The sequence below is a fragment of the bacterium genome (assembly GCA_035454885.1).
Classification (GTDB): domain Bacteria; phylum UBA10199; class UBA10199; order JACPAL01.
The window spans coordinates 1-57,465 of the sequence record DATIGE010000006.1 but is presented as its reverse complement, the minus strand read 5'-3'; the positions used below and the strand labels follow the sequence as shown (position 1 = coordinate 57,465).

At 62.2% G+C, this 57,465-nt stretch carries 48 protein-coding genes (1 of these 48 only partly in view); 28 read left to right on the top strand and 20 right to left on the bottom strand.

Going from position 1 to position 57,465, the window contains the following annotated elements; genetic code table 11:
- On the top strand, positions 1-528 hold the 3' portion of the coding sequence (locus VLJ37_01810) for a phosphatase PAP2 family protein (protein HSA58405.1). Its footprint begins 93 nt before the window's first position; the window shows 528 of its 621 coding nt (coding positions 94-621); its start codon lies off the left edge, out of view; its stop codon occupies positions 526-528.
- Here the strand turns inward: VLJ37_01810 and VLJ37_01805 are convergent.
- The 4 genes from VLJ37_01805 to coaD all read right to left on the bottom strand — a co-directional run bounded on the left by VLJ37_01805 (position 494) and on the right by coaD (position 4,749).
- Positions 494-1,486 (bottom strand): tagatose 1,6-diphosphate aldolase, encoded by a 993-nt coding sequence (locus VLJ37_01805; GenBank protein HSA58404.1) that lies wholly within the window; start codon positions 1,484-1,486, stop codon positions 494-496. The two genes, VLJ37_01810 and VLJ37_01805, sit on opposite strands and share 35 nt — an antisense overlap.
- A gap of 68 nt (positions 1,487-1,554) precedes the next feature.
- On the bottom strand, positions 1,555-2,775 hold the full coding sequence (locus VLJ37_01800; protein HSA58403.1) for a hypothetical protein: 1,221 nt from the start codon (positions 2,773-2,775) through the stop codon (positions 1,555-1,557).
- A gap of 251 nt (positions 2,776-3,026) precedes the next feature.
- A complete protein-coding gene (locus VLJ37_01795) occupies positions 3,027-4,226 on the bottom strand; it encodes a pyridoxal phosphate-dependent aminotransferase (protein HSA58402.1) in 1,200 nt (399 codons plus the stop codon).
- Positions 4,227-4,260: 34 nt separating this feature from the next.
- Positions 4,261-4,749, bottom strand: a complete 489-nt coding sequence (gene coaD, locus VLJ37_01790) for a pantetheine-phosphate adenylyltransferase (GenBank protein ID HSA58401.1) — start codon at positions 4,747-4,749, stop codon at positions 4,261-4,263.
- Between the two features lie 140 nt (positions 4,750-4,889).
- On the opposite strand from coaD, the gene VLJ37_01785 reads away from it, so the two are divergent.
- The gene (locus VLJ37_01785; protein ID HSA58400.1) at positions 4,890-5,513 is read left to right on the top strand and encodes a hypothetical protein; all 624 of its coding nucleotides are present in this window, start codon (positions 4,890-4,892) and stop codon (positions 5,511-5,513) included.
- A 60-nt stretch (positions 5,514-5,573) separates the two neighbouring features.
- Here VLJ37_01785 and VLJ37_01780 read toward each other — a convergent pair whose 3' ends face one another.
- From VLJ37_01780 to VLJ37_01765, 4 genes are all read right to left on the bottom strand, one after another.
- Complete coding sequence (locus VLJ37_01780) at positions 5,574-6,035, bottom strand: hypothetical protein (protein HSA58399.1); 462 nt, start codon at positions 6,033-6,035, stop codon at positions 5,574-5,576.
- 95 nt (positions 6,036-6,130) lie between these two features.
- Positions 6,131-6,706 (bottom strand): 16S rRNA (guanine(966)-N(2))-methyltransferase RsmD, encoded by a 576-nt coding sequence (rsmD, locus tag VLJ37_01775; protein HSA58398.1) that lies wholly within the window; start codon positions 6,704-6,706, stop codon positions 6,131-6,133.
- 49 nt (positions 6,707-6,755) lie between these two features.
- A complete protein-coding gene (locus VLJ37_01770; GenBank protein ID HSA58397.1) occupies positions 6,756-7,952 on the bottom strand; it encodes a hypothetical protein in 1,197 nt (398 codons plus the stop codon).
- A gap of 10 nt (positions 7,953-7,962) precedes the next feature.
- On the bottom strand, positions 7,963-11,778 hold the full coding sequence (locus VLJ37_01765) for a hypothetical protein (protein ID HSA58396.1): 3,816 nt from the start codon (positions 11,776-11,778) through the stop codon (positions 7,963-7,965).
- A gap of 173 nt (positions 11,779-11,951) precedes the next feature.
- Between VLJ37_01765 and VLJ37_01760 the strand changes: the two genes are divergently transcribed.
- A complete protein-coding gene (locus tag VLJ37_01760; GenBank protein HSA58395.1) occupies positions 11,952-12,422 on the top strand; it encodes a hypothetical protein in 471 nt (156 codons plus the stop codon).
- 39 nt (positions 12,423-12,461) lie between these two features.
- Here the strand turns inward: VLJ37_01760 and VLJ37_01755 are convergent, their stop codons facing one another.
- Both VLJ37_01755 and VLJ37_01750 read right to left on the bottom strand, forming a co-directional pair.
- Positions 12,462-16,493, bottom strand: a complete 4,032-nt coding sequence (locus VLJ37_01755) for a hypothetical protein (GenBank protein HSA58394.1) — start codon at positions 16,491-16,493, stop codon at positions 12,462-12,464.
- 435 nt (positions 16,494-16,928) lie between these two features.
- A complete protein-coding gene (locus VLJ37_01750) occupies positions 16,929-17,468 on the bottom strand; it encodes an O-acetyl-ADP-ribose deacetylase (protein ID HSA58393.1) in 540 nt (179 codons plus the stop codon).
- A 130-nt stretch (positions 17,469-17,598) separates the two neighbouring features.
- On the opposite strand from VLJ37_01750, the gene VLJ37_01745 reads away from it, so the two are divergent.
- Positions 17,599-18,447, top strand: coding sequence for a hypothetical protein (locus VLJ37_01745; GenBank protein HSA58392.1), 849 nt, complete (start codon positions 17,599-17,601; stop codon positions 18,445-18,447).
- Here the strand turns inward: VLJ37_01745 and VLJ37_01740 are convergent.
- On the bottom strand, positions 18,442-18,852 hold the full coding sequence (locus VLJ37_01740; GenBank protein HSA58391.1) for a hypothetical protein: 411 nt from the start codon (positions 18,850-18,852) through the stop codon (positions 18,442-18,444). The two genes, VLJ37_01745 and VLJ37_01740, sit on opposite strands and share 6 nt — an antisense overlap.
- 48 nt (positions 18,853-18,900) lie before the next feature.
- The gene (locus VLJ37_01735) at positions 18,901-20,022 is read right to left on the bottom strand and encodes a Xaa-Pro peptidase family protein (protein ID HSA58390.1); all 1,122 of its coding nucleotides are present in this window, start codon (positions 20,020-20,022) and stop codon (positions 18,901-18,903) included.
- A gap of 65 nt (positions 20,023-20,087) precedes the next feature.
- Here VLJ37_01735 and VLJ37_01730 point away from each other — a divergent pair, with 65 nt between their 5' ends.
- A complete protein-coding gene (locus VLJ37_01730) occupies positions 20,088-22,718 on the top strand; it encodes a valine--tRNA ligase (protein ID HSA58389.1) in 2,631 nt (876 codons plus the stop codon).
- Here the strand turns inward: VLJ37_01730 and VLJ37_01725 are convergent.
- Together VLJ37_01725 and VLJ37_01720 are read right to left on the bottom strand one after the other, a co-directional pair.
- The gene (locus VLJ37_01725) at positions 22,715-22,978 is read right to left on the bottom strand and encodes a type II toxin-antitoxin system RelE/ParE family toxin (protein ID HSA58388.1); all 264 of its coding nucleotides are present in this window, start codon (positions 22,976-22,978) and stop codon (positions 22,715-22,717) included. The two genes, VLJ37_01730 and VLJ37_01725, sit on opposite strands and share 4 nt — an antisense overlap.
- Entirely contained in the window at positions 22,965-23,189 is a 225-nt protein-coding gene (locus VLJ37_01720) for a hypothetical protein (protein HSA58387.1), read from the bottom strand. The genes VLJ37_01725 and VLJ37_01720 overlap by 14 nt, the downstream gene beginning before the upstream one ends.
- An 82-nt stretch (positions 23,190-23,271) precedes the next feature.
- On the opposite strand from VLJ37_01720, the gene nadC reads away from it, so the two are divergent.
- Positions 23,272-24,099, top strand: coding sequence for a carboxylating nicotinate-nucleotide diphosphorylase (nadC, locus tag VLJ37_01715; GenBank protein ID HSA58386.1), 828 nt, complete (start codon positions 23,272-23,274; stop codon positions 24,097-24,099).
- On the opposite strand, the gene VLJ37_01710 is transcribed toward nadC, so the two are convergent.
- Positions 24,100-24,960 (bottom strand): ParA family protein, encoded by an 861-nt coding sequence (locus tag VLJ37_01710; GenBank protein ID HSA58385.1) that lies wholly within the window; start codon positions 24,958-24,960, stop codon positions 24,100-24,102.
- 59 nt (positions 24,961-25,019) lie between these two features.
- Here VLJ37_01710 and hemW point away from each other — a divergent pair, with 59 nt between their 5' ends.
- The gene (gene hemW / locus VLJ37_01705; protein HSA58384.1) at positions 25,020-26,168 is read left to right on the top strand and encodes a radical SAM family heme chaperone HemW; all 1,149 of its coding nucleotides are present in this window, start codon (positions 25,020-25,022) and stop codon (positions 26,166-26,168) included.
- A gap of 25 nt (positions 26,169-26,193) precedes the next feature.
- Here the strand turns inward: hemW and VLJ37_01700 are convergent, their stop codons facing one another.
- Together VLJ37_01700 and VLJ37_01695 are read right to left on the bottom strand one after the other, a co-directional pair.
- Positions 26,194-27,378 carry a protein kinase gene (locus VLJ37_01700; protein HSA58383.1) on the bottom strand — a complete coding sequence of 395 codons (1,185 nt, stop codon included), beginning with the start codon at positions 27,376-27,378 and terminating at the stop codon, positions 26,194-26,196.
- A 58-nt stretch (positions 27,379-27,436) separates the two neighbouring features.
- Positions 27,437-28,216: an NYN domain-containing protein gene (locus tag VLJ37_01695; GenBank protein HSA58382.1), complete on the bottom strand. Its 780-nt coding sequence runs from the start codon at positions 28,214-28,216 to the stop codon at positions 27,437-27,439.
- A gap of 91 nt (positions 28,217-28,307) precedes the next feature.
- Between VLJ37_01695 and VLJ37_01690 the strand changes: the two genes are divergently transcribed.
- Entirely contained in the window at positions 28,308-29,150 is an 843-nt protein-coding gene (locus VLJ37_01690) for a hypothetical protein (GenBank protein HSA58381.1), read from the top strand.
- Here the strand turns inward: VLJ37_01690 and VLJ37_01685 are convergent.
- Positions 29,143-30,783: a sigma 54-interacting transcriptional regulator gene (locus VLJ37_01685; protein ID HSA58380.1), complete on the bottom strand. Its 1,641-nt coding sequence runs from the start codon at positions 30,781-30,783 to the stop codon at positions 29,143-29,145. The two genes, VLJ37_01690 and VLJ37_01685, sit on opposite strands and share 8 nt — an antisense overlap.
- 203 nt (positions 30,784-30,986) lie before the next feature.
- Here VLJ37_01685 and VLJ37_01680 point away from each other — a divergent pair, with 203 nt between their 5' ends.
- The 8 genes from VLJ37_01680 to VLJ37_01645 all read left to right on the top strand — a co-directional run bounded on the left by VLJ37_01680 (position 30,987) and on the right by VLJ37_01645 (position 38,049).
- The gene (locus tag VLJ37_01680) at positions 30,987-31,631 is read left to right on the top strand and encodes a tetratricopeptide repeat protein (protein ID HSA58379.1); all 645 of its coding nucleotides are present in this window, start codon (positions 30,987-30,989) and stop codon (positions 31,629-31,631) included.
- Between the two features lie 122 nt (positions 31,632-31,753).
- Positions 31,754-33,073, top strand: a complete 1,320-nt coding sequence (locus VLJ37_01675; GenBank protein ID HSA58378.1) for a PEGA domain-containing protein — start codon at positions 31,754-31,756, stop codon at positions 33,071-33,073.
- Positions 33,074-33,090: 17 nt separating this feature from the next.
- Positions 33,091-33,573 (top strand): OmpA family protein, encoded by a 483-nt coding sequence (locus tag VLJ37_01670; protein HSA58377.1) that lies wholly within the window; start codon positions 33,091-33,093, stop codon positions 33,571-33,573.
- Positions 33,570-34,076, top strand: a complete 507-nt coding sequence (locus VLJ37_01665; protein HSA58376.1) for a hypothetical protein — start codon at positions 33,570-33,572, stop codon at positions 34,074-34,076. The genes VLJ37_01670 and VLJ37_01665 overlap by 4 nt, the downstream gene beginning before the upstream one ends.
- Positions 34,073-34,861 (top strand): hypothetical protein, encoded by a 789-nt coding sequence (locus VLJ37_01660; GenBank protein HSA58375.1) that lies wholly within the window; start codon positions 34,073-34,075, stop codon positions 34,859-34,861. The genes VLJ37_01665 and VLJ37_01660 overlap by 4 nt, the downstream gene beginning before the upstream one ends.
- A gap of 22 nt (positions 34,862-34,883) precedes the next feature.
- Positions 34,884-35,504, top strand: coding sequence for a hypothetical protein (locus VLJ37_01655; protein ID HSA58374.1), 621 nt, complete (start codon positions 34,884-34,886; stop codon positions 35,502-35,504).
- Between the two features lie 203 nt (positions 35,505-35,707).
- A complete protein-coding gene (locus tag VLJ37_01650) occupies positions 35,708-36,304 on the top strand; it encodes a hypothetical protein (protein HSA58373.1) in 597 nt (198 codons plus the stop codon).
- A 56-nt stretch (positions 36,305-36,360) separates the two neighbouring features.
- The gene (locus VLJ37_01645) at positions 36,361-38,049 is read left to right on the top strand and encodes a serine/threonine-protein kinase (protein HSA58372.1); all 1,689 of its coding nucleotides are present in this window, start codon (positions 36,361-36,363) and stop codon (positions 38,047-38,049) included.
- A 2-nt stretch (positions 38,050-38,051) separates the two neighbouring features.
- Here VLJ37_01645 and VLJ37_01640 read toward each other — a convergent pair whose 3' ends face one another.
- The gene (locus tag VLJ37_01640; GenBank protein ID HSA58371.1) at positions 38,052-39,557 is read right to left on the bottom strand and encodes a hypothetical protein; all 1,506 of its coding nucleotides are present in this window, start codon (positions 39,555-39,557) and stop codon (positions 38,052-38,054) included.
- A gap of 1 nt (position 39,558) precedes the next feature.
- Positions 39,559-44,286 (bottom strand): choice-of-anchor D domain-containing protein, encoded by a 4,728-nt coding sequence (locus VLJ37_01635; protein HSA58370.1) that lies wholly within the window; start codon positions 44,284-44,286, stop codon positions 39,559-39,561.
- Between the two features lie 173 nt (positions 44,287-44,459).
- Here VLJ37_01635 and grpE point away from each other — a divergent pair, with 173 nt between their 5' ends.
- The 12 genes from grpE to VLJ37_01575 are packed head-to-tail and all read left to right on the top strand — an operon-like array spanning position 44,460 to position 57,383.
- Positions 44,460-45,020, top strand: coding sequence for a nucleotide exchange factor GrpE (gene grpE / locus VLJ37_01630; GenBank protein HSA58369.1), 561 nt, complete (start codon positions 44,460-44,462; stop codon positions 45,018-45,020).
- Entirely contained in the window at positions 45,017-46,999 is a 1,983-nt protein-coding gene (locus VLJ37_01625) for a penicillin-binding protein activator (protein ID HSA58368.1), read from the top strand. The genes grpE and VLJ37_01625 overlap by 4 nt, the downstream gene beginning before the upstream one ends.
- 1 nt (position 47,000) lies before the next feature.
- Positions 47,001-47,957: a thiamine-phosphate kinase gene (gene thiL / locus VLJ37_01620; GenBank protein HSA58367.1), complete on the top strand. Its 957-nt coding sequence runs from the start codon at positions 47,001-47,003 to the stop codon at positions 47,955-47,957.
- Between the two features lie 15 nt (positions 47,958-47,972).
- Positions 47,973-48,956 (top strand): hemolysin family protein, encoded by a 984-nt coding sequence (locus tag VLJ37_01615; protein HSA58366.1) that lies wholly within the window; start codon positions 47,973-47,975, stop codon positions 48,954-48,956.
- Positions 48,957-48,964: 8 nt separating this feature from the next.
- Positions 48,965-50,194, top strand: coding sequence for a hemolysin family protein (locus tag VLJ37_01610; GenBank protein HSA58365.1), 1,230 nt, complete (start codon positions 48,965-48,967; stop codon positions 50,192-50,194).
- Positions 50,191-50,856, top strand: coding sequence for a nickel pincer cofactor biosynthesis protein LarB (gene larB / locus VLJ37_01605; GenBank protein HSA58364.1), 666 nt, complete (start codon positions 50,191-50,193; stop codon positions 50,854-50,856). The genes VLJ37_01610 and larB overlap by 4 nt, the downstream gene beginning before the upstream one ends.
- On the top strand, positions 50,849-51,301 hold the full coding sequence (larC, locus tag VLJ37_01600; protein HSA58363.1) for a nickel insertion protein: 453 nt from the start codon (positions 50,849-50,851) through the stop codon (positions 51,299-51,301). Before larB ends, larC begins: the two co-directional genes overlap by 8 nt.
- 2 nt (positions 51,302-51,303) lie before the next feature.
- Positions 51,304-52,443: a class I SAM-dependent RNA methyltransferase gene (locus VLJ37_01595; protein ID HSA58362.1), complete on the top strand. Its 1,140-nt coding sequence runs from the start codon at positions 51,304-51,306 to the stop codon at positions 52,441-52,443.
- A 12-nt stretch (positions 52,444-52,455) separates the two neighbouring features.
- The gene (locus VLJ37_01590) at positions 52,456-53,493 is read left to right on the top strand and encodes an L-erythro-3,5-diaminohexanoate dehydrogenase (protein ID HSA58361.1); all 1,038 of its coding nucleotides are present in this window, start codon (positions 52,456-52,458) and stop codon (positions 53,491-53,493) included.
- 27 nt (positions 53,494-53,520) lie between these two features.
- Positions 53,521-54,759, top strand: a complete 1,239-nt coding sequence (locus VLJ37_01585) for a KamA family radical SAM protein (GenBank protein HSA58360.1) — start codon at positions 53,521-53,523, stop codon at positions 54,757-54,759.
- A gap of 12 nt (positions 54,760-54,771) precedes the next feature.
- Positions 54,772-56,523 (top strand): lysine 5,6-aminomutase subunit alpha, encoded by a 1,752-nt coding sequence (locus tag VLJ37_01580; protein HSA58359.1) that lies wholly within the window; start codon positions 54,772-54,774, stop codon positions 56,521-56,523.
- Entirely contained in the window at positions 56,520-57,383 is an 864-nt protein-coding gene (locus VLJ37_01575; protein ID HSA58358.1) for an OAM dimerization domain-containing protein, read from the top strand. Before VLJ37_01580 ends, VLJ37_01575 begins: the two co-directional genes overlap by 4 nt.
- Positions 57,384-57,465: the final 82 nt, after the last annotated feature.

Sequence of the window (57,465 nt, the reverse complement as noted above, 5' to 3'; positions counted from 1 at the left end):
GGACGCCGCGGGGAATTCTACCGTCTCGATCTCCCGTTCGAAAGTTCCATCCCGTTGCTGCCCGCCCTGATCTTCGCCTATTTGCTGGAATTCGTCTTTTTCGCCATCGCCTATCTCATGGTCGACGACCTGGCCTTTTTCAAAAAGATCGTCCTTTCGGTTTTTGTCTGTGTGACGCTCCACTTCGTGATCTTTCTCGTCTTTCCCGTGGAATACCGCTTGCGCCCCGTGGTGGACGCGGATCGGGGCTGGGCCTATCTGCTCGTGGATTTCTACTACTGGATGGACCTGCCGTATAACTGCTTTCCGTCCCTGCACGTCTCCAACGTCGTCCTGGTCTCGTTCTTCATGGAAAGGTTCAAGAAGGGGATGGGGTGGCTCTTGCATCCGCTCGCCGCGCTCGTCGCCGTGTCCGTCGTCCTGGTGAAACAGCATTACATCGCGGACGTCGTTGCGGGCTTCTTCGTGGGGTGGTTCGTTTACCGGCAGGTTTTCATAGATGCCAAGGTCGCGCGCCCTGTTCGATGACCTTGTTCAATGCCTGGATGTTCTGCACGCCCCGGTCGCTGAGCCAGTCCTCCAGCGCCTTCACGCCGGACTTCGCGTAGACGGGGATGCCTTCCTTCCACGTCGCTCGCCCGCAGAGGACGCCGTTGTACGCGACCCCCGCCTCGGCGGCGAGTTCCAGGCTCTCGCGGAATTCATCATCCGAGACGCCCGCGGAGAGATAGATGAAGGGCTTCTTCGTCGCCGCGGCGGCCGAGCGGAAGAGGTCCATCGCCTGCCCGCGGTCGTAGGCCGCCTCGCCTCCCTTGTTGGAACGGGCCCCCTTCACGAACTTCATGTTGACCGGGACCTCCACCTTGAGGACGTCGACGTTGTACCGGGGCTTGGAGTACTCTTCCATGCTCAATCGGACGATCTCCGGCTTTTTCTTGGCGAATTCGATCCCCTTCTCGTCCTCATTGCCCGTCGGATAGCCTACGAACTCGAGGAAAAAGGGGATGTCATGATGCGCGCATTCGGCCCCGATCCGCTCCACCCAGGCATGCTTGACGGCGTTCACCTTCGCGTCCTCGAAAGGCGTGTAGTAAAGGAGGATCTTGATCGCGTTCGCCCCCTCCGCGACGGACTTCGAAACCGTCCACGTGGGGATCAAGAGGGGAATGCGGCCGGGCGTCGTCTGGTCGTAGCCCGTCGATTCGTAGGCGAGGAGGAGCCCGCAGCCCTTCGCACGGGCCTTGGCGGCGGGCAGACCGAACTCGGGGTCGAGGAGGATCGCGCTCGCGTGCGGCGTGAGCACCTTGGTCACCGCGGTCTTGAACTCCTCCATCATCGCCTGTGTGATCTGCGAAGGATCGACGTTCTTTTCCTTGGCGATCGACTTTTTGAGCGATCCGCGCTGGTCCATCGCCGCGGCGGCGATGACTCCTTTCGGTGTGGAGAGTTTCTGAAGGTGAGCCCTTTTGTTGGCGGAGATGGCCATGTGCGACCCCTTTCGTGAAGGTCGGAGCTAGGAGATCCGGGCTCAAAAAGCAAGAAGATCGCGTCAGGCTACTTGGGAACCGGGACGGATTTCGCGGCGGGCTTTGTTTCGGGGGCGGCGCCGCGGAACATGGCGGCGGTTTCCAGCGCCGGAGCGGCGGCGACGACTTCAAACGAACCAACGAGTTTCACCGTCTTTCCCGCGAGAGAGACTTGGTACTTGCCCGGCGCGAATCCGGGCAAGATGTGAAAGGCCGCCTCCGCCTGCGGGATTTCCTTGCCCGATGCATCCTTGTCCGTGCCGATCACGACGATGCCGATCTCCATCGCGTCCTTCGTGTCGGGATTCAGATCTCCCTGATGGGCCTTGTTGTCATAGAAGTAATCGTTCAGGAACGGCGCCCCCGGGGGGAGACGGTGCGGGTCGCAGTTCGGGTTCTGAGCCGGGTCTCCGCAGTCCTTGAGGATTTCGAGAACCGGTTGTTCGGATGGGTCGAAACCCGAGTTGAAGGTCGCGCCCAGGATGGGCGTCACCGCGGGTTGGGTCTCGCTCACGGCGGCAAGGTCGGAGGCGGGGGGCGGCACGGCTGCGACCGACTTGGGGACGAGCGAGAGCCCCGCGAAACCGGCTGGGATTTGCATGGCCTCCCTCCAAGCGGATTCGCCCTCGTCGCCTACGATGATTTTTTGCGCTTCCGGAGTGGTGTTCCCGGCGGGCTTGATGAGTTCGTCCGGGGGAGAAACGATGGTTCCTTCGCGCGGTACGGCGTCGCCCTTGACGTCCTTGGAAGAAGAGGGGGGGGCGGGCGGTAGCGAGGCCACCTGCTTTTCGGTCCTACCGGTGGCCGGCGTCTTGGGGGCGGGTGAAGTGACGGTCCGCCCCGAGGATGCGGAACTGGAAGAAGACGGAGACACCGCCGTCGCCGGTAGGGCCGGAAAGGTACCGAAACTTCCGGAGGAGGAGGTCACTCCGGGTCCGGCGGCGCCGGTCTGGGACGCGACGGGACCGGCCGGTGGTACGGGTGCCGGAGCGGAGGCGAACGCCGCGGGAGACCCCGACGGGGCCGCGCCGGTTGGCGCCTCGGTATTGAAAGGGCGGCGAGGCATCCTCCGGAGCGGCCGGGGCTCGGGGAGGTTCCCCAGGGCGATGTCCCTCTCTAAACGGTCCAATTCGTCGTCCTCCCGGTCGCGGTCCCCGGGGGCCTCCTGGAGGACATATTCCTCTTCCTTTTCCGATGGGGCGCCGTCCGGCGGCGGGCCTTTGCGGCCGGGCAGGGTGCCGGAGTCCATCGGGAGAATCACCTCGGTGGAAGGGCCGCCCGGCGGCGGCAATGAATCTGCATTCTCTTGATCTTGCTCATTAATTTCAGATTTTGCCTCAACCGAAGGGCGCTTGGATTTTGAATCGGGATTATGGACGATGAGATAGGTGGCGGCGGCACCGGCGCCCAAGAAGATAAGCCAAAGCCAGAATTTCACCGGCGTTCCCCCCGCACTTGAAAAAACTAGGATAGCACAAGGTTATCGGAGGACGGGAGGGATTAAGTTGTGAGGGCGGCCAAGGCCTTTTCGATCCGTTCCAGGCCTTTTTCGATCTTGGCCATCGAGGTCGCGTAGGAGAGGCGGATGAACCCGTCGGCACCGAAGCCGGAACCGGGGACCACGGCGACCAGGGCCTTCTCCAAGAGGTAGGCCGCCAAGTCGTCCGATCCTTGAATGACCTTTCCGCCGTATTTCCTACCGAAGTAGGCCGAGACGTTCGGAAAGACGTAAAAGGCCCCCTGGGGGTTGAAGCAGGTGACCCCCGGGATTGCGTTGAACCTCTTGACGATGACGTCGCGTCGCTTCTTGAATTCCGCGACCCACGTCTTCAAAAACTCGTGCGAGCCGTTGAGGGCCTCGACGCAGGCCCATTGCGTGATCGACGTGATGTTGGACGTGACCTGCCCCTGGATCTTCGCCATCGCGTCGATGATGTCGCGCGGGCCGACGGCGTAACCCATCCGCCAGCCGGTCATCGAGTACACCTTGGAGGCGCCGTTGACCGTCAGCGTGATCTCCTTGATCCGGTCGTTCAGGCTTGCGATGCTCGTGAACTCGAATCCGTCGTAGACGATCTTTTCGTAGATCTCGTCCGAGACGCAGAAGACGTTCTTTTTGACCAGGATCTCGGCGATCGCCTCGAGATTCTTCCTCGGATAGGCCCCGCCCGTCGGGTTGGACGGGCTGTTCAGGATGAACGCCTTGGTCTTGGGCGTGATCGCCTTTTCCAAGACTTCGGGACGCAGGCAAAATCCGTCTTTCTCTTCCGTTTGGACGACGACCGGCTTGGCGTCGTTCAAGAGGACCTGGTCGGGATAGCTGACCCAATAGGGCGCCGGAATGATGACCTCGTCGCCGGCCTCGAAAAGCGCCTGGGCGATGTTGTAGAGGACGTGCTTGCCGCCCGCCGAAACGATCACGTCCTCCCGCGTGTAATGGAGGTTGTTGTCGCGCTTGAGTTTGGCGACGACGGCGTCCTTGAGCTCGATGATGCCGGCGACCGGCGTGTACTTGGTCTTGCCCGCGTCGATCGCCTTGATGGCGGCGAGCTTGACGTGGTCCGGCGTGTCGAAGTCCGGCTCTCCGGCGCCGAAGCTGACGACGTCGATGCCCTCGGCGATCATCTTCTTGGCCTTGCTGTCGATCGCCAGGGTGGGGCTGGGTTTGATGCGTTGGACTCTTTGGGTAAGACGCGACATAGCATTCCCGTGTACGGGCGGGGTGACCCCGCCCCTACATCTTTTTGAATTTTTCCTTCAACTTTTTTTCAACGACCGGAGCGACCATCCCCTTGCCCGGACCGCCCAGGTGGATGATCTCCTTCGAGAGGCTCGAGCTGATGTGCGAGAACTGGGCCTCCGTCATCATGAAGACGGTCTCGATCTCCGGCGCGATCTGCTTGTTCGCCAGCGCCATCTGGAACTCGTACTCGTAGTCTTGGATCGTTCGGAGCCCTCTAAAGATCACCTGGGCCTTCTTCGCCCGGGCGTAATCGACCAGGAGTTTGTCCTCAAAGGAATCGACCTCGACGCCCTTCAGACCCTTGGTGAGCTCCTTCAACAGTTCGATCCGTTCGGCGGTGCTGAAGATCGATTTTTTCTGGGAATTCACCGCCACGGCGACGACGACCTTGTCGAAGAGCTTGAGACCCCGCTCGATGATGTTCAAGTGGCCTTCAGTGGGAGGGTCGAAGGACCCCGGACAGACGGCGGTGATGGGCATGTCAAGATGTCTAGGATGCCTGTTCCACGGCGGGCAAGGGATTTTTGGCCGTCCAGTAAAATGGGCACTTATTTCCGTCTGGCCCATTTCTGCGCGCGACAAATGGTTCCGCCGCCGATAATGGGGTTGAGGAGAGCGATATGACCCTCCATCGCTTGTATGCTTCGACGATACGCACGGCTTTTCTCGGCGGTCTTTCGATCGCGACGGCTTCCTGCGGCAAGGCGGACCCGACCCCGCCGACGGATGAGTTCGAAAACGCGGCCCCGTCTCCCGGTCCGTCCGAACTTCGACCCGACCTTCCTTCGGATCGGACGGTGGCGGAGCTCTATCGACTCACGGGTTCGCCCGGCGTTCAGGGGATCATGGCGCTCTTTCATGCCAGTTGGTGCGAACCCTGCAAGATCGTGGAGACGCCGGAGTATCAGAGGGCCATAAGAGAATTTAACGAGGCTCAATCCGAGATTCGCGTGGTGACCCTTCGGGTCGACAATGAAGCAGACCCTCTCGTCGATCCCTTTTGGGATATCGTGGGGCCCGTCCCCGTCCAGGTCACTCACATCAAGACGGGGGAGGAAGAGATCGTCGAGGATTCGATCATCCCTTCGGCCCTGCTCGTTTATGTTCCCTCCGGGAAATACGCGCGGAGCATGAAGATACCGCCGAACCCTGAAACCGTGGAACCTTGGGCCCGCAGAGGCTTCCGTCACCCTGAAAGATTCGAAAAATCGTTTCCTCGTATCGCAGAGTTGAAGCCAAAATAAGAAAGCCCCCTCCCCATACACTAATGAGAGGGGGCTTTCTTGGTTCCCTATGCTCCGCGATTAATCGTCGATCCCGCACAAGGGATCATTATTGGGGCAATTGATGACGATGTCCGGCTTGCCGCAGAAGGTCTCGCCGTTGTCGCCCCACTTGCAGATCTGGCCCTGAGGACAGGCAGGGGTGCAGAGCGCCGTCTCACTGGGGGCCGCCCCGACGAGGACGTCAGCCCTGTCCGGGGTGTCGGAGTCTTCGATGCCGCACAAGGGATCGTTGTCCGGACAATTGATGACGATATCGGGCTTGCCGCAGAAAGTCTGGCCGTTGTCGCCCCACTTGCAGATCTCGCCCTGACCGCACGCGGGGGTGCAGACCGCCGAGCCCTGGGTTCCGCCGACGGTTACGAATCTCGCCGTCCGGTGCTCCTGACGGTGCACTCGGCGGTATTCCTGGGTTCGACCCAGAGAGGGGAGGAGCAGCGCTCCCCCCATGACGACGATCACCAACAGAACAAGTTTTTTCATACGAACCTCCTTGCGAGGGTATAAAGCAAGGGGCATGCCAGTGGATTTTATTGGGGAAAATCGACTTTATCTCTCACGAAGTGGAGGATTTGTCATCATAGTTTAGGAAAGATGTCTGCAGAAGTGTCTACTAAAAAAGACACGATCGTCTGCCCGTATTCCCTTCGATCCCTCACCGTCATCCCGGTGATCTCCCCGATCGTCTCCCGAGGCGAGTGTTCGACGATGACCTTGCCGCCCTCGGCCAAGAGGCCCAACTCCGCGATTCTCCGGAGGGAAGGATTCACGAGATCCTTGTCGTAGGGCGGGTCGACGAAGATGAGGTCGAAGGACGCGATGCGGCTCCGCTTGGCCACCGTCCGCAGGTCTTCCGGAAGTTTCGTCCTCAGGATCGTCGCCCGGTCATTGAACACGCAGAGGTCCAGATTTTTCTTGATCACGCCCAAGGCCTCGGGCGCGGCGTCCAGGAACACGCAGTGCCTCGCCCCGCGCGAGAGGGCCTCGATGCCGATCGAACCCGTGCCGGCGAAGACATCCAGGACGGTCAGGCCCGAGACGTCATAGAGGATGTTGAAGATCGCGCCCTTCACCTTGTCCAGGGCGGGGCGGATGGTATGCGACTTGGGTCCGGCCAGGGCCCTGCCTTTGGCAATTCCGGCGATCACGCGCATCTAGCTTCCTTTACTCGCCGTAGCGAGCGCTGTCCCGCGGGAAGCGGGATTATTTGACCACGCGAACTGCGACCGTTCGCGTCTTGGTCTCGGAAGGTTCCGGCGGGTTCGCGGACATGCGCCCACGGGAGACGCCCCGGGCCATGAGGTCATCCATGACGATCCCCGTCAGTTCCGGATCTCCCGTCAGCTCGACCTGGTTTTTCTTATCGCCCTTCAGGAGATCCACGACGCGGTCGAGGGTAGTCTCGGATTTGCGGTCGACTTTGGATCGGCCTTTTTGGAAGGAGATCGTTTCCGAAAGGAGGGTTTCCTCCGACTTCTTCTCCTGGGGGATGTTCCGGAAGGTCAGGCCGGCGACGATCCGGAAATCGCCTCCGCCCACGCCGGATCCGACCCCGCTGCCGCCGGCGAACTCGATGCTCAATCCCTCGAAAACCCTTTGCCGCAGACCGGCCAACCATTCGAGAGGGGAGGTCCTCTCCCGCGGATTGCCGAGGACCAGGGCGCCGTCCGCCTCCGCGATCAGATCCATGGAGCCGAAGGGAAGGGACCAGGAGAATCCGGCGCCGTAGGTCGCCATGTCGTCGATCTCAAGATCGGCCACTTGGGTCCTTGGAATCACCCGGTAGCCCCCGTTGAGGATCAGGGTGACGGGACCGATCTTCTTGTCGACCACCAGTTTTGCCTCCTCGGTGACGTTCGAGGACCCGGTGAACCTCTCCGTGCTGCCGGTGGGAAAGGTGGTGATGGAGACGAGGGCGATCCCCGGCCGGAGGCCGGAATCCTTGAGGAGCGCGAGCTTTGTCTCGAGGCCGATGTCCCCGAGGGCCGCGGTCGTGAAGGGCTCGCCGGTTTCGAAATGTTCCCCCTGCTCGAAATAAACGGTGGGAAGGCTCAGCCCCACCTGAAAGAAATCGGTGAGACCGACCGATCCGACGAAAAGATTCGTGAAATATTGGTCGACGACCTTGACGGAATCCGCCGTCAGGGGGTTCGTGACCTTCAGCACCCCTTGCGACGTATCGGAGATCGATCCCAGGGAGAATTTCCACCGGCCCAACGACCGGGAACCGTGCAGGTTCAAGTGGCCGCTCCCGTCGGCCGGCGGACGGAAGAGGCGCAGGTCGAAACCGGAAAGGCCGGTGGTTTCTCCCCGGGAGACCCCGGGGAGAAGAAGGAACGTCAAAAAAAGGAGCGGGAAGAACCTCAGGCGGACTTTGGCCGTGCCGGCGAAAGCATGCATGGTGAGAGGTCTATTCCATGGCAGGCAGCCCCAGCAAATCCAAAATGGGGTCCGTGGGCGCGCCGGTGGAGGGGAGCCGCAGGGTTGGGTCGAAGTCCATCGGGGGGATTTGCGGGACGGAGACGTCGACCCCGTGCTCGACCGGACTTTTGGCCCCGCTGATCAGGCCGGGGAATCGTCCGGTCAGGTCCGCGCCTTGCCCGGCCTGGACTTGGTCCGCCATGGCAATGCGGCTCGCGAGGTAGTTCTGGAACTGGTTGTAGAGGGCGACCGGATCGCGCTCGAGGGAGGCTCGGTAATGCCAGGAGATCGATCCTCCGATCGGCATGGAGACGGCCGGATCGCGGGGCGCTCTTTGGAGGGCCTCTTGCACGGCCTCCTGGAACCGGATTTCCGCCGATTGAAGCGCGGCGCGGGCCTCATCGCGACGTTCGGTCGCCTCCTGTAGGTCGCGCGCCCCGCTTTGGCCTATGCCCCGACCGCCCGTGAGGCTGTACAAGGACTCCCGTGCATCCTCGTGCTCGACGAGATCGGCGATGAGGCGGGCCTCTTCGCCGTCATCAGCCGCCGGATCCTCCCGGATGTCTTGGATGCGCGCCCAAGCCTCCGGGTGACGTTCGAGGAGGCCGTCGAGGGTTTCCGCCGTTTCGGCGGCCTCGCTCTGGGCTTCGACGAAGGCGCGGCCTTCGGGAAGGATTTGGGAAAACTGGAACAGGAGCAGGTCGCCGAAGGCTTCCGTGACGTTCCGGACATCGCCTCTCGATTCAAGGACGTCGCCCCGGGCGATGGTTTCGTCCAGGGCGTGCATGGCCCTGGCCAGGGCGTCGCGTGCGCCGTCGCCCGCCTCTGCCGTCGCGCGCGTCCGGCGCCAATGTCCGATCCCCTTGATCACCAGGCATTCGAGGACCACGCTCGCCGCCATCGTAACGGGATGGGGCGTCTTGAGCCCCCGCGCCAATCGCGCGAAGCCGGCCAGTTCCGCCGTGCCCGCGGCACCGGCCAGGGCGACGCGCGACGTGCCCATGGCGGTCAGCATGCTGCCCCCGGTCCACGCGGTTTCCTCCAGGCGGATCCGTCCCGAACCGAGGATCTCCGTAGCCAGAATGGCGCCCAACAGACCTCCGCCCTTGATCGCAAACCCCTTGGCGCCCGCGTGTTCGGCGCGGAACGCGGCTCGATTGAGGGTGACGGCTTCGCCCTGGCGGACGAGCAATCGGTTGTCGAAGAGCGCGACGGCGCCTCGGCTCGCCGTTTCTCCCGCCGCCGTGCCGAGCGACAAGCCGAGATAGGTCCGGGCCAGATGTCCGTAAGTGTCGAGGTGCGCCCATCGGCCGCCCTCGCCCAGCATGAGGTCGGATACGGCGTCGCCGACGGCGAAAACGCCGCCATGGACGGCGTGGCGGCCGGGTCGCGACGTCTGCATTCTCTCAAGCCAGCCCAATCGGACGACCGGTGGCGGCGCGGCGTCCGAGGCGTTCGCTTGAGGACGATCGACGCCGGCGGCCTTCATGTCGTCCGCGATTTTTCCGGCGCGGTCCATGGCGAGTCGGATGACCTCGGGCGAGCTGCCCGTGGGAATCTCGACCGCCGGCGTGATCGTGGTGGAGAGGGGGATGATGCGTTGGAAGAAACCTTCGGGCGGCGTCGCGTCCAGGGGAAGGGTGATGTCGATCACCCGTCCGGTCGCGGCGTCGACGCGCGACCAGACGTTCCAGCGTTCGACCTGGGCGACCGAAGAGATGCTTTCGACGCGCGAAATCCGGCACGGCTCGATCTCGATCCCGTGAGCCATGCGGATCACCTCCGACAGGTCGCTTCTGGCCGCATCGGTCAATGGTTCGCCCTGCACATGGACCGATCCGTCCTGGATGACATAGGGACGGCCGTCGTAGAGGCCGCCTGTCAGCGCGGGCACCTTCACGACCATGTGGTGTTCGACGTTTTGAAAGATGCGGTTGAAGTGGGTGGCGAGATGGTCCGAGATGCGCGCGACGTCCGCGTCGGTCAGTTCGGCGCCCTCGCTCGTTGTTCCGCGAACGGCGAAATAGACCTCGTCGCCGCCCTGGGTTCCCGTCAACACCTCCACGCCGTGGTACTCGTAACCCCGAGCCAGGATGTCCATGGTGAGCCGGTGCATCGAGTCGCCCGGGTCCGCCGCGTGCTCGCGGTTGTGGCCCCAATAGTCGCGGTATTCGGCCATCTGGATGAAGAACCGTTCGCCTTGAAATGCGCGCTCCACGATCTGAGGGAAGAGCTCCAGACGGAACACGCCGGGAAAACGATGCTGCTCGAGCGAGCGCGCGTAGCCGTCCGACAGAAAGCCGGCGATGGACCGGGGCAGCGATTCGGGAGGTCTCGCCTCCGGATTGTCCAGAAAACCGATCGCCTCCCGAATGCGATCGCGCGCCCCGTCGCCGTTGCCCGATGAGGCCTCGCGGGCCGCTTGAGCGAGGTAGCCATCCAGATCGATGCGCTGGCGGATCAGGTGGCCGGTCTCGTGGGCGGGCCTGGGCAGGCGGCCGGCTTCAATGTCCGCGAGCGCGAGCGGCGTCCTCGGCGCTCCGCGTTCGGGCGCCTCCATCGCGGGCACGTCCCGCGGCGCGGTGCCGGGCGCCAGGCGCGCGGGTGTCCGAAGCAGCGGCGCCGGACGCGCGCCGGCCGGACGGGCGAAATCGACGGCGCCTCCCTTGGCGATGCCGCCCTTGCCGCGGGCTGCGGACTCGGTGCCGGCCAAGCCTTCAAGAAGGGCGATGAGGCGGAGGTCCGCGTCGCCCGGGCGGACGTCGGAAACGCGCAGGTCCAGCGACCGGTGCCCCGCGCTGAGGCCCAGGTGGGAGCGGCTGCGCAAAAGCCAGCGCCTCCCCGGCAGGTCGCTCGTGCGGACGTCTTTTCCGCCGAGCTGCCGCGAAATCTCCTCCGGGAGGGCCTGGTCGTGCTTGAGAAAGTCATAGACCCGGCCCTCGACCTCCCGATGGAACTCTTCGACGCGGCCCTCGGGCACGCCGCCGATGACCGTATTCGTTCCCCACAACCCCAATCCCCGCGCCCCGCCGCCCCACTCGGCGGCGACATCCCGGGCCGTGCCGTTGATCAGGAGCTTGACCGCCGTGCCGGTGCGGTAGGTCGCGTCGTGCTTGTTGACGCCCGCGAGATTGAAACCCAGCATGATACCTTCGAGGCGGATGGTTTCCTGGGCCGGACGTCCGGCCTCCGCGTGTCGGCGGGCCGCATCGTATAGGGAACCGAGCCACGCCTCGATCGTGGCGTATTCGTTCAGCCCGTCGCGCGTATGGACGCGATGGACCATTTCGGCGGCCTTTCCATAATCCTCGGCCAAGCCGGCGGCGTCCTCGAGCAGGCCCGCCATTTCCGCCGGGTCCGGGGAGGCACCGGCCGACTCCAAGAGCGCACGGAGATCCCGGACGGCCTCGAGGCCCCGCCGGTAGGTGGCGTCGTATTCGTTCGTGATCTCAATCCCGCCAGGCCGCGCATTGAGGGTGACGATGGATTGCGGCGGCAAGGCCGTCTGTCTTTGATCCGGAGGGAGAGAGAGTTCGCGGGAGCGGATCAGGTCCACAATCAGGGACGGAGGAAGGAGGGGGGGCGTGCGGTCGGAAGGACGGAGCGCTTGGAACAGGCGCGGGGCTTTGAAGAAGGCCTGTCCCAACGCCAGCCATCTACCGGACACGGCGGACCCGGCCGGCGAGGACTCGGTCATCGAACCGTGGTTTTCCTCTGTTGGCCCCTCGTTCCCGAGGTGTTCCGCGATCAATTTGGAAATGGTCCTGACGATCATGGCGGAAGAAATGAGCAATCGGCATGCCATGCGGCGAAGGTTAAAATATATTTAATATCAATATGTTATATGCCAAATGGAATTCAAAGTGGGGAAAGTATTGATTACTTTTGATGTCCACGATCCAATAAGTGTCCAGTATTTATGACAGGTCTCCGGAGGACGGGGCCCATGAAGGCTTTTCCGAGCAACTTTTGATCCGGATGAGCGAAAGGAATGCCGTCATGCTGACGCGATTTCTCTCGATCTCCCTGCTGTCCCTTTCCTCGTCGCTCCTGGGCGTTGCGTGCAACCGCCCGAGCGAGGTGGGCGAGTCCGGCGCCTCCGCCTCATCGTCCGCCGTTCTTACGATTCCCGACCCCGCCCATCAGTGGGACAGCTTGATTTCCGGAAATCCCGGCCTACCTCCCTCCGTTTCCGCGCTGCTTCGGAATGGGGCGGATGAAGAGGCGTTGGCCCGGAATCCCAGGGTTTCCCTAGAGGAACATTTGCCCGCCACCGTCAGCCAGGCGCGACATCAGCGTCTGGCGTTGGAGCACTATCGTCAAGCCTTGGAACTGTTGGTGAATGACTATCCGGCCGTGCAAAAGAGGATCCGTCAAAAAACGGCGGTTTTGTCCCTTTCCTTGGAGTCTTTGGACGACCTCAACAGACGCCTTTTCCCCCCACGATAGGATTTACAATCGTTTCTCGATAATTTTCTCGTTTGAAGCTTAGCGGCGCGGGATCAGCGCGGAGGGGGCGTTTCCGAAGATCAACCGAGTGACGGGGCGTCCATTGAGCATGGCGACGGGCCGTGTCGGACGACTCGTGACCGCATCGGTGGCGATGACGTCGCTATTCGTTTGCAGCGGTCCGATGGTTTCGTCCGGGAAAACCGTCAGGGCGACGTCGGCCGGTTGAGGCCGCGGCGAAATGGGCCGGAGGTGGCCCTGAGCATCCAATTCGAACAAGGGGGTCGGTGTCCCGTAGTCGTTTTCCAGATTCAAGTCCCGGGCCCAACTCGGCGTCCCCGAGGACGAGGAAATCATGACGACACGCGGGTCCGAGGAGGCCGTCAATGGGAGGCCGAACGGATTGAAGCCGGGCTCGGGCGAAGGCCGAAAGAAGAAATTCGTCGGATCGAAACCCAGCTCGTTAAGGGGCGCGACGGGTGTGGGGTCCAGGACCAGCCGGTAAGCCGGCGGAGGAGGCGGGGATGGGTAATGGGGGTCGCCGCCCTGCGCCTGGACCTGATCGGCATAGAGGACGCGGGAGGCCAGATAACCCTGCTCCGGATGAAAAAATTGGTTGTAGAGCGCGACCGGGTCGCTTCTCAGGCCGGCGGCAAGGCTTGCGGAGCTCTGATAAAGACTTACGGGGTCCGGCGTCATCGGGGCCGATTCGAGACGCCTCCGGACCATGTCTCGAAACAAGGGCTCGGCACGGGTCAAGTCGTTTTGGGCCGTTTCCAGTTTGCCGACGATGATGCCCAGTTTATTGTGCGGCAGGCTCGAATCGTAGCCGCTCCTTGTGTCGAAGGGGTTGCTGGCAAACCGGTCGTGCATCCTTTCCTCGTGACGCCTTAAGATCGCTATCTCTTGGTTCGGCTGGCGCTGGATCTCCTCGCGTATCTCGGGATAATCCTGAAGGAACGCGTTCAATTCGCCCCGCGCGCCTTGAAGGTCGGATTGGGCCGACACGAAGTCCCGCCCTTCCTCCGTTTGTTGGCCAAACTGGAAGACCATGAGTTGGCAGACGGCGTCATTGAGCTCCCGGACGGCCGTTTGATGGCGCCGTAGCTCCGCTTCATTGACGGAGCCGTCCTCGTTTGTGAGGGTGTTGTGAGCGATCATTTCGTCGAGGGCGTGCATCCGGCTTCCGACGGTCGCGCGCAGATCCCTCTCCGCCTCGGCCCGGTCCCGATTGGCCCAATAAATTTCATTGACCGCGAGGCCGACCGCCTCGATGGCCAAAACGCCGACGGCGGTCCAAGGAGACCGGAGGGCGGCGGCGCGGGCAGGGGCGGAAAGCACTCCGGCGTACTCCAAGCCGTAAAGGGTTCCGTACGTAAGACCTCGCGCGGCCAATGTGGAGGCCGTCATGCCGACCAGGGTGCGCCCCGTCTGTGTGGCGTTCAGTTGCCCATGGCCGAGTTCCATCATGAGAACGGCCCCAAGCATTCCGGCGCCATGAACGCCGACTCCTCGAAGACCCGAGAGTTCGGTTCTCATCGCCGCCTGGTTGAAAAAGCGTTGTCCCGTTTCCGGATTTCGGACGAAGAGTTCCCCACTTCGCGCGAGAAGAGAGGCCCTGGCCCCCGTCTCACCCACCGCCGTTCCCGCGGCCATGAGGCCGTAATCGGGGGCCATCTGGAGATAAAATGAAGGATTGGCGAACTGTGAATGCCCCGTCAGGAGGTGGACGCTTCCCTGGGTGATGACGCTGGCCAACCCGAACATTCCGGCGTTCATCTGGACGCGTCCTCCGCGCGTGGCCTGGAGCCTCTCGATCCATCCGAGACGGACCTGATTGTCGAGAGGGGCGGCCCGGTCGGCCCGGGGGGCGCGCGGATCGACGACCACGCCCGTTCCGTCGGGGCTCAGCCGCGGAGCGGCAGCCTGCGCATCGGAGACGTGATTCGGGCGGTTGATGCCCATGCTCTTCATTTCGTTCGCCATGCGGTCGGTCCGCTCGATCGCCATTTGAATGACTTCGGGCGGGCTTCCGGCGGGCACCTCCACCATCGGCGTCAAGGTGATGTCATAGGGGCTGTGGCCCGGTACGAAACCCGGAGGGGGCGTCGTTCCCGGCGGCAGGTTGATATAGATCGGCCGTCCGGCTTCGCTGACGCGAAAATAGCCGTTCCAACGCTCCACCTGCGCGACGTTGGCGATGCTGTCAACTCCGCGGATCTCGGACGGCTCGATGCGGATGCCGTGGGCCTCTTGAACGACGCTGATGAATTCCCCGCGTTGGGCGTCGGTCAGCGGCTCACCGTCGATGTGCACGATCCGTTCGGTGCGGCCATCCACCGTCCGGCTTTCGATGGCGTAACCACGGCCGTCGAAAAACCCTCCGGGAAGCGGAGGAACCTTGTGAACGGAGTGATGGGTCACATTCGGGAAGATGCGCCGGGCGTTCGTGCTGATGTAATCCGAGGCGCGCGCCAGGTCGGCGTCCGAAAGCCGGGTGCCCGGCGGTTCGATCAGGCCGATCCTGATTTCGTCGCCCTTCAGCGAGGCGTAGACCTCCAGGCCGTGGTATTCGTGTCCGGCGATCGTGATGTCCAGGGTTCGCCGAAGCATCGTATCCCGCGCGTCGGGCGCATGGTCCATGCTGTGGCCGAACATGTCCCGGATTTCGACCTGTTGGATGAACACGCGCCGTCCTCCGGCGATTTCGTGCAAAAGTTGAGGGAAGAATTCGGGACGGAGGATCCCCTCGAAACGGTAGTGCTCCAGCGAAATATCGCGTCCATGCTCCAAGTGGGACTCGACGCTCACGGCGGGCTGGCGCGGCTCCGGGTTGTCCATGAATTGAAGGGCTTGGTCGATGAGTTCGTGGGTGCGTGTGACATCGCCCCCGTTTGCCGGAACGGACCCCGCAGCTTGACTGACGAGGCTGGTCAGTTGGGTCTGATGGCCGATCGAATGGCCCGCGTCGTGGCCCGGTCTTGGATTGACGTCCGCCGCCGTGGCCTCCTGTGGCGCCTGGCCCCTCGGCTGGGGCGGCAGCGCGGGGATGTCCGCCAGGTCGGTCCCCGCAGGGATGATCCTCGGGCTCCGGGCCAAGGGACGCTCGGCGCGCGCGCGGGACGGGCTATTCGCCGGCACGACGTCGGTAAACGTCTCGCGGCCCAACCTTTTGGCTTCCGCCTCGGCGGCCGCCATTTCCTTCAAAGCCTGAGTAACGCGCTGGTCGGCCCGGATGGGTTGGACGTCTTCGGCCGGAATATCCACGGAGGCGTGGCCGGTTGTGAGACCCATGTTCCGCGGATTTCCGACGAGCCAATCCCTCCCGGCCAGATCGTTCGTGTTTAAGTGTTGCAGACCCATGGAGCGTACGATGTCCTCCGGCAATGGCTGATTCGTCCGGAAGAAATTCAAAACGCGGGTGCGCAGTGCCTGATGATAGGCCGAGGTCTGGTCCGCGGAAACGCCCACGACCGCGAGATTGGTCCCCCAGAGACCGAGGACCCGTGTCCCGCTCCAACGGGATTCGGAGGCCATCGCGCGCGCCTCATGCTCCATCATCAGTTTCACGGCGGTCCCAAGACGTTGCGAGGTGTCGTGTTTGTTGATCCCCGCCAGGCCGAAGCCCAGCATCACGCCTTCGAGACGGATGGACTCGGTCGAGGTTTGGGAGGGGTCGGAATACGGTTGAGACCTGCGATCGGCATAGAGGAGGTTCAACCAGTTTTCGATCGTCGAATAGTCGTTCAGTCCGTTTTGGGTGTGGACATCTTGAATCATTCTGGCGGTTCGGCCGAACTGATCGAGGTGAGGTGCGATCTCGTCAAGGATGCGGCTAATCTCGGCGGGGTCGTTGGAGGCCCGCGCGGCCGTCAGACGGCTTCGAATGTCCGCGAGCGACTCCCGGCCCAGTTGATACTCCCGGTCATATTGGTTGGAAATCTCCAGAAGACCGTTCCGGTCGTTTAAGGTGACGACCGAATTGGGGGAGGGTGCTTGGAAGGACTGGCGGTCCCGCGGCCAGGACACCAGGGGTGCATTGATCAGGGCCTCGATAATGGAAGGGGGCAAGGCCAAAGGGCTGCGACGTACAGGTCCATCCGTACTTTGCGGATCGACGAAGATCTGGGCTCGCGCCGGGCTCATGACGGGTAACGGGTGCAAGGCGCAGAGCATCGGGGGGAGGCAGTTCGTGCCTCCGCCGGTCGCCATGGCATCTGAGACACCCGTGTCGTTGGCCGGCGGAACCGACACGAGGGGGTCGGGACCACCGTCCTGAGGGAAAACGGAAGACAGGGGTGCCCCTCCGTCCGTAGGACAGCTGGTAATGGTCGGATCACACATGGTTTAAGCCTTATCTAAGGCAAGAACTGTGCCAGACACCGAGATGTGGGGTGAGGAGTCCCCTGGGAAAGATAAATAATTTCATTATCTTATATGAAAATATTCACGTCGGTGAACGATGAAGGAAAAGGAAGGGGTGTGGACCCCCCTAAATGGAGTGTCTCATTCTGTCAAAGCGGTGAGGGCCCTTTGAAAGGTATCCAGGGCGGATTGTCCGAACAGAACGAAGCGGATGAGGTCAAAGACCGGCTCTTGATCATAAAAGGCGGCGGCGGTCTCGAGGGCGATCGGGGCCGCGAGCTCCAGGGGGAAGCCGTAAATGCCGGTGCTGATCGAGGGCAAGGCCACCGACCGGCACCCGTGGTCGGCCGCGAGGCGGAGGCTCGTCCGGTAGGCCGACGCCAGGAGCTCGGGTTCGTTCTGGGAGCCGTCGAACCACATCGGGCCCACGGCGTGGATGACGTATTTCGCGCTCAGCCGCCCGGCCCCCGTGATGACCGCCGAACCCGTGGGGCATCCCGTGTACCGGCGGGAGAGTTCCCCCATGATCTCCGGTCCGCCCGCGCGGTGGATGGCCCCGTCGACGCCTCCGCCCCCGGCCAACTCGGCGTTGGCCGCGTTCACGATGGCATCCACCTGCTGACGGGTGATATCCCCCTGAACCAACTGGAGGACGGAGTGGAAGAAATTCGGCGTCACCATAGGCATTCCGGTGTCTATTGTCTCACGAAGCCGGACTTTGTTGCGTCCCATCTTTGGATTTGACTTCAAAAGACGGGAAGTCGTACCGATACCGGCCTTGGCCGCTTCCCGCGGCAGGCAGGAGGAAACGATGCGTTTTTCACGAAGGATCACGGGACTCTTAGCGGCGGCGGCGGTGGCGTTTTCAACGCCCGCATTGGCCGGCGAGATCATCTATAAGAGCAAGAACAAGATCGACTTCATCAAGCTCGACGGGGCCAAGAAGGCCGAGAAGGAGGGAGGAATCGATCATCCCCACACCTTCACGGCCGACCAGATGAAGGCGATCTTGAGTTCCATCAAGTTCAACAAGAAGATCCTCCTGCTGAAGGACATCGAGAACCGGGAGCTCTTTGACGAGAAGAATGTTGAGTTCCTGACTCCCTACCTCGTCGATGCCTTTCAGAAGGCCAAGCCCGAGGAGGTCGTCGTCGTCTCGTACTTTACCCGCGACTCCAAGCTCGTCATCCAGAACGACCGCCTCACCGTCATGAGGGCCTTCGTCAAGACCGACGGCCTCCACATCAAGTTCACGAAGATCTACGCCAAACTTCTGGGCGACCGCACGACCCAGGGCGCCGCGTCCGCTTCCGCGCAGGCGCGGGGACTCCGGGTCACGCTTGAGCTGCAGGAAGGCCAGAACCGAATCTCTTGGGACCCCGAAGAGCTGGTCTTCGACCTGAGCCGTTTTTCCGGCGCCGCCGTCGCCGAAAAGGCGGAGCCCGTGAAGAAGGGCAAGGGGAAGAAAGAGAAAGAGGGCAAGGAAATCGTCGCCGAGGAAGCGGTCAAGCCGTCGAAAAAGTCCGCCAGCGCCCCCGAGGCCTCTGGTGAGAAGACCGTCCGGGACCGGCTGAAGGAGCTCGACCAGCTCAAGGCCGACGCCCTCATTTCAGACAAGGAATACCAGGCCAAGCGGAAAGAACTGCTCAAGGAACTATAACGGCCCCACCGACGCCGTCATCCGGTCCCCGAGCCGGAGCATCAATCCATTCGCCACCACCGGTGTCGTGAACAGATTGTCCTCCACCACAAAAAATGGGGCGAGGGCCGCGAGATCGCCGATGCCTCGATCGGGCCGGTGGGCGACCCGGAGGAGTCCGTAGGTCCATCCGATCTCGTCGCGGCGATCCGTCGATCCCCCAAAAAGCAGACTGCGCGCGTCGGCAAACAACGTCTCCATGCCGTGAGCCGAAATTCGGCTGCCTTCGCCCGTCGTCAGTCGCGACAGGGCGTCTAGAGAAATCGGTTCCTCCAAGAAGACGGTGGGACGTTCCAGGGCATTGGGAACGACGGCCCAGCCCTGGAGAATGGAGAGGACGGAGCAGAGCGAAGGGATCGACGTCATGGAGCAGACACATCGCCGGGACGGCGGGGGAGGTTGCGTCGTAAATGGTCAGGGGATCTCAAAAACCTTCGGGATCCTCGTCAAAACCTCGCAACCCTTCTTGGTGATATAGACGACGTCCTCGATCCGGATGCCGCCGAGCTTTTCATAATACAGTCCCGGCTCGACGGTGACGACGTGGCCGGAGCGAAGCCGGTTGGAGAGGCGGCTGACGCGGGGAGATTCGTGGATGTCCAGACCCAGACCGTGTCCGGTGGAATGGATAAATCCTTGAGGCTTGCCGTTCAGGATCCCCGTCTTGAAGCCCGCGGCCTCCAGAACGCGGCTGACTTCGCCGTGGACGTGGGCCGCGTCGACGCCATGCCGGATCGACCTGATCCCCGTCTCCTGCGATTTTTTGACCGCCGCGTACATCTTTTTGAGAGCCTCGGAGGCCCGGCCCTTGACGACCGTGCGCGTGATGTCTCCATGGTAGCCCGTCGCCATCGATTTCGGAAAAACGTCGAGGACGATCGTCTGGTTCGCGTAGAGGGGTCCCGTTCCCCGGCAATGCGGATCGGCCGCCTGCTTGCCGCAGGCGACGATGGTGTGTTGGCCGAGGGCGCCGCAATCCATCATCTTCAACTCGATGACCCGGCGGAGGGCTTCACTCGTGAGGACGGCACCGTTCCGGTAAATCTTTCCGCCCTTGACCTTCGCCTTTTTGAGGACGTCGATCGCGGCCTGGATGCCGGCCTCGGTCGCCCGGAGCGCCGCCGTGATATGGTGTTTCTCGGCAACCGACTTGATCTCCCGGTCGGGGTAGAATGGATCGGGAACGACTTCGACTTTGTAACCGCGCTTCCTCAGGTTTTCCGCCTGCTGCAATGGAAAGTAGGAGGGGACTTGGAGGCGCTTGATCCGCCTTTCCCTCAGGACGGCGTCCAGGACGATTCCAGGCCGGATCTTATGCCCGGCTCGACGAAGTTTTTTCTCGATTCCCGACTGGGACAGAACGAGGTCGACGTCGGCCTCCTTCTTGGCGCGGCTGACCTCCAGGTCCGAGGCGATCAGGATCTTCCTCCCCTTGTGCTCGATGAAGGTGATGGGATCGGGCACGTAAAAACGCGTGGCCCAGTAGAGGTCGGCGCATTGCTCGGAGCTGGCGATGATCAGGCGCGCGGCGGCCATTCGGCTAAATTACAGGGAGTTTTTGATTTTGACAATAAATCCCTCGTTTCCTACTCTCGGCGTTCATGTCCAACCAAGAGTTGCCCAAGGTTTACGAACCCAAAGAGGTCGAGGAGCGCTGGCTGAAGAGGTGGCTCGATTCTCATCTCTTCCATGCCGACGTGAATGGAAAGGGCGGGGCGTTCTCCATCGTCATCCCGCCGCCGAACGTCACCGGCTCCCTCCACATGGGGCACGCCCTCAACAACACGCTCCAAGACATCCTGGTCCGCTATAAGAGGATGAAGGGTTCTAACGCCCTCTGGGTGCCGGGGACGGATCACGCGGGGATAGCAACCCAGAACGTCGTGGAGCGCGAACTGAAGAAGGAAGGCAAGAGGCGGCAGGACCTGGGCCGCGAGAAATTCATCGAGAGGGTCTGGGAGTGGAAGAAGAAGTACGGGAGCCATATCGTCCATCAGCTCCAGCGCCTGGGCGCCTCCTGCGATTGGGAGCGCGAGCGGTTTACGATGGACGATGGGCTCTCCCGAGCGGTGCGCGAGGCCTTCGTCCGGCTCTACGAAAGGAAGCTCATCTTCCGCGATCTCTACCTCATCAATTGGTGCCCGCGTTGCCACACGGCGCTTTCGGATATCGAGGTGGAGCATCAGGAGACGAATGGGCATTTGTGGCATATTCGGTACGGAGACAACCTCGTCGTTGCCACCACGCGGCCCGAGACGATGCTCGGGGACACCGCCGTCGCCGTCCATCCCGAGGACGAGCGCTACCGGGCGCTGATCGGCAAGAAACTGAAGCTGCCCTTGACGGACCGCGAGATCCCCGTCATCGCCGACCACCGGGTCGACCGCGAGTTCGGCACGGGCGCGGTGAAGGTCACTCCCGCGCACGACTTCAACGACTTCGCTCTCGGAAACGAGCACAAACTTCCGCGCATCAATATTTTCACGCCCGACGCCCACATGAACGAGAACGGCGGAGACTACGAGAAGATGGAGCGCTTCGAGGCGCGCAAGAAGATCGTCGCCGACCTGGAGGAGAAGGGGCTCCTGGTCAAGACCGAGCCTCACAAGCTCTCGGTCGGCCACTGCTATCGCTGCCGCACGGTCGTCGAGCCGTATCTCTCGCTCCAGTGGTTCGTGAAGACGAAGCCCCTTGCCGAAAGGGCCCTCCAGGCGGTCCGGGAGGGAAGGACGGAGTTCCATCCCGAGAACTGGACGAAGACCTTCGTCAACTGGATGGAGAACATCAAGGATTGGTGCATCAGCCGCCAGATCTGGTGGGGGCACCGGATTCCGGCCTGGTACTGCGATTGCGCCAAGGACCCGATTGTCGCGCGCGAGGACCCGATAAAGTGCCCCAAGTGCGGGAAGGCCGGACTGCGCCAGGAAGAAGACGTCCTCGACACCTGGTTCTCCTCCGGCCTCTGGCCCTTTTCGACTCTGGGCTGGCCGGACAAGACACCGGAGCTTGAAAAATATTATCCCACGTCGGTCCTGGTCACCGCCCACGACATCATCTTCTTTTGGGTGGCGCGCATGATGATGTTCGGCCTGGAGATGATGGACGAGGTCCCGTTCAAGGACGTCTACATACACGCCCTGGTGCGGGACGCCCAGGGTCAGAAGATGAGCAAATCGAAGGGGAACGTGATCGATCCCCTGGAGATCATGGACCGGTTCGGGACCGACGCCTTCCGGTTCGCGCTCGCCGCGCTGGCGGCGCAGGGGCGGGACATCAAACTTTCCGAGCAGATCATCGAAGGTTACCGGAACTTCGCGAACAAGGTCTGGAACGCCTCGCGGTTTGCGATGATGAACCTGGGCGGATACGAACCCCTGCAGGATGTCTTGTCGTATTCACCCTATGATCATTGGATTATTGTTAAATTGAGTGAAACAGCCGACATCGTTTCAAAGGCGATTGAGAATTACGAGTTTGATGTGGCGGCGAAATCCGTCTACCAATTCTTCTGGCACGACTTCTGCGACTGGTACCTGGAGTTCAGCAAGATCACTCTGACCAAGCAGGTCTTATATGATGTCTTGGGTGCCAGCGTGTCGCTCCTACACCCCTTCATGCCCTTTATTACGGACGAAATTTGGTCTTTGATGCCAGGCAATCAAAAAAGGCCATTTCTGGATCAATGCGGATTCCCAAGCAATGAAAGTGTTCTAAAGCATACAACCGGATTCTCGGAGGAAACTGCCCGATTGGACGCGAGTATCGTCGACATGATCATACCAGTCATAGAAGCGATTCGATCTATTCGAGGAGAAAACCGCATCCCTTCCGCCAAGGAAATGACGGCGATCATTTACTCGAAGAAGATTGAAGACCGAGGTCATGTTGAAAGCTGGCAGCCAATCATCCAACGCCTTGGGCGAGCCAAATCAACACAGGTCGTACAAGAGCCCCCTGTGCCGAAGGGGATGGCTCACGTGGTCATCTCCGAAGGCCTCGAGGTCTTCGTGCCCCTCGAAGGGCTGGTCGATTTCGCCGCCGAGGTTCAGAGGCTCGACAAGGAGATCGGAAAACTCAAGGCCGACATCGAGCGACGCGGCAAGCGCCTGGAAGATCAGAACTTCGTCAGCCGCGCCGACCCGGAGATCGTCGAAGAGGAGCGGGAGTCCCTCCGCGAGGCTCAAGGCAAGCTCGTCCGGTTGGAAGAAACGCGCCGGAATTTTGCCTCTTAGTTTCGATAGACATCTTTTCTGTGGCCTATCTTAAGAACCTTGATCAGGATCAGATCGTCGTGGACCTCATAGATGATGCGGTACACGTTGACCCGGATACGGAAGGTGCTTCTTTGGCCTGAAAGCTTGCGACAGCCGGGAGGGTACGGAGTTTCCGCCAGGTCCTGGATGGCCTTGACGATCTTGGGGACGAAAGGCTTGGGGAGCGAAAATAGCGCCTTTTCGGCCGAGCGGACGATCTCGATCCTATATTTTGCCATGGGCCTTGAGGTCTTTCAGGATCTCGGACAGAGGGCGGGACGGTTCCTTTCTCAAGGATTTCAGGTCTTCGACGTCTTCGAGTTCCTCGAGCTTGTCCAAGAGGGCGTCTTCGATGAAGCGGCTCATCTTCAAACCCCGGTTCTTGCAGACGAGTTCGACCGTCTTCTTGACCCTGTTATCGATGCGGGTCGCTAATTGGGCGGATGCCATGGTCGATACCTCCGAGGCTAAGGATAGACATATCAGCTAGAAAAGTCTAGCAATTGCTATCAAATAGTGAAAGAGTGGAACCATGCCCGACCGCATCCAAATGCTGATCGAGATCGCCCTCCAGGAGGACATCGGGTCGGGCGACATCACCGCGGACGCCCTCTTCGGCGATGAGGCGGTCGAGAAGTCCGGCGTTATCGTCGCCAAGGAAGACCTGGTGATCGCGGGCCTCGAGATTGCGCGACGCGTCTTTCTCACCGTCGACCACCACTTGCAGTGGGAGCGTTACTTCGAAGACGGCGCTCGCGTCGCCAAAGGCTCCCGGGTTGCAAAAGTTTCCGGGCGTTTCAAGAACCTGCTCCGCGCCGAACGCACCGCGCTCAATTTCCTCCAACATCTCTCCGGCGTGGCGACGCTGACGGCCCAGTTTGTCGAGAAGGTGAAGGGAACGGGCGCGCAAATTCTGGACACCCGCAAGACCCTGCCCGGCTTTCGTGCCCTCGAAAAGATGGCCGTTCGCGCCGGGGGCGGAAAGAACCATCGCCTCGGCCTCTACGACCGCTACCTGATCAAGGACAATCACCTCACGGGGATCTCGATCGCCGAGGCGGTCAAACGCGCGAAGGCGCACAACACGAACCGCGTGCCCGTCGAGGCGGAGGTTCAACGGTTGGACCAGATTGACGAGGCTCTCTCGGCCGGGGCCGACATCCTGATGATGGATAATTTCTCCGTCGAGGAGCTGAAGAAGGCCGTTCAAAAGGTCGGCGGCAGGGCCAAGATCGAAGCATCGGGTGGAATCACCCTCGAGAACGTGCGCGATTACGCCGCCACGGGCGTCGATTTCATCTCCGTCGGAGCCCTCACGCACTCGGCCCGGGCCGTCGATCTCTCGCTGGAAATCCTTTGATCAGTTGTTGGAATTCTTGAGGCGGTGGACCACTTCGTCCGCGAGCGAATGGTAGTTGGACGCCCCGCTCGATGCGGGCGCGAAGCTGAAGACGGGCTTCCCTTCAAGTTGGGCTTTGTTCAAGGCCGTGTTGATCGTGACGTTGGTCTTGAGGATCTTGCCGTTGAAGAACCGCTTCATGTTGTCCAAGATGAGCTGGTTCATCGTGAGGTTCCGGCCGTCGACCCGCGTGAAGAGGACCCCCAGAACGTCCAGATTGGAATTGAGCCGCTCGGTGACTTCACGAAGCGTCTCAAGCAGGTCGGTCACGCCCTCGAAGGCGAGAACACTCATTTCGCACGGGATGAGCACGGAATCGGCCGCTACCAGGGCATTGAGCGTCAGGTTCCCGAGCGAAGGCGGGCAGTCGATGAGGATAATGTCGTAGTGCGTCTTGGCGGTTTCAATGGTCCTCTTGAGGATGAATTCCTTGCCGATGCGCGAGGCCAGAACCGATTCCGTCTGGACCAGCGCCTTATCGCCCGGGGTCAGGTGAAAATTTTCCAGGTCGGTCTTGACGACCGCATCGAGCAAGTTGCCTGTGCGGGCCTCGAGGACCTTGGAGAGCGGCGTGTACTCGATGCCGTCGCTGACGATCGCGCCGAGAGACTTTTCGACGTGCCCCTGCGGATCGAGATCGATCACGAGCACGTGTTTGCCATGGTAGTAGGCGAGGGACGAGCCCAGGTTCACGGCCGTCGTCGTCTTGCCGACGCCGCCCTTCTGCGAGCAGATGGCGACGACCTTGGCCTTTTTGTCCCCCGCTTCATACTGGGGGCTGTTGACGAGGATCAGATCCTTGAGTGTGTCGGCGATGGACATAAGAGTTTGATTTCTGAAGTCTTGTTTAGTGCAACGGGCGCGAGTTATCAAGAGGCAAGATGGGGTTTTCAGTCTATCTTCATATTCCGTTCTGCGAGGTGAAGTGCGGCTACTGCGACTTCTTCTCGGTCCCGAGGGGGTTCGAGGACTTCGACCTTCAGGAGGAGTACGCCGGCGCCTTGATCCGGGAAATCCACGAAAGATCAGGTGAATTTTGCGGCCGGCCCGTCCGCTCGATCTTCTTCGGCGGAGGCACGCCGTCGCTCTTGGCCCCGGTTTTGCTTGAAGAGATTCTTGATGCCCTGGCGCGTCATTTTTCCTGGTCGCGTCAAACGGAGATCACGCTGGAGGCGAACCCGAAAACAGTATCGTTGGAAAAATTAAGAGCCTTCCGCGAGATGGGCTTCAATCGGATCTCCATTGGGGTGCAGTCGTTCCAAGACCGTTTTCTCAAAACTCTGGGACGGATTCATGATGGAAATGACGCACGCCGGACGGTTCATGACGCGCGCGCGGCGGGATTCGAGAACGTGAGCTGCGACCTGATCTTCGCGCTGCCCGGGCAGACGTTCGCGGATTGGGAGAACGACCTCGAGACGGCCGTCGGTCTCGGCACGGATCACCTCTCCGCGTATCACCTGACGATCGAGGCGAACACGCCGTTCGAGACGCTCCACCGTCAAAACCGGCTCTTGCTCCCGCCGGAGGATGACGGCCTCCGCATGCTCACGTGGACCCGCGAGTCGCTCGCGGCCGCGGGGTTGCCGGCGTATGAGATTTCCAACTTCGCGAGGCCCGGATTCGAGTGCGTCCATAACCGGAACTACTGGCGTTACGGGGACTATCTCGGGTTCGGGGCGGGAGCCGCCGGTTTTGTCCGATCAAAGGAGGATTCCGTTTACGGCGTCAGGCGCCACAACGTCCGAAACCTGAAAAAATATCTCGAACGGGAGATGCTCGACTTCGAGGACCGCATCGACCGCCGGACGGCGATGGGCGAATTCTGCATGCTGGGACTGAGGACGCGCGAGGGGATTGACGGCCAAGCCTTCGCTTCCTCGTTCGGCGTCCGCGTGGAGGACGTCTTTTCCGGGGTGATCGCCCGCTGGAAGGAAAGGGGCCACCTCCAAGGCGCCGGTTCCGGCTGGTCGCTGACCCCCGACGGCCTTCTCTTCACCGACGAGGTGGCGGCGTCGTTCCTTCCTTGAGGGGATTCGCGCGGCGTCCCGCGGTTCACAGCCGGTCAAAGTCCCCGATCATCGCGACCGCGTCGGCGTAACGCCGGTGCGGTTTCCCGTCGATCGCGCGCCCGACGATCCGGCGCAATTCCTTCAAGGTTGACTGTTCCGCCGGCGTCTGATGGCCCACGCGCGAGCGAAGGCGGGCCGGCAGGGTGCGGCCGAAGAAATCGAGCATCGTCATGCCGAGGGCGTAGACGTCGCGGCGCGGACCATCCACATATTCGGCCTGGTAGGCCTCGTGGGGGATGAAACCCGACGTACCGACGGGAGCGGTTTCCGGCCGGACCTCCTCCATCCTCACCGCCAGCGAGAAATCCGTCAGCTTGATCCGGGAGGCCTTGGCGTCCATCACGAAGTTCGACGGCTTGACGTCCCGGTGAACAATTCCCTCGGCATGAATCGCGGCGAGCGGGGCGATCAGCTGTCGGGCGAGCGAGACGGCCGACTCCAGAGCGATGGGATTTCTCTTGGGATGATAATAAGAGTCGATCCCCCTCAAGTCCTCCGACGGCATCCATTCGAAGCTGACGAAGGGGGCTCCCATGGGGATCCGCCCGGTGCCGTAGGCCTGGACCACGCCGTCCGAGGATGGGTTCGCCTGGAAGCGGATCTCGTTCAGGACGATCCACAGGGGGAGGGAACTGTCGCGGTCCGGCGACGTGTAGACCTTGAGGGCGACGGGGTGGCCGTCCAGTTCATCCTCCGCGCGATAGACCATGGAGTTTCCGGTTGTCGAGATCCGATGGATTTTGTCGTAGGTGGGGAATCCGCCGAGGTTCCGCGAGGAGATCTTCAGGAACTCGCATGGCTTGAGAAAGAGCCGCGCGACCGAGCCGGGGGATCCGACGAAGCGAGCCGGGTTCCGTAGAGATTCTCGCAACGGCAGGAGACGCCCGAAAAAATCGGGGAGGGATTCTCCCAGGCCGGGAAAAAGGCCGTGGCGACTCAAGACGGCGATCACCGCCTGGGCGGCGATCCGTTCGGGCACAACCTCGTCGCGCGCCGGTGCCATCAGCTCGCACATCTCGTCCAGAGGCCGAGTCGGAAGCCCGGCGGCCTCGAGCCCCGCCCGGTAATAGCCGGTCACCGTCTGAACGTCCCGGAGATGCGTCGCCGTGCCGGTGGCAAGAGTCTGCAGGGACAGGATGTGGTTTTGCAGGAAGGGCTCGATCAGCATCGCCGGGCTTTATCGGTCCGGCGGGGCCGATGTTGCCAGAACTTTTTTGGGGGACAGATTACTTCTTCTTCCCGAACCCGGTCACCACGTAGGTGCCGCTCCGGGGATCCATCGTCAGCTGAAGGACGCCGTTGCGCTCCATGTCCTCGAGCAGGTCCTGCCAGGTCCGGTAGCCGTGGTACGACTCGTTGAACTGGGGCTTCTTGCGTTTGAGGGTGTCCTTGATCATCGACGAGTAAAGCGTGTCGCGGTTTTCGCGCTTGAGGGCGAGGATCGTGTCGACGACCAGCTGGAACGCCTCCTTCTTCAGCTTGGGGAGGGATTCCTTGATCTCCGGCGCCGAGGTCGTCGCCGAACGTTCCAGGTCTTCGTAATAAATGAACTCGTCGCAGTTGTCGACGAGTAGCGCCGAGGTCGAATCCTTCATGCCGATCCCGATGACACGTTTGCCGTTTTCCTTGAGTTTGGAGACGAGCGGCGAGAAGTCGCTGTCTCCGGTCAAGATTGCGAAGGTGTCGATGTGGCCCTTGGAGTGGGCCATGTCGATGGCGTCGACGCACATGCGGATGTCGGCCGAATTCTTTCCGGCCGCGCCGCGCTTGGGGACCTCGATCAGCTCGATCGCCGCTTCGTGCAACTGCGTCTTGTAGTCCCCGTAGCGCGTCCAGTCGGAGTAGGCCCGCTTGACGATGATCTTGCCCTTCTCGAGCAGGCGCTCGAGGACCTTGTGGATCTCGAACTTCTTCCGCGAGCGCTCGAAGCCGAGCGCGAAGTTCTCAAAATCGATGAACACGGCAATGGACGACTCGGGGCCGTTCTGGCTGGCGGACTGGGTCATGGAGTTTCCTGATAAGCGGACCGAAGCCAAAACGCAAGACGTCCTTCCGTGGGGGACGCAACTTGGATAAATTTTTTCCGATAATCCATCCATGTCGTTGAATCCCGCCCAGCTCACCGTCTTTCACCTGAGGGTCCTCTCGCAGTTGGAGATCCTTCAAGGGACCAGTCATCTGGCCGGAATTTCACATGATTTCAGCCAGACCCTCGAAGTGTCGCTGAATCAGGCCTATCGCTACATGACCGCCGTTCGGGGGGGGGAGGCGCCGGCCCTCGCAGCGGGCCTGTGGAGTGCGGACGCCTTCCGGCAGCGCATCGGTGCGATTCTGGGCCAGGTGATCCGGTTTCAGCCGGGGGTTGCGCCCGATTTTCATCCGCTCCAGGCCATCCTCAGGCGCGGGATACGGCAGGAACCTTTTCCCGTCATCATCGAGAAGGTCTCCTACGAGGAGGCGGAATCCTTGGCGACCTTCCGATCGATGAAACGCGAATTGAAGGAATTCGAACTCCTCAAGGTCATGGACACGATGGAGCCGATGGTCTTTCTCATGCGCGGATGGGGCGGCGAAGTGCGGGCCATGGCGATTGCGGCTTTGCACGATGACCGGGAGGAAAAGACCATGCTGTGTTGCCGGGACGTCAAGTTCGACCGCAACCGCATGACCGCCTTACAGGGCGTCGGGGCCGTCCTCACCCTGGCGCGCCTCATCTATATGAAGAGGGCGGGCCATTTGAACGATGCGGCTCCCATACTCCGCGATATCCGTCCGCCGGTTTTGAGGGCCTATCGTTCTCATTTCCCTCATCTTCCTCCGGTGCGCGGCGAGCAGGGCGAGTGGCATATCACCAGGGCCGAGGCGGAGCACTTCCTCCTGCATTCCCCCGTCGATCTGATTGAACTGCCGCTCGCCCCGGCCGAGGCCCCCTCTATCTGAATTCACCGGGGTCGATCCCGTCTTCGTCGATCCACTTGTGAATCGTTACGCGCGAAACGCCGAGGGCCTGGGCGGCGTGACTGATGTTGCCGTTCAGGGATGCGAGCGTCTCCTTCAGCACCCTGCGTTTTTCCTGGCGGATCTCGGAAACCTTGGAGCCGTCGTGGGAGACCCTGACCGGACCTCCCTCCAGCTCAAAATCCTCCAATGAAGCGACGTCCGACCCGTGGCTCAAGGCGTTCGTGATGGCGCGGCGGACGGCCCGGTTGAGTTCGCGGATGTTGCCCGGCCAGGGCAGGCGCTGCAGAACGGCGAGCGTCTCCTCGGTGAAGCCGACGGGCGTGGGCGCGTGCCGCATCAGGAAGTAGCGCACGAGATGGGGGATGTCTTCCCGCCGTTCGCGCAGGGGCGGGATCTTCAGGACCCACTGAAAGCGCTGAAAGAGATCTTCGCGGAACTTGCCGTCGCCGCGTGACTTGTCGAGGTTGCGATTGGTTGCGAAGACGAGGCGGACGTCCAAGGCGATGTCCCGATTGCCGCCCACCGGGCGGACGTAGCCGTCCTCGATGACACGGAGGAGCCGGGCCTGTGTCTCTAGGGGCAGATCACCGACCTCGTCCAGAAACAAAGTGCCCTTGTGGGCTTCCTGGAAATAACCGCGATGATCGCCCACGGCCCCGGAGAAGGACCCGCGCACGTGCCCGAAGAGCTGACTCTCTGCGAGCGTCTGCGGGATCGCGGCGCAATTGACCGCGACAAATGGGCCGGTCCGGCGCCTAGGGTTCTCCGAGTGAAGGAACTGTGCGATCAAGTCCTTGCCCGTTCCCGTCTCGCCCAGGAGAAGGACGGAGTCGTTCCCGGGTGCGATCTTCTTCAGCCGCTCAATAAGGCTTTGAAAGGCCTTTGAGGAGCCGACGAGCAGGCGCTCGGCCTCGCCCGGGCGGATTCCGGAAAGCGTCACGCCGGGGGCGTCTCCGTTCGCCGCCCCCTTGGGCGGGCCGTCGATCTGGTAGGGAAGGCTGAATCGTCCCAATCGGATCGTGCCGGCAGGCGGCAGAGGGCGTTCGGTCGTGCGCAGATCGTTCAGAAAGGTGCCGTTCCGGCTGTGCAGGTCGCGCAGCCGGTACTCGCCGTCGTGAAAAAAAATCTCCGCGTGTTGTGAGGAGACAAAGACGTTATCGAGCGCAAGGTCGGAGCTCGGAGCCCGCCCGATGAGAATCCGCGTGCGGCGGAACTTTTTCTTTTCCGGCGTCAGAAAGTGGATGGTGGGCAAGGCGCGACGGTCGGACGCGGGTGTGGATTGCGTGGTCGCCGTCGCCGTTTTTTCGTGGGTCAAGGGGTTGAAAAGAGACCTCGTGTTTTCGAAAAACTGGCAGCGATAGCCCCCCACGTCGAACAGGTCGCCGTCCCGGAGGGGGCGGGCGCCAACGAGCCGCTCTCCGTTCAAAAAAACCGGTCCGTCCTTGGGCGTCAGGATGGTCTCGTCCCCGACCCGTTCGAGGCGGGCATGATAGGGCGCCGTGCCGTCCAGCAGGCAGACGTCGTTGTCACGCGCCCGACCGATCGTCAGAGTGGTTTCCAGCCCTTCGCGCAGAAGGGGTTGCCCACGATAGAGAACGATGAGATCGGCCATCCTTGACCTCCTGTCTTCCATTACCCAGTTGTCCTGGGCGACGTGCCGCGGGAAGCGGCCTGGTTGCCTGTAAACAGGAACAATCACGATCCGGGCCCTCTGTAAAGATTTACAGAGACCGTCGGCCGTTCCTTCGCATAAGTGCGCGGAAATGTTGCGGCGAAAGAGAACACCCCCACGGAAAACTTCTGGCACGTCGATTGATGAAGATGGCCGTTGTGAACGCAAACAGGTTCATTGGTTTGTTGGTCTTGGCGATCGTGAACGGCACGGATGTGTTTGGCGCCGACACCATCGAGCAGGCGCGGCGCGAGATCGATGGGGGGCGCTTCGAAACCGCGATCCGGATTCTGGACGAGCGGCTGGAGAATCGTCCGGAAGACGCTGCTGCGTTGAAGGTGCGCGCCCTCGCAGCGTGTGGTTTGGGCCGCTACGACGCCGCTGTTCGGGATTACGAGGCGGCTCTGAATAAGAACCCCGACGACGCCGAGGCACATCGGGATCTAGGGATGCTCCTGGTCTTTAAGGTGAAGGATGCGCGCCATGCAACGGAGCATTTGGAGAACTATCTTGTCCTGACGCACGAGGCGGACATTCCGATGGAGGTGATCCGAATTCTCAAATCTCTGGATCGGGGATGTTCCAAAAGAGAACACCAAATTGTCGAAGAGTTGGTGCGCATGGCACAGGCCTTCGAAGCGGCGGGTAAGCCGAAGATTGCTATTCGCGCTTACGAGAGGGCGCTCAGGATCCGTCCGACATGCAGCTCCTGCAACGAGTCCTTAGGGCGGCTCTTGAAGGATGAAAGGTACCTCGCGAAGGCCAGACTGTTTCGGAGTGGCGGATAAAGATTTGTCCACAAAGGGCGGCGGGCAGAAAACATATTTCGTTGAATGGATTGAGAAAAGCGGCATAAACAGCGGCGAAAACAGCAGCCGAACGTTAGGCGGCGTGAAAAATGAACCCTGCTATGGAATGGAAAACATTATTTCGGTCTTCCGTTGTCATCATCGCGATGCTCTCGCAGATCACTTTGTGGCCGTCGGGTCTTGAAGCCTATGACCTCTCACATTCGACGATCCGCAAGTCGCCGTCGGCCCCGTTCACCGTCGCCCTGGTTCCCTTCGCGGAGATGCGTACCCGCTCCCTGGACGATCTGATGCGAAACCTTCGCGGAGAGCTGAAGAAGACCAAAGGCATGCGTGTCATGGAGGAGGCGGAGACGGAGGAGATCCTTCGTTACTACCTGAAATACGTGAATGCCACGACCGAGGGCAATTCCGTCCAGCGCTCGCTCACAGAGGCGCGACAATCCCTGCTCGCAGGAAATTACCCCCAGGCGGAGAAGCTTCTTGCGGCGACGGAGCAGAAGATTGGCGCCGCCGTTGCGTTGGGGGGGAGCAACGAGGGTTTGTACCAGATCCACCTCCTGCGCGCGAAGGTCCACCATGCGAAAGGCCGAAAAGAAGGCGTGGCGCGTGAGTATGACCGGCTGGTTCACTTGAATCCCCGCATGACGTTGGATGCAAACCTTTACAGCAACTGGGAGAGGAAGGCGTTGGACGATGCCCGCGAGCGCGTATCCAACGAGAACTCGGCGTCGGTCAAAGTGGTCGCAAGTCCGCTGGGCAGCGAGGTGTTCTTGAACGGGGTCCACCAGGGCATCGCACCGACGACGCTTCGGGACCTTCCCGCGGGCCTTCACGTGGTCGAGGTCAAAACAGTCCACCACGCTCCATTTCTACAGCAGGTGAACCTGAAGGCCGGCGAGACGGCCGAGGTGAGCGCGCATTTGACTCGCACTGGCGTGGCGGGAAGTGAGGCTGACTCGCTCTCGGTCACGATCCGGCCCTCCCTTTATAAAACCGATTTGGAGATCTCGCGCCTGATATCGACGCTCGGTTATCACCTGGGCGTCGACCGGATCGTGCTCGTCTCGGACAAGAATTCGAGCGGCGTCGACTCGCTCGTCTACCGCATCGGCGACACGGGACTGGGCAGCGTTCAGCGCCAACACCAAGTGGCCCTTTCTTCCGCCGACCGGGGAGGGAGCGTCGCCGGCATGGTCGGCGCGGTGAATCAGGAGCTTCGCACGGACGTCCTGAAGGACCCGCCGAAGTATGCGGACCAGAGTGTGGGAAGCGTGAAGCTGCACGAGGTCCGAAAGAAGCCGTTCTATAAGAGGCCGCTCTTTTGGATCCTGGCCGGGGCCGCAGCGGGCACCGGAGGGGCGTTGGCGGCGGTTCTCGCACCGGGGGCGGCGGCCGGCGGAATATTGATCGGTTTTTAACCTTGAGGAGATCTCTTATGCGGGCAGCGACATTCAAGACGACGGCGTTGGTTCTGTCCTTGGCAATCGGTGCCGGTTGCGCGAGCGGACGGACCGTCTCCAAGCGGAGGGGGCCGCAGCCGACCTACACGTGGAAACAGGCCGTCTATTTCGACTTCGACAAGTCCGAGGTCCGCGGGGACGCCCACGCGGTCCTGGACGACGTCGCCGGCAGGATGAAGGGCGATGAGAAGGCAGTGGCGATTCTTGAAGGTCACGCCGACCCCATCGGCGAATCCTACTACAACGAAGCCTTGGCGGAAGACCGGGCCCGTTCGGTGCGCGTGTACCTCAGAGATCAGGGTGCCGATGCCCACCGCATTACGATGACGTCCAAAGGCGAACGCGACCCCGTGGTCCAAGGATACGGCCGCAAGGATCTTGAGCCCAATCGCCGGGTTGACGTCATCCTGACGCTGACCGGGAGTGAGGAGGAATCCAAGAAGGAGGAAGGGAAATGATCCTGAGGAATAGGACAATCTACGCCTTTCTTTTCGCGCTGGCCTGGGCCGTACAGGCGGTGGTTTCGGGGGTTTGGGGGTGTGGTGGTCCGAGCCGAACGGGGATCAATGTGAGCATCGCGGTTCCGTTCGAACTTCTGTCCCTCGAAAACTATCAGGTGGAGATGACCCTGATCGACCCCTTGACCGATGCCGCTCTGCAGGGTCCCGTACCCTTGACCCAGGACGAGGCCAACGACGTATGGACGGGCGAATTGCTCGATGTGGGGGAGGAGCAATTCGTGGCGGTGGTGGAAATCTTGGGGCCAGTCGAAGGCAGCGAGTCTATCCTGCTGGCTAAAGCCGCGCGCGACGTGACGATTCCGAAAGGCGCGCCCTTCGCGACCATCACGTTCAAGCCGTCCGACTTCGATACAAACCTCGACAACGACGGCGACGCTCAGACCAATGTCTATGAGTATGTCCATGGAACGGATCCCAATCAACCGGGAGGTGGGGCATGAGAAAGGTCAAAATCCTTGTTGGCGTCACGGTCATGGCCTGTATGGCGCTTCTCGCCGCCTGTGGAGGGAAAAAACTTCAGACCTCCCTCTCGCTCGAGGACGCGTATTGTCCCCAGGGAAAGGATCTTTCGGGCGCCGTTCCCGAGGTGCTGAAGATCGAGTCATATGAGATTACCATTTCAGGCGACGATTTTGAACCCATCACGGTCACACTGGACGGCAAGACGGCTTCGGCCCCTGTGGAGGAGATCCCCAAGGGAGAAAATCGCACACTGCTGATCGAGGCCAAGAACAACCGCGGCCAGGTGATTTGTCGGCGGGAGTTGACGGGGATCGAGATCAAGGGCGGAAAGATCGCCTTGGTGGAAATTTCCCTGCTGGCGGTTCCGTTTGTGGCGAACATCTCCAATGGCAATGTGGTGACACAAACACGTCTGACCTTCGACGGTTACGGAGAGCCGGTGGGCGCGGTGCAGATCATCGACACCTTCAATGGCGAGGAATCCATATTGACCGATTTGATTACCAGCGCCGACTTGGTTTCGCCGTCGTCCGCGGATGCGACCTTCCAGTTCAAACCGGCAGTCCTTCCGATCGGCGAGCACCTCTTTACGGTGCGCGACTTTCAGACCGGCGAACAAAGCCAGGTGACCGTGACGCTGGTCGCGCCGGGACGGGCGCCCGGGACGGGTCTGAGCATCGCCGGTTTTATCGGTACGGCGGGAGCGCAAACAGTCGGCAGGAACGATAACTTCGTCGAGGCGCTGGAGGCTCTCTCGAAATAAAGCGGAGAAAAAGGGGCGACTCATGAAAAACCTAAAATGGTCCTGTCTATTGGCCTTAGGGGCCGCAATTTGGCCTTTCGCCGGTTCGTTATCCACCCAAGCGGCCGAAACGGCAAGAATCCCGCCGCTCGTCCTTTATGGCGTCGAGATGGAACGCAGGCCTGAGATCCTGCCCTATGAGTTCGAGGAGATTGCCAAGAAAAATCCCAAGGCGTCCTCCCTTCTCTGGAAATTCGACAGGGTGACGTACGCCGGCGAAGGGGAGATCGTCCTGTCCGGATATTCTCCTGACCGCAAAGAGGCGGAAAAGATCGCGCGCTCTGTCCCCGGTTCCAAGATTCTGGAGATCACGGTCCTGCCGCGGGAGGAATGGAGCGGCCGGGAGGTTGCCGTCTACGGTTTCCCGCTGGCCGGCAGCGAAGACAGCGTCGTAGGGGACGTCTGGGTCGTTTCCCGCGGTCAAGCCCCGAGACGCCTGGTGGAGAATGTCCTCTTGGGCTACGTGCATCCGGAGAACACGACGGTCTTCAAGGTGGCCGGATTTTCAAAGGACGAGGCTTCCTTCGTCTATTGCCTGGGCCCGTGCACGCGCTACGACGTCGAGACGGGTAAGAAGACCGGCGTTGACGCCAGCGCGAAGTAAACTGTCACCTGTCTGCTCTTAACACCTCCAGTTAGTATACGGCCTATTAAATTCAAGACCTGGAGGACCACTCCAACAACTTGTGGATTTAATTCAGCATTCGATCAGCTCACATTGATTTCCATCTTGGCATAGCCCTTGCTGAAGATCCTCTCAAAACCACGGGGGGATCTATGAGAGTTGAAAAAATAATCTTGAGCGCCATGACGATCGCATCTTTGGGATTCGCCGGATGCGACGGCGGTACGAAAGTGTCCGATGTGAGCATCCCATCGCCGATCCCAGAGGAGAAGACGACCTTGAACGAGGCGAGTCTCACCCTGAACGGCGTGAGCCATGAGTTCTCAAGTGTCGCCTTGCCGTCCGAGGAACTAACCTATTCGGTGGTGCCGGGTATCTCTCGAACCGTTGTCAGCTCGATTGTTGAATTGACCGGCCAGGAGGACGGGGTCCGCATCACTCTAAGGCTCCCGCTTTCCGTCGAGGAAAATGGCATTACCGTCTTCAGTTGGAAAGAGGGGCAAATGCTCGGATTTGGTCCCACGGTGGGCGGAACGTATTTCAGTACCGACGAGGTCCTCTCCATCGACGTTCGCGATGATTCCGGCCGCGCCTACTCCAGTTGGAATCAAGGCGCGGAAGGCTTCGTCGAGGCCGTCCGGTTGGGTTGGACCGGGGGAGAGCCGATTGAACTGAATTTTATAAACATCGTGCTCTTCGACTTCGGCAAGACGGATTCCATTGTCTTGGACGGCTCCCTCAATGATGTGATCGAACCAAGAGTCGAGCCCGGCGAGTAACCTTTACACATTCGCGGAGACACTCTAGATTGGCGCCCTGAGAGAGGGGTCAATCCTTGGAAGCGCATCGGGTGGGACGCTATGCCCTTGTCAAGCTGATCGGCCGCGGCGGCATGGCGGACGTCTGGATCGGCAAGGCATTCGGGGCGAGCGGGTTCGAGAAGATCGTCGCGATCAAGCTGCTGGCACCGTACAACGTCGATAAGGAGGACTACCAGCGCGCGCTAACCGATGAGGCGCGCATCCTCGTCAATCTCAAGCACCCCAACATCGTCGACGTCTACGACCTGAACTTCGAAGCGGAGAATCCCTACCTCGTCATGGAGTTCGTGGAAGGAACGGAGCTCCGCGACGTTCTCCGCGCCCTCCGCGCGAAGAAGCAGAGATTGCCGCTCAAACTGGCCAATTACGTGATCGCGGAGGTCTCCAAGGCCCTGGCGCACGCGCACGAGCGCAAGGACCCTCAGACCGGACGGCCGCTTAAGATCGTTCACCGCGACGTCTCGCCTTCGAATATCCTCATTTCGGCGCAGGGAGACGTGAAGCTCTCGGATTTCGGCATCGCCAAGTCGGCGCTCCAGTCGGGGCAGACGCAGGTCGGTCTCATCAAGGGTAAGTTCCGCTACATGAGCCCCGAACAGGCCGAAGGACGGGCTTTGGATGGGCGTTCGGACCTGTTCTCACTCGGGCTCGTTTTCTATGAATGCCTTTTCGGGGCGCCGGCCTACGAGGCCTCCAGCGACGTGGGCGTTCTGCAGATGGCCCGGACGGGATCCGTTGCCATCCCGAAGGAGTGCGACCCGGACCTCCGATCCGTTTTCACCAAAATGCTGGCCCCGAAGGCGTCCGAGCGTTTTGCCGACCTCAATGTGTTCCGGCGCGCCTTGACGGAGGCGATGTCGCGTCGGGGCGAAATGGGCGACCGCGAGTCGTTCGCCGAGTTTTTGGGGGTCCTCGATTTACCCCAGCTCCGTAAGGCCGGCGAGATCCGGCGGCAAGCCGAGGACTGGGATCCTCAGCCGACCTCGCAGATCCTGACCGGAGAGGGAACCCTTCGGACACTCGCGGAGGAAGCGCTGCCGCGGCGGCGGAAGAAGCTGTATGTCTTCAGCGGAGCCGCCGCCGCCGTTGGAGCCGCTGCCGTCGTATTTTTGCTGGCGGCGGATCCCTTCAAGGCCGTTCCTGTTCCTCCGGAGGTCGCCGCCCCCGAGACATGGCCGGTCGTTGCAGTGCCCGTCGCGGCCGCTTCGTCCGTCCGGACGCAAGGCACGCTTTTCGTCGAGACGGCGCCGCCGGATGCGGCGGTCGAGGTCAAGTTCGGTGATCGCAAGATTGCGATGACCGGCGCCTTCTCGCTGCCCGAGATTCCGTTCGGAGCGCCCGTGGAGATTATGGCGTCCAAGAAGGGGTTCCGGTCCGTCTCACGGCGCGTGACTTTTTCAAGCGACAAGGCGGAGGAAAAGCTGACGCTGACCCTCCCCGAGATCAAAGACGTTCAAGTGCGTTTTGTCGCGGATCCTTACGCCGAGGTGAGCGTTCCCGGCCAATTCTCCGGGGTGGAGACGCCGATCGCCTCAAGACGCCTTCCGCCGGGCGATTACGACGTTACCTTTTCGCACGGCCCTTCCGGCCATCGCGCCGTGGCCAGGATCAAAGGCCGCGAGGGCGGAAACTTTTTATGTTCGGCGAACATGGCGGTCGAGGACGCCTCCGCTGCGGCCTCGGCCTCCTGCCGTCCCCGATGAGTCTAGCGGCTTCCGATTGAAACTAATGGGAGCCGGAAGACGCCGTGGCCGTAAGTCCCGGCGTAGAGAGTTTCGGTCGCCGGGTCGTAGGCGAAGGACGTGATGCGGAACGTCGGGAGGCCCTCGTTCGAAAGCGTCCAGGGTCCTTTGTCCAGGGAGAAGAGGATCCCCTCGGGCGTGGCGGCGACCCGGAGGTTCTTGGAGTCGACGGTCATCCGCGCAAAGACCGTCTGGCCCAAGGCTGCGTCAAAGGAGGGCGTCGATTCCATGATCCCGGCGAGGCGCTTTTCCTGCACCCAGGAGTCCGGCGCCACCTGCTTGTAGACGGCGTGGAAGTCCGCGCCCACGTCGTCGCTGCCCGGCAGCGTGCCGTGCAGGATTTCATCGGATTGTGCGAAGACGAAACCGCCGCTGAACTCCATGGCCCTGATGTTCTTGGTCCGCAAGCCGGACGGCTCCCGGGGAGTCCAACCCGATCCGGCCTCAAAGGACGAGAGTCCTTCCGACGTGGCGGCCCAGAGGACGCCGTCCCGGACAGCCAGATCGTTCGGCGTTGTTTGGAGAGCGGGCAACGGACTCCAAGCGCCGTTCCCTTGCCGGGAAAAAACTCCCCGGCTCGTCGCCACGTAGAGCGTTCCGCTTGCGGCGTCCCGGGTCATCGCGGAAACGGCCGTCCCCCAGATGCCGGTCTGTTGCTTGAAGAGGGGAGGGCTCCACGACTGGCCGTCGGTCGAGACATAGAGGTCGAAGAGTGTGCCCACGTACACATCGCCGTTGGACGGGTCGACGAAGATCATGCGGAGCTGGGTCAAGGGGCCTTGAAACAGGTCGTCGCCCGCGTCCATCGCCGACCACAGACCGTCCATCAGCCCATACGCGAAGACACCGACGCTATTGAAGAGGTAGAGACGGTTTCGAACGGGATCGGCCGCCGGGCGGCTGAGACAGCAAATGCCGTCGCCCGTCTCGGATGGGATGGTCGTCCTGAGGGCCCAAGCGAGGCCGTCGCCGCTCTCCAGAATCTGACCCTGGCGCCGCAGAAAGGTCATTCCGTTCAAGGCCGCCAGCGATTGGGCCTCTTGCCCCGAGTCGATCCATCGCGCGCCGTCGAACCGGAAGAGCTCGCCGCCGGCGACGGCGAAAAGGGGAGGATCCGCGTCGAACAGGGACTCGAACTCGGGGCCCACGAAGGGCGACGGTACTTCGGAAAGGCCGAAGTCGCTCAAGGCAGGCGCGTCCGGCAGTAAGGAGAATCCGGAGCCTTCCATCCATTCGAAGACGCCCGACTCGCCCAAAACAACGAGCCGGTTTTCCTGCCAGGCGAGGGCATTGAGGGCGCCGCCGTCCAGCCCGCCGACGGGTTCCCAAGGGTCCAAGACCAGCATCGTGTTGCTCGAGGAGGGATTGGGAGTCCCTGCGGAACCCGGTGTCTCAGATCCGCAACCCGCCGCCGTCAAGAGAAGGAGCGCGGCCAGCGGCGCGATTCGTTTCTTGCGCCATGTTTTCATATCAAAATCCCCCTCCAAGCAGGCTGCATCCGCCGGCGGAGCTGCCTGCTCCGGGAGAGAGGTCCGGCGAGAATGAAACGTCCCCGGTTCCGTCGTCTGCTTGGGGCAGGAGGCTCGCGCCGGCGCCGTTGTCGTTCCAAGCCGACTTGGGGCGGTTGGTCGTTCCCTTCAGAACGATGCGGGAGAGCGCTCCGGCCGCGGTGTCGCTCCGCACGTAGAGGTTGGACGCGTACACGGCCTCTTCCGCGGGCCGGAAGGTCAGATGAATGTCGAGCGATTGTCCGGGTTCCAAGGTGGCCGTGGTGGGGTCGGCCGAAAACGCGGTCCGGCTTGTTTCCATCCCCTTGATGGTCAGCGTTTCTTTTCCGCCGTTGGTGATCGTGAAAGCGGCGGCGGCTCGTTCCCCCACCGCGACCGTGCCAAAATCGATTTCCTTTGTCGAGAGAATTAGGGATGGAAACGCAACGTTCTTGACGACGGCGGTCACGCGATCCGTCGCCGTGTTTCCGTCGGCATCCGTCACCTCCACTTCGAATTGGAGGGATTTGTCCGATGCGACGGAAGGGGCCGTGAACGTCGCCTGCGCGGTGTTCGCGCCGCCGAGGGCGACCGGCGGCCCGGATACCTGGGTCCACGAGTAGCTCAAGACGTCGCCCTCGTCCGGATCGGAGGATGTTGAGGCATCCAGGGTGATGGATGATTTTTCATCCACCGTCTGATCCGGACCGGCGTCCGCGCGCGGTGCGTGCGCGCCGTCGGCGACGAGTACGGAGACCGTGGCGACGGTTTCGTCGCCATTGGAATCGGCGGCCAGGGCCGTGATCCGATGGGGGCCGGCCGTGAGATTGGCCGTCAGGGGATTGCCGAAGCCCAAGTCTCCCGCCGTGTCGGATGTCCAATGGATCGATGATCCCGTCAGGACGCCGTCCTCCAGATCGCTGGCTTCGACGCTTAAGACGACCGCCGCTCCCGCGAGGACCGTCTCACCGTCGGCGGGCGACAAAATCGTCAGTTGGGGAGGTTTGCCGCCGACCGCGAACGGGGGCGAATCGGCGGACGTCGTGAGAAAACCGTCGCTTGCGATCACGCGGACGAAGGCCTCTTTGCCTCCGGGGAGGCGCGAGGCGTCGTAGGCGATCGAGACGTCGGTCAGATCAACTCCCAACACGCGGAAGCTCGCGCCGCCGTCGGCGCTATAGAGGACCGAGTAGGTGAGCGCGTCGCCGTCCTCGTCCGATGCGTTCCATGCGGCGGCAAGGACGCCATCCATCAACTCGCCGCCCGTGGGAGAGGTGACCGTGACGGCGGGGGCGTGGGCGGACCGCCGGCGCTCGGTGAGAACGTCGTCCCCGTTTAGAAGCTGGACGCCGCCCAAGCCGTCGAGCTCGGGGACCACGAGCGAGAACGCGAGGCCGCCCGGGCCCGGCTGGTCGGCATCCTCCAGGGCGGAGGCCTGCCCCGACCGGAGGGGATAGTCCATCAGGGCGGCCCCGGCCGCGTCGATCAGGCGGAGCGTGTAGGGCGTCGAGCCGGCGGCGCCGTCGTCCGGGAGGTCCGGTATGGAAGACGACGAGTAGAGAGGAGACATGCCGGCGGAGCCGTCCGACGTGATCTGGCCCGCGATGAGGAGCGACGGCCGGCTTTCCGTCGCCGCGCAGCTCTTGAGGTTGCCGCAGCCGCGGCTGTTGCTGGGGTCGGCCGCGCGGCTCCGGAGCCTCTGAAAGAGGTATTGATAGCGCTGCGGGTGGATCCATCGGGACTGGCCGGAGTTCTGCCGGTAGGCCATGACGTCGATGGCGCCGGAGGACGAGCAGGACTTGGTGATCTTTCCGACGCAGCCGGCGGGGACGCTTTGGTTCGCGCAGTCGGTGAAGCCGGAGCCGTCGCCGCAGGTGACCGCGACGCATTGGCTGGTGTGACAGCCTTCCTGAACGGCCCCCGTGCAGTCCGTGTAGGTGAGCCCGTTGTCGCAGGTCACGTCCGCGCAGCAGGAACCGTAGGCCGACCACGCGATGGGGGCGACCGTCCGGAGCGAATCGGCGTCGAAGCCGACCTCCGTGATGGCGCTGAATTGGATGGCGTGGCCGTCGTCGTAGTTCTCGCCGTCCAAGGTCGCGAAACAACGGTCTCCGCTCCCGCCGTAGCGTTCCACGTAATGCGTGTGGCAGAGGCCGTAGGTGTGGCCCATCTCGTGGGCGAACGTCTCCTGGCCGACCACCGGCGACGCGAGACCGCCTCCGTAGGCGACGCGTCCGGGAATGTCCTCCGCGCGCCCGCCGTTGAAACTCTCCGGAAGCCAGCCGTAGACGCGGTCCGGCACGGGCTGGTTGCCTAGGTGGGCGGCGAAGAAGAGGGCCTGGAACCACTTGTCATTCCCCCAGCCTTCGCGCAGCGCGATGGGATTGCGGCGGACGTAAGTCAGGCCCGAGACCGGAAAGATTTTTTTTAGGAGATTCGCCCCCTCGGCCATGCGCGTCTCATTGGGCAGGGCGTAGAGGACATGGTTGCTGCCGTCCACGAACGTGAGGGGAAAGTAATGCACGACGGGCTTGTAGTTCTCGTAGAGGGACAGCTCCTCGGAGACGACGTTATTGCCGTAAGCGGACTCCATCAATCGTTCCACGCGTCCCCCCGCGGCGGGGTTGATGTCCGCGCGGAAGGTCCACCGGTCGGACTCCGTTCCCTTCACGAAAGATTCGGGCACCGCGAAGTTGAGCGTCGCGTCGGAGACCTTGCGGTCGGGGGACGGGACCACGGAGATCGGGCCGTTCTGGGAGGCCAGTGGCGAGCCCGGCACCTCCGATCCGTTTTTCAGGACGTGCAGGACGCCGTCGACACGACGGATGGTATTGGAGGTGTTCGCGACGCCTCGGATCGTCGATGCGACGAACGTCCGCACGACCGTCCTCTTGCCCGCGAGGAGAGGGAGACTGTTGTCCGGGTCCTGGATGCCCTGTGTGATCTCCAGGCGGTCGGCGGCGAGGTCCAGGGACGAGACGGCCGTGGCCTTGAGAGCGAGAGCGGCCGACGGTTGAAAAAAGTCGTTGGAGGCGATCGTCCAGCCGGCAGAGTGAGATCCCTCTGCGGCGGGCGCGTAGCGAGCGTAGAACGTCGCCGTGGACTGAGGGGCCACCGTGAGCGGCAATCCCTGGGCCGAAAGGAGGCTGAGCGACGTCGTCGCGCCCGCGATCGTCAGGGGCTCGTTTCCGGTGTTGGTGGCGTGGAGGCGGAACAACCCCACGTCTCCCGCGTAGAGTGTTCCCAGGTCGATCTGCGAGCCGGCGAGCGCGCCGTCCAACGGCGTCACGCTCATCACGGGCGAGACACCCCGGCCGGCCACGTCGATCTTCATCGATGGCAAGCCGAGGTCATTGCTTGAGACCGTCAGCTGGCCGTTCAAGACCTCGTTCGGGAGAGTCGTGGCGCTTAAAGATGTCGGAGTGTACCGGGCCTCGAAGCTTTGGGTTGCGCCCGCCGCGATCGAGGCGGAGGAGGGGACCACGGTGAGGCGGGACGAGGGCGCGGAGATGCCGGAGATCGTCAGCGTCGAGAGGCCCTTGTTCCGGATGGAGAAGGTGCGCGTCTTGGTCGCGCCCAGATGCGAATCGCCGAAATCGATGCTGAGCAGAGACGGGTCCAGGTTGGAATTGACGGCAATGCCGGAGAGATCGACTTGGAGATTCGCGTTCAACGGATCGTTCGTGCTGAAGCTGAGTTTGCCCGATTTGGATCCGCTCCCTGAGGGCGCGAACGTGACCCCGATGACGGCGGATTCGCCGGCGGCGAGCGAAACGTCCGCCGGCGGCGTGACGATGAATCCCCCGTTCACGCCGAAATTGCTCAGGTTGAGGATGAACGGGTCGCCGCACGAGGTGCAGGCCAGATTGGTGACACGAACGAACTTCGTCAGGCTCTCGCCGGCCGGAATCGTCCCGAAGTCGAGGCTGTCTGTGGAAATCCCGAGGTACTGTTGAACCCCGTTGCCGGTCAGGGCGATGGCCAACGCTGGGGCGTCCGGGTCGTTGCTCGAGACGTTCAAGACGCCCGACGCCGGCCCCGGGGAGGCGGGCAGAAACGAAACAAAGAAGGTGTAGTTGGATCCGGGCGCGACCGAGAAGGAACTGGAGGAGACGCCGAAGGGCGACGCGGTCGAGAGCGTGCCGAGAAGTTGGGCGGATCCCTCGTTCTGGATGAAGATCCCCTTGGACTTGGCGACGCCGATCTCCGTGTTACCGAAATCCCAGCTGGTCACGCTGATGTTCAGGTTGGATTGCCCGACGAATCCGGCGCCGACCAGATTCGCCGCAAAGGTCTGCGGGCCGGCCGAAAATGAGGCCGTGAGGTCCGCCGTATGGATGCCCTCGGCGCCCGTCGGATGGTAAGTGACCTGAACGGTCTTCGACTGTTCCTCGGAGAGGGTGAAGGACGTCGAGTCCACGGTAAACGGCGAGCCGGCCGGCAGCGAGAGCGTTACGGAGGCGCTGGCCGGATTGGTGCACCGGCAAACGCAGAGGCTGCCCTCGTAGTAGCGTTGGCTGTGGTAAGTGACGGTGAGCCCCATTGACTTGGAGCCGTTGATGGGGACCGCTCCGAAATCCAGTCCCGGCGGACTGAACTCCAACGCGGGGTGCACCGGCTCGACGCAAAGAAATGCATCGGCGTCACCGGCCATGAAGGCGGTAACCGCCGTCATGATGAGCAGAAAAAGGATCGCCCATGTCTTCTTCATACTCGCCTCCTTGGGGCTTGTGATATTCGGTTGTCGTTGATCTCTTGCCCCGGTCTTCGAAGAGGCCTGAGGCAGGTTGCTAATTAGTTGCCGCTGCGGCGCGTCACTTCAAATCTCCTGTTGCCCTTGTCAGAGGTCTTTATCTATATTTCACCGCCCCTTAAAAAAACTTTATGAACGAAGACGTCAGCAAGAAAAAATCCGAAGAGGGTGTGGAAGACGAGATCACGCAGACCGTCCCCGAAGACGATGTGGACGGGGCCAAAAGCGCCCTCGAGGCCAAGGTGAAGGAGCTGGAGGGGAAGTACCTCCGCACGTACGCCGACTTCGAGAATTACCGGAAACGCGTGGCCAAGGAGAAGGAGGAGGTCCGCCAGGCGACGAGCGAGCACCTGCTCCGGGAACTCCTGGATGTGAAGGATCATCTGGAGCTCGCGCTTTCGCACTCGAACGAGACGCAGGCCTCTCCGGAGTTCAAGACGCTCCGCGACGGCGTTCAACTGACGCTCAAGCATCTCCAACATTTTTTGAAAAAGTGCGGCGTGGAAGAGGTCCGGGCCCTCGGGGAGCCGTTCAATCCCGCCTTTCACGAGGCCATTCAGCAGGAGGAGAGTCTGGAATACGCGCCCGGATCGGTCGTGCGCGTCTACCAAAAAGGCTATCTCCTGAACGGCCGCCTTCTGCGTGCCGCCCGCGTGACGGTCGCCTCCGCCTCCTCCAAGGAGAAAACGTGAACCGTCAGGCCCGCGTCTTGCCGGTGTGCATGATGCTTGCCGTCTTCCTGTGGGTCTCCGGATGCGCGACCGGCGGCGGGGGTGGAAAGCCCGGCGCGTCCGGCTTGAGCCGGCTCACGAAGACGCCCGAGATGGAGAAAAGTTTCCAGGAGGCGGAAAAACTCTATCTCGCCCGAAAGGTCGACGAGGCCAAGACGGCCTTCGCGGCGTACATCGACCAATTCCCCTACAACGCCCTCACGCCGAAGGCCCACTTTCGCCTCGGCGAGATCGCCTTCACCGAAAAGGACTATCCGGGGGCGATCGCCCGTTACAAGAAGTCGCGCGAGCGGGGAGTCCATCCCGAGTGGGGCGCGTACGCGATCTACAAGCAGGCGGTGGCGCACTCCTACCTCGAGGAGCCGGCGAAGGTGTTCGACGCGCTGGACCGGATCCCGCCGCAGAACACAGACCGGCGGGTGGCCGTCCGCGCGGCCTCCTTGCGCGTGACGACGGCCAAGAAGGCCGGCGATGCCTTTCAGGAAAAACAGGGCTACTTGGAGGCGATTGATGCCTACGAGGGGCTCCAGCCTGGCGAATCTAAGGTGGGCGACCTCAATTGGGTCGTGGGCCAGAAGACGGCGAGGGATGAGCTGCGCGCGTGGATCGCGTCCGATACGGACGAGGGTGATCTCGGCAATCCGTCCAAATTGAAAGGGCTTTGGAAACGCTTCGAGGGCAAGACGTCCGGAGGTTACCTGGCGTGGAAGCTCGCCCGTCTTTATGACCAAAAGGGCGACTACGCCCGCGCGGGCGTGTGGGCTTTAGCGTACGCACAGGGCGACCCCAAGGGTGAGTTCATGGCCGATGCCCGGGCTCTGTTGGCCGAGCTGGAGAAGCGCGGGCAGGGGGTGGGGCCCCTCCCCCCCGAAGATCGTCGCGGCGCCGTGGGCGTCCTGTTGCCGCTCACCGGAAAGTACGCCGTCTACGGCGAGTCGGTCCTGCACGGGCTCGAATGCGGGGCCGGCGTGTTCGCCCCATGTCGGGGGGACTTGAGGCTGAACCTGATCGTTCGCGACACCCAGGGCGACCCGAAGGTTTCGGCCAAAATCATCTCCGAGTTTGCGGCCGATCCGGCCGTCCGGTTGGTGATCGGCCCGCTCGCACAGGTGGAAGTGGATCAGGCCGCCGCCGCCGCCGAGTCGGCGCAAATGCCGCTGGTCACCCTTTCGCAGAAGGCGGATGTCGCCCGGCAGGGGCTCTACGTCTTCCGCAACTTTCTCACCGTGGCCGACCAGGTCGCGAGCCTCGTGGATTACGCCTGCGGAGCCAAGAAATACAAAAAATACGCCATCCTTTACCCGGACGGGCCGGCGGGCCAGGAGTACAAGAGGGCGTTCGAGGAGGAAGTGAGCCGTTGCGGCGGAAAGTTGGTGGCCCAGGCGTCTTATCCCCCGGAGTCCCGCAATTTCAGCGACGCCTTGAGGACGCTCAAGTCGTCCAGCCCGGAACAGTCGCCGGACGCCCCCGTCGCGTTCGAGGCCCTGTTCGTCCCCGACGTCTACCGCAAGATCCCGGATGTCGTCGCCGCCATGAAGATCACGGGCATCGAAGGCATCAAGCTCCTCGGAGGCGCCGGCTGGGACCATCCGGGCCTCTTGAACGCCGGCGCCGAGGCCCTCGAAGGCGCCGTGTACGTGAACGGATTCTACGCCAAGAGTTCGAGCTTCGGCGTCCGCGACTTCGTCGCGACCTTCCAGGGCGCCTACGGCTTCGAACCGACGATCCTGGAGGCCTACGCCTACGACACGATGAGGCTCGCGGGCGAAGTGTTGCGCGACAATCCGTCCGCGGACCGTTCGGCCCTGCAGGCGGCCCTCTCCAAGAAGCGGAACTTCGCCGGGGTCACCGGCAGCATTTCCTTCGACAATGAAGGCGACGCGCGCCGGCGCCTCTCGATCCTGACCGTTCAACAGGGTGAAATCCGGGAAGTGCCGTGAGATGCCTCTCAATGAATTCCAGCTCATCAGCCGGCTAACGTCAAAGTTGCCGAAAGGGCGCTGTGTCGCCGTCGGTCCCGGGGACGACGCGGCGGCCGTCCGTGTCGGAGACAGAACCATTCTGCTGACGACCGACCTTCTGATCGAAGGCGTTCATTTCCGCCGCGATTTTATGACCCCCGAGGACATCGGCTTCAAGGCCATGCGCGTGAACCTCTCGGACGTCGCCGCCATGGGAGGGAGTCCGCGATTCGCCCTCGTGTCGTTGGGATTGCCCCGCGCAACCCGTGGCCGGTACGCGGAGCGGCTCTTTGACGGGCTCAGACTCGCCGGGGACGGCACCGGCGTCTCCATCGTGGGGGGAGACACCAACGCCTCCAAGCAACTCATTGTGAACGTCGCCCTGATCGGGGAGGCCGGACCGCGTGTCCTGCTCCGGAGCGGCGCGCGCGCCGGAGACCGTCTTTACGTGACGGGCGCGCTCGGAGGTTCGGCGCTCGGTTTGGCCGCGCTGAAAAAGGGAAGACGGGGCTTCGGCGCGTTCATCGCGCGGCATCGGAGGCCGCCGCTCCGCATTACGGTCGGGTCGGCCCTCGCGAGGACGCCCGGCGTCACCGCCCTGATGGACCTCTCGGACGGATTGGCGGGCGACTTGCCTCATCTCCTCGAGGCTTCGGGGGTCGGGGCGGAGGTGAACGTCGGCGCGATCCCAACGGTCCGGGGTCTGGCGGCCGCCGCCCGCCGGCTGGGGGAAGACCCGCTAGCATTGGCCTTGAACGGAGGCGAGGATTACGAGCTCCTGTTCGCCGCATCCCCCCGCGTCAAAATCCCGAAGAAAATCAGTGGAATTCCCATCACGAACCTCGGTATCATCACCCCCAAGTCCCGCGGCTTGCGCTGGGTTCGGAGCGACGGGACCGTCCTCACGGGGGACTTTTCCGGCTTCCGGCACTTTTGACATCAAGTCATCACGATGAGCGTTCTCATCCTCATATTGTTTCTGGCGATGTCGGCCGCCTTCTCCGGCTTCGAGACGGCCCTCTTTTCGCTCAGCCCCATGCAGCGCTTCCGCCTCAAGGAGTCGGGGGGTGTCGCGACGCTGATCCACCGGGTCCTCGAAAAACCGCGCGAGCTCCTGACGACGCTCCTTTTCGGAAACGAGTTGGTCAACGTGGCCATCTCCATCATCGCCGGCAGCCTTGCCTACGACGTCCTCACGCGCATGCCGGTGCGGTCGGCCTTTCTCGTCTCCACGGCGGTGACGACCGTCGTGATCCTCATTTTCGGGGAGATACTGCCCAAAAATTTCTCGATCCGCATTCCGGTGCTGGCGGCGCAGGTTTTGGTGGTGCCGTACCTGCTCTTTGCCTGGGTGGTTTATCCCTTCCGGATCGTTTTCACCAAGATCGCTGACGGGATCGTAAGACTCTTCGGCGGCGATCCCAAGAAAGGCCGGCGCTTGATCGTCGAGGAAGAGCTCCGAAGCCTTCTCGAACACGGCAAGCAGGAGGGGACGCTGGCGGACTTGGAGCGGACGCTCATTCAGAACGCCCTCGATTTTTCCGCGCACAAACTCTTCAAGGTGATGACCCAGAGGGAACAGATCGTCGCGATCGAGGCGGGGGCGACGCTGGATGCGATCCTGCGGGTCATCCGCGAGAAGAGGTTTTCCCGGATCCCCGTCTATGAGAAGAACCTGAACCAGATCATCGGCGTCCTCTACGCCAAGGAGCTCCTTCGGTACCGTCATGACGGCCGGGACGCGGAGGTCTTTTCCCTGCGGGACATCCTCAAGCCCCACATGGAGGTGTCTCCGGACGAGACGCTCGACCATGTTTTCCAAAAATTCCAGCATTACCGCGTGCACATGGGTGTCGTGAAGGACCGCATGCAGAAGGTCATCGGCCTGGTGACGATGGACGATCTCTTGAAAAGATTTTTCCCGCAGACGTGGTGACGATTTCTATGACTTGGACCGCTCTCATCCTTTGGACCGCCGCCTGCCTCGCCCTCGAAGGGTTCTTCGCCGGGTCGGAGTTGGCGTTCGTCTCCGCGGACAAGCTCAAGCTCGCGCATCGCGCCGCGAAGGGGCACAAGGGGGCGAAGATCGCCCTTTCGCTCGCGCGACGTCCCGCCTGGCTCTTCAGCACGACGCTGCTTGGCCAGAACCTCTTCATCGTCGCCAATTCGACGCTCATCACCTTCTTTATCTTCGACCGTTTCGGCGTGGATTACGAGTTCTTCGGCCTCGCGCTTTCGCCGCTCGTCCTCATCTTCGGCGAGGCGGTGCCCAAGAGCCTCTTTCAGCAGTGGGCGGACCGCCTGACGCCCCTGGTCGCGCCGGTGGTTTACGTCTTCTCTTTCGTCTGCTGGCCGATCGTCTGGCCTCTTTCGAGGCTGACCCTCTGGCTGCTGGGAGGCGTCCAGGGGAGTCTCATGCACGGCCACGAGGTCACCCGCGACTCACTCGAATTCCTCCTGAAAGAGTCGGAGGCGCCGCGGGAGCTTTCGCCCGTCTTCAAGAAGAGCCTTCTCAAGATACTGACCTTCGCCAAGAAGGAGACGCACGAGATCATGACGCCATTGATCGAGGTCTTCAGCCTGCGCGACTCGACGAGCGTGGGTGAGGCGGTGGAGATTTGCCGTGAAGAGGGCTACTCGTCCTTCCCCGTCTTTCAGAAGAGGGCGTACAACATCATCGGGGTCCTGAATTTTCAGTCCCTCCTTTTCGCGAAGGACGACCGCGCGCCGGTGACCGCCCTCATGGAATCCCCCGTCTACGTGCCGCCGCAGATGGGCGTGCAGGACCTGTTCCGGATTTTTCAAGAGAGGAACACGAAGTTCGCCGTCGTCGTGGACGAATTCGGGGGCGCCGTGGGCATCGTGACCCTCGAGGACATCGTCGAAGCCGTGCTCGGCCAAATCCAAGACGAGTACGACGACGAGCGCCTCCACGGAAAACAGGTCGGCCCCTCGCAATACCTCTTCGAAGGGCGGATTCCGGTGGACGAGATCAACGAAAGATTCCGCTGGAGCCTGCCCAAGGGCAACTACGAGACCCTGGCCGGATTCTTGCTCACGCAGTTCAAGAAATTCCCGCAGACGGGCGATGTCTTCCACTTCGGTAATTTGACTTTCCTCATCAAGACCGCTACGGATCGGTCGATCGACGAAGTGCTCGTCGAGATCGAATGAATCCGGATTTGACACAATTCGCCCGCATCGACGATCTGCGCGAGGCCCGCACGGGCGTCCCCGAGATTGTTTGGGGGGAGAACAAGACCCTCGATCAGTTGGTGCCGATCGTCCGCAGAATGACGGAAAAGCAGACGTTGGTCCTCGTCTCCCGCATTGACGGGGAAAAGGGCGGCCGGCTGATGCGCGAGTTTCCGTCGGGGAATTATCATCCGGAGGCCCGGATGTTTTCCCTCCGGCTTCGACCGAGAGAAAAGACGGACACCAAGGGGATGATGCTCATCTTGGCCGCCGGAACGTCCGACATCCCGGTTGCCGAAGAGGTCTTCGTGACGGCCTCGCTCCTGGGAAGCCGGGTGGAGCGCATTTACGACGTAGGCATCGCGGGCATCCATCGCCTGTTCGCGCAGATGGATCGCATTCGGGAGGCTTCCGTCCTGGTCGTGGTCGCCGGCATGGAAGGCGCCTTGCCCTCGGTGGTCGCGGGCCTGGTCGGCAAGCCCATTGTCGCCGTGCCGACCTCGATCGGTTACGGCACGGGCCTGGGCGGGGTGGCGGCCCTGCTGGCCATGCTTAACGGCTGCGCGCCCGGCGTGACGGTCGTGAATATCGATAACGGAGTCGGTGCGGCGGTTGCCGCGCACTTGATCAATCGTGTCTGATTTCAAATCCCGCAAACTGATCGTCCTCGAATCCAACCTGGACGACATGAATCCCGAGTGGTGCGAGATCCTCATGGACCGCCTTTTTGACGCGGGGGCACTGGACGTCTGGTTCCAGCCGATCGTCATGAAAAAGAACAGGCCGGCCTTTCTCGCAGGGGCGTTGGCGGAGCCCAAGCGGAGAGACGTTTTACTCCATGTTTTTTTCGAGGAAACGACGACCCTGGGCGTTCGCGTGACGGAAGCCGAACGCTTCGAGTTGGCCCGAGAATTGAAAAGGGTTCGAACGCCGTACGGGGAGGCCGTCGTGAAGGTGGGCCGCGATGCCCATGGCCGCGTCCTGAATGCTTCTCCCGAGCATGAATCCTGCAAGACCCTCGCCAAAAAGAAGGGCGTCCCGCTGAAAAAGGTCTACCAAGCGGCCCTCAAGTCCTTCAAAATGTAGTCATGGCCGAGAAAGAAATTCTCATTGAAAGCCTGGCCTTCGGAGGCGAGGGCGTGGGCCGCGACGACGGCAAGGTGGTTTTCGTGCCGGGAACGGTGCCCGGCGAACGCGTGCGGGTCCGCGTCCTTTCCGACCACGGCAAATACGAGCGCGCCGAGCTGGCGGGCGTGATCGAGCCCTCGCCGGACCGGGCGGCGCCGCCCTGCGAGGTCTTCGGCTCCTGCGGAGGCTGCCAATGGCAACACGTCGCTTACGAGGCCCAGTTGCGGTGGAAGCAGAGAATTCTCTTCGAAACCCTCGTGCGCGTCGGCCGCGTCGCCGAGCCCAACGTCCTGCCCATCTTGGGGGCTCCCCATCCGTGGCACTACCGCAGCCGCATCCAGCTTCAGGTCGACGCCGGCGGAGCGATCGGTTTTCACGCCCCGAAAACGCATTCGGTCGTGACCTTCGGCGAATGCAAGATCGCGGATTCCCGGCTGAACGCCAAGTTGGAGGAGCTCAAACGCGCGTCTTCCATCGGAGCCGGGGAGTTGGAACTGTCCCTGAACGGAACGTCCGAGGTCCACGTCCGGGAGAGATCGGCCGGACCGGCCGTCTTCTCGCAGGTCAACCGCGCTCAGAACGAAAAACTCGTCGAGGTCGTGATGGACTTCGCCTTCGGGAAGGCGGAAGCGGCCTTCACGCGCAAGAAAAAAGTCGTCGAGCTTTACGCCGGGTCCGGGAACTTGAGCTTCCCCCTCGCGGAAAGGGCCGGGGCGGTCCACTGCGTGGAGGAAAGCGCGGAAGCCGTGAACCGCGCCGAGACGCTGATGAACGAACGAGGGGTCGCAAACATGCATTGGATCGCCGGGCACGCCGAATGGGGATTGAAGAAGCTCTACCGCAGGAAGATCGTGCCCGACCTCTTGGTCCTGGACCCGCCGCGCCGCGGGGCCAAGGAGATCTTGGACTTGGTCTGCGTCATGAAGCCGCGGCAGGTCGTCTACGTGTCCTGCGACCCCGTGACGCTTGCGCGCGACCTCAACCTGCTCACGCGCCGGCACTACAGGCTCGAAAAGGTCCAGCCGATCGACATGTTTCCGCAGACCTACCACATCGAGTCGGTCTCTCTGCTTTCGCTGCGCTCCGAATCAAAGGTGTGATAACATAGAACGATGCGCTCCGGCGGAGACCATTACGGCATCCACCGCGTTTTGGCGCCGCCCGGCGCGTTCCCCCAGGCCGCCGAGAGATTGGACGTCTCCCTTCCGATCTATGCCGATGAAATCCTGATCCGTGTCGACCGCCTGAATCTCGATTCCGCGAGTTTCCGCCAGCTGAAGGACGCGGCGCATGGGGACCTGAGGGCGATGGCGCGCGAGATCCATCAGATCGTCCGGTCGCGCGGCAAGATGCACAACCCGGCGACGAACTCGGGAGGGACCTTGCTCGGGTCCGTCGAGGAGGTGGGGCCCTTAGCCGAAAAGAAGGGCTTCCGGAAGGGGGAACGGATCGCGACCCTCGTGTCCCTGACCCTGACCCCGCTCCACTTGGACGGGGTCGAAGGGATCGACCTGGACAAAGAACAGGTCTCCGTCCAGGGACACGCGATCCTTTTCGAATCGGGGATCGCCCACCGGCTCCCGCCGGATTTTCCGGAGCCGCTCGCGCTGGCTGTCTTTGATGTCTGCGGGGCCCCGGCCTGGATTCCGCAGTTGGTGAAGGTGGGGGAGACCGTCGTCGTGTTCGGGGCCGGGAAGGCCGGCGTACTGGCCGCCGCCGAGGCCCGAAAAAAGACGGGCAAGGGAGGCCACGTCTTCCTCCTGGAGAAGGACGCCGCGGCCGTCGCGGCGGCCCGGCGACTGACGTTCGCCGACGCCGTCTTGGAAGCGGATCTCCTGGATGCGCGTCAAACCCTCAGGCTCGTTTCGCAGGCCACGGGCGCCCGCATGGCGGACCTGGTGGTCAACTGCGTCAACGTTCCGGGCACCGAAATGGCGACGATCCTGGCCGCGAAACGGTCGGGGGCCGCGCTTTTCTTCAACATGGCGACGAGGTTCCAAGCCGCGGTCCTGGGGGCCGAAGGGATCGGGCACGAGACGCGACTCATCATGGGGAACGGCTACTATCCGGGACACGCGGACCTGGCGTTAAACCTCGTTCGCGAGTTCCCGGACCTTCGCGAGTGGTTTGAGGCGAGGTTTGGCGCGTGATAGACTTGAGGCGAAGGCAGGCCCGTCATGACGCACAACGGCGAGTATTGGAGAAAATATCTTCCATGGAAGGACGTGACCCCGGATCAGTGGAACAGCGGGGAGTGGCAGTATCACAACCTGATCCGGAGCGTCGAGGAGCTGGCGCACATACTCCCTCTGACCTTGGAGGAGGTCGACGCGGGAAGGGCGACGGCGGAGGAGTATAAATTTTCGACGACGCCTTACTACGCGAGCCTTATCGATCCCAACAACCCCGAGTGCCCCATCCGCCTCCAGACGATCCCGAGCTTCAGCGAGATGAAGCGAGCGCCGGCGGACATGCGCGATCCGCTCGGGGAAGACGAGAACAGCCCGGTGCCCGGGCTCGTCCACCGGTATCCCGACCGCGTCCTCTGGCTCATCACCACGTCCTGCGCCATGTACTGCCGCTTCTGCACGCGGCGGCGGATCGTCCTCGCCAAGGGGCACAGGACCGAACGCGAGCTCGACATGACAATGGAGTATCTGAGGGCGCACCCGGAGGTCCGGGACGTTATCGTCTCCGGCGGCGATTCCCTCTTCGTCGGAGACAAATACCTCGAAGGCTGCCTCCAAAGGCTGCGCCAGATTCCGACGATCGAGATCATCCGCGTCGCCTCGCGCATCCCCGTCGTCTGCCCCATGAGAATCACGGAGGACCTGGCGGTCATGCTCCGCAAGTACGCCCCCCTCTACTTCATGACGCACTTCAACCACCCCTATGAGCTGACCCCGGAGGCGAAAAGGTCTTGTGCCACCCTGGTCGACCATGGTATTCCGGTTCACAACCAGACGGTATTATTGAGGAAAATAAACAGTGACCCGGTCATTTTACGAAGTTTGTTTCACGAGCTTTTGAAGAACAGGGTCAAGCCGTATTACTTGTATCAATGCGATCTCTCGGAGGGGATCGAGCATTTCCGGACTCCGGTGCAGAAGGGGATCGAGATCATCGAGAGCCTCCGGGGGCACACCTCGGGGCTGGCGGTCCCCGAGTTCGTCATCGACGCGCCGGGCGGCGGGGGCAAGGTGCCCATCATGCCGCAGTACCTGATCACCGAGTCGGACAAGCGGGTGGTCGTCCGGAACTACCGGGGATTTTTGTCCTCCTACACGCAGCCGGAAGAGACCGACTGCGCGTGCTCGACCGCCGATGAGATCCGGAAAAGGTACCCCCACCTGGAGGCCGAGGGACCCGAGAGGCTTCTCCAGGGGCGTGCCGTGGGCATCGAGCCCAAAAACTAGAGGATTTCGTTCGTGTCAAAACTGAATCTCGACCGCGACAAGGTCGAAAGCTGCCGAATCGCCGCGCGGAAGATCGCGCTGCAGATCCAAAACGTCGTCGACCACCACACCACCGTCTCCGTCGAACGGGCCACGCTCCGTTTGATCGGCATCGAAGAGCCCTACAAGGGGAGGCCGCTGGTCAACGTCGTCGTCGATACCCTCCCCAAGGACAAGCTGGCGATGGGCGTCCTGCATTGGTTAGGGCGGGCGATGGCTCACCACCGGAGCTCTCCGATCAGCCTCTGCCTCAAGGCGGCGGAGGGAAAACTCAAGTGGGACGATCTGCCCGAGGCGGATTTCGACGCCATCCGGCGCGCTACCGAGCCGCTCGCCCGGACCGCCGTCCGCAAGCTCGAGGACTCGTCCGAACGCAAGCGGAAGACCCGCGAATCCATGGGCGGGCGCGAGCCGAGGCCCCTCAAGTATTTGATCGTCGCGACCGGCAACATCCACGAGGACGTCGAGCAGGCGCGGGCCGCGGTGACGGGAGGGGCCGATTGCATCGCCGTCATCCGGAGCACCGCCCAGAGCCTCTTGGACCACGTCCCTTACGGGGCGACAACCGAAGGCTTCGGTGGGACCTACGCGACGCAGGAGAACTTCCGCATCATGCGGAAGGCCCTCGACGAGGCGGGCCGTAAGGCGGGACGTTACATCCGTCTCGTGAATTACTCCTCCGGCCTCTGCATGCCGGAGATCGCCGTCCTGGGCGCGTTGGAAGGGCTCGATTATCTCCTGAACGACAGCATGTACGGCATCCTCTTCCGCGACATCAACATGAAGCGGACGTTCACGGACCAGTATTTTTCGCGCCTCGTGATCGCGCACGCGGGGATCATCATCAATACGGGCGAGGACAACTACCTCACGACCGCGGAGTCGTTCCGCGCCTTTCCCCAGGTGCTCGCCTCGCAGTTCATCAACGAACAGCTGGGCCTGGCGGCGAACCTCCGCGAGCAGCAATTGGGGTTGGGGCACGCCTTCGAGATGGACCCGGAGATCGAAGACAGCTTCCTCCACGAGATCGCCCAGGCGGAGATGGTCCGGGAGATCTTTCCCCACCATCCCATCAAGTACATGCCGCCCACGCGGCACATGACGGGCGACATTTTCTTCGGCCACGTCCTCGATAGCATGTTCAACCTGGTGGGCGTGATGACCCATCAGGAGATCCAACTCTTGGGCATGCCCACGGAGGCGATCCACAATCCGCTCCTTCAAGACAGGTTCTTGAGCCTCAAGGCGGCCAACTACATCTTCAAGGCGGCGCGAGATCTGGGTGACGAGATCTCGTGGAGCCCGAACGGCAAGGTGATCCGGCGGGCCCGTTCCGTCCTCGAGGACGCCTACCGTCTCCTGCAAAAGGTGGAAAAGATGGGTCTCATGAACGCGATCGCCGAGGGCCTTTTCGCCAACATGGAGCGCGCGATCGACGGCGGCCGGGGCCTGGACGGCGTCGTCAAGAAAGACCGGCATTATTGGAATCCGGTTCTGAAGCTTCTGGAACGGAAACCCGAATTCCAGGAACATCCGTTTCTCGCCGTCCATCCGCAGGACCGCAGGCAGCGCCCGGAGCGCATGGACGACCGGCGCGGTCGAGGACGGGGCGGCGGCCGCCGCAGGCGGAGGGGTGGAAGGGGAGGCGGGCGTCCCGAGAACCGACAGGGCCGCGAGGGCGGCGTCCCGCCGTCGACGCCTCCGCCTGAAGGGACTCCGACATGAAATCGGAAAAGGTCGAGCGAAAGGACAAGAATCGAGTCAAACCTTACGGCGACCATTGGGACGACGGGAAGATGCAGCTCTCCTTCACGCTTCCCGTTCCGGCGGGGGAATTGGCGAAGGAGGCCGCCCGTCTCTACCTGGAAAGACTCGGCTTCCTTCATCCCCAAGTTTGCTCGATGGAGCCCATGGGCGAGGAATTCAGCTTTTTCGTCGCCTACGGGTCCGCCGCGCCGCACGTCGATCTCACGAAAATCACGCTGCACAAGCCCGCCTTTCCCGTCCTGCCCGCCGAGGAGCTGACGGCGCTGGCGCAGAAGGAGATCCGGCGGAAGATCGTCGTGATCGGCGCCACGACGGGGAGTGACGCGCATACGGTCGGCATCGACGCGATCCTGTCGATCAAGGGGATTTCAGGCGACAAGGGCCTCGAGTCTTATCCCTTCTTCAAGGTGGTGAACCTGCGAGCCCAGGTGGATAATCAACACCTCGTGGACAAGGCCGTCGAGCTCAAGGCCGACGCGATCCTCGTTTCCAAGATGGTCACCCAGCAGGACCAGCACCTCGAGGACTTGAAGGCCCTCTCCAGGATGGTGCGGGACGAGGCGCGCCTGACGCCCCACTTGGTGAAAATCGCGGGCGGGCCGCGCATCGACCACCGGATCGCCCGGTCCGTGGGATTCGACGCCGGCTTCGGTCCGGGCACCAAGCCCTCGGAGGTGGCCAATTTCATCGTGCATGAGATCATCCGCAAGACTTCGGGTACGCCCGCGCCTCGGCTGGAAGGCCACGGTGCGCCGGAAACTCGGCCCAAAAGACGCTCACTATTCGGGTGGTTTGGTGGCCGGGGCCAAGATTCTTGAGTTTTTCGGCGACGCGGCGACCGCCCTTTGCCTGCGCGAAACGAGGGGGCTGAACGAGGGCCTCTTTCGCGCCTACGAGAGC

What these genes read in the sequence shown, in the direction of transcription:
- larB (HSA58364.1), top strand. Translation starts at nt 50,191, where the DNA reads ATGAATCCGGATTTGACACAATTCGCCCGCATCGACGATCTGCGCGAG.
- VLJ37_01725 (HSA58388.1), bottom strand. Translation starts at nt 22,978, where the DNA reads ATGGCAAAATATAGGATCGAGATCGTCCGCTCGGCCGAAAAGGCGCTA.
- VLJ37_01685 (HSA58380.1), bottom strand. Translation starts at nt 30,783, where the DNA reads ATGGCCGATCTCATCGTTCTCTATCGTGGGCAACCCCTTCTGCGCGAA.
- VLJ37_01735 (HSA58390.1), bottom strand. Translation starts at nt 20,022, where the DNA reads ATGGCCGCCGCGCGCCTGATCATCGCCAGCTCCGAGCAATGCGCCGAC.
- VLJ37_01805 (HSA58404.1), bottom strand. Translation starts at nt 1,486, where the DNA reads ATGGCCATCTCCGCCAACAAAAGGGCTCACCTTCAGAAACTCTCCACA.
- VLJ37_01780 (HSA58399.1), bottom strand. Translation starts at nt 6,035, where the DNA reads ATGAAAAAACTTGTTCTGTTGGTGATCGTCGTCATGGGGGGAGCGCTG.
- VLJ37_01650 (HSA58373.1), top strand. Translation starts at nt 35,708, where the DNA reads ATGACGATCGCATCTTTGGGATTCGCCGGATGCGACGGCGGTACGAAA.
- VLJ37_01690 (HSA58381.1), top strand. Translation starts at nt 28,308, where the DNA reads ATGTCGTTGAATCCCGCCCAGCTCACCGTCTTTCACCTGAGGGTCCTC.
- VLJ37_01595 (HSA58362.1), top strand. Translation starts at nt 51,304, where the DNA reads ATGGCCGAGAAAGAAATTCTCATTGAAAGCCTGGCCTTCGGAGGCGAG.
- VLJ37_01675 (HSA58378.1), top strand. Translation starts at nt 31,754, where the DNA reads ATGGAATGGAAAACATTATTTCGGTCTTCCGTTGTCATCATCGCGATG.
- VLJ37_01795 (HSA58402.1), bottom strand. Translation starts at nt 4,226, where the DNA reads ATGTCGCGTCTTACCCAAAGAGTCCAACGCATCAAACCCAGCCCCACC.
- VLJ37_01740 (HSA58391.1), bottom strand. Translation starts at nt 18,852, where the DNA reads ATGACGTCGATCCCTTCGCTCTGCTCCGTCCTCTCCATTCTCCAGGGC.
- VLJ37_01575 (HSA58358.1), top strand. Translation starts at nt 56,520, where the DNA reads ATGAAATCGGAAAAGGTCGAGCGAAAGGACAAGAATCGAGTCAAACCT.
- VLJ37_01710 (HSA58385.1), bottom strand. Translation starts at nt 24,960, where the DNA reads ATGTCCATCGCCGACACACTCAAGGATCTGATCCTCGTCAACAGCCCC.
- VLJ37_01635 (HSA58370.1), bottom strand. Translation starts at nt 44,286, where the DNA reads ATGAAGAAGACATGGGCGATCCTTTTTCTGCTCATCATGACGGCGGTT.
- VLJ37_01585 (HSA58360.1), top strand. Translation starts at nt 53,521, where the DNA reads ATGACGCACAACGGCGAGTATTGGAGAAAATATCTTCCATGGAAGGAC.
- nadC (HSA58386.1), top strand. Translation starts at nt 23,272, where the DNA reads ATGCCCGACCGCATCCAAATGCTGATCGAGATCGCCCTCCAGGAGGAC.
- VLJ37_01615 (HSA58366.1), top strand. Translation starts at nt 47,973, where the DNA reads ATGAGCGTTCTCATCCTCATATTGTTTCTGGCGATGTCGGCCGCCTTC.
- VLJ37_01680 (HSA58379.1), top strand. Translation starts at nt 30,987, where the DNA reads ATGAAGATGGCCGTTGTGAACGCAAACAGGTTCATTGGTTTGTTGGTC.
- VLJ37_01590 (HSA58361.1), top strand. Translation starts at nt 52,456, where the DNA reads ATGCGCTCCGGCGGAGACCATTACGGCATCCACCGCGTTTTGGCGCCG.
- VLJ37_01665 (HSA58376.1), top strand. Translation starts at nt 33,570, where the DNA reads ATGATCCTGAGGAATAGGACAATCTACGCCTTTCTTTTCGCGCTGGCC.
- hemW (HSA58384.1), top strand. Translation starts at nt 25,020, where the DNA reads ATGGGGTTTTCAGTCTATCTTCATATTCCGTTCTGCGAGGTGAAGTGC.
- VLJ37_01785 (HSA58400.1), top strand. Translation starts at nt 4,890, where the DNA reads ATGACCCTCCATCGCTTGTATGCTTCGACGATACGCACGGCTTTTCTC.
- VLJ37_01800 (HSA58403.1), bottom strand. Translation starts at nt 2,775, where the DNA reads ATGGACTCCGGCACCCTGCCCGGCCGCAAAGGCCCGCCGCCGGACGGC.
- VLJ37_01700 (HSA58383.1), bottom strand. Translation starts at nt 27,378, where the DNA reads ATGCTGATCGAGCCCTTCCTGCAAAACCACATCCTGTCCCTGCAGACT.
- VLJ37_01730 (HSA58389.1), top strand. Translation starts at nt 20,088, where the DNA reads ATGTCCAACCAAGAGTTGCCCAAGGTTTACGAACCCAAAGAGGTCGAG.
- thiL (HSA58367.1), top strand. Translation starts at nt 47,001, where the DNA reads ATGCCTCTCAATGAATTCCAGCTCATCAGCCGGCTAACGTCAAAGTTG.
- VLJ37_01760 (HSA58395.1), top strand. Translation starts at nt 11,952, where the DNA reads ATGAGCGAAAGGAATGCCGTCATGCTGACGCGATTTCTCTCGATCTCC.
- VLJ37_01640 (HSA58371.1), bottom strand. Translation starts at nt 39,557, where the DNA reads ATGAAAACATGGCGCAAGAAACGAATCGCGCCGCTGGCCGCGCTCCTT.
- VLJ37_01770 (HSA58397.1), bottom strand. Translation starts at nt 7,952, where the DNA reads ATGCATGCTTTCGCCGGCACGGCCAAAGTCCGCCTGAGGTTCTTCCCG.
- VLJ37_01660 (HSA58375.1), top strand. Translation starts at nt 34,073, where the DNA reads ATGAGAAAGGTCAAAATCCTTGTTGGCGTCACGGTCATGGCCTGTATG.
- VLJ37_01610 (HSA58365.1), top strand. Translation starts at nt 48,965, where the DNA reads ATGACTTGGACCGCTCTCATCCTTTGGACCGCCGCCTGCCTCGCCCTC.
- VLJ37_01655 (HSA58374.1), top strand. Translation starts at nt 34,884, where the DNA reads ATGAAAAACCTAAAATGGTCCTGTCTATTGGCCTTAGGGGCCGCAATT.
- rsmD (HSA58398.1), bottom strand. Translation starts at nt 6,706, where the DNA reads ATGCGCGTGATCGCCGGAATTGCCAAAGGCAGGGCCCTGGCCGGACCC.
- VLJ37_01745 (HSA58392.1), top strand. Translation starts at nt 17,599, where the DNA reads ATGCGTTTTTCACGAAGGATCACGGGACTCTTAGCGGCGGCGGCGGTG.
- grpE (HSA58369.1), top strand. Translation starts at nt 44,460, where the DNA reads ATGAACGAAGACGTCAGCAAGAAAAAATCCGAAGAGGGTGTGGAAGAC.
- VLJ37_01670 (HSA58377.1), top strand. Translation starts at nt 33,091, where the DNA reads ATGCGGGCAGCGACATTCAAGACGACGGCGTTGGTTCTGTCCTTGGCA.
- VLJ37_01765 (HSA58396.1), bottom strand. Translation starts at nt 11,778, where the DNA reads ATGGCATGCCGATTGCTCATTTCTTCCGCCATGATCGTCAGGACCATT.
- VLJ37_01695 (HSA58382.1), bottom strand. Translation starts at nt 28,216, where the DNA reads ATGACCCAGTCCGCCAGCCAGAACGGCCCCGAGTCGTCCATTGCCGTG.
- coaD (HSA58401.1), bottom strand. Translation starts at nt 4,749, where the DNA reads ATGCCCATCACCGCCGTCTGTCCGGGGTCCTTCGACCCTCCCACTGAA.
- VLJ37_01720 (HSA58387.1), bottom strand. Translation starts at nt 23,189, where the DNA reads ATGGCATCCGCCCAATTAGCGACCCGCATCGATAACAGGGTCAAGAAG.
- VLJ37_01750 (HSA58393.1), bottom strand. Translation starts at nt 17,468, where the DNA reads ATGGTGACGCCGAATTTCTTCCACTCCGTCCTCCAGTTGGTTCAGGGG.